This is a genomic window from Gemmatimonadaceae bacterium (genome assembly GCA_020851035.1).
In the GTDB taxonomy this organism is placed as follows: Bacteria; Gemmatimonadota; Gemmatimonadetes; order Gemmatimonadales; family Gemmatimonadaceae; genus JACMLX01.
In genome coordinates this window covers 115,344-171,530 of the sequence record JADZDM010000012.1, presented here as the reverse complement: position 1 = coordinate 171,530, position 56,187 = coordinate 115,344, and the positions used below count along the sequence as shown (strand labels likewise).

At 70.0% G+C, this 56,187-nt stretch carries 60 protein-coding genes and 1 tRNA gene (2 of these 61 running past the window's edge); 10 read left to right on the top strand and 51 right to left on the bottom strand.

The features are described 5' to 3' along the window. The 15 genes from IT355_09740 to radC form a co-directional block, all read right to left on the bottom strand. Window positions 1-650, bottom strand: partial view of a PD40 domain-containing protein gene (locus tag IT355_09740; GenBank protein MCC7053539.1) — the 5' portion only. The gene continues 622 nt to the left of window position 1, outside the view; 650 of the gene's 1,272 nt are visible here — the first part of the coding sequence; its start codon is at window positions 648-650; its stop codon lies off the left edge, out of view. A gap of 20 nt (window positions 651-670) precedes the next feature. Continuing rightward, on the bottom strand, window positions 671-1,042 hold the full coding sequence (locus IT355_09735; GenBank protein MCC7053538.1) for a TonB C-terminal domain-containing protein: 372 nt from the start codon (window positions 1,040-1,042) through the stop codon (window positions 671-673). A gap of 54 nt (window positions 1,043-1,096) precedes the next feature. Beyond that, the gene (locus IT355_09730) at window positions 1,097-1,450 is read right to left on the bottom strand and encodes a hypothetical protein (GenBank protein ID MCC7053537.1); all 354 of its coding nucleotides are present in this window, start codon (window positions 1,448-1,450) and stop codon (window positions 1,097-1,099) included. Continuing rightward, entirely contained in the window at window positions 1,447-1,860 is a 414-nt protein-coding gene (locus IT355_09725) for a biopolymer transporter ExbD (GenBank protein MCC7053536.1), read from the bottom strand. The genes IT355_09730 and IT355_09725 overlap by 4 nt, the downstream gene beginning before the upstream one ends. Further along, window positions 1,860-2,582, bottom strand: a complete 723-nt coding sequence (locus tag IT355_09720; protein ID MCC7053535.1) for a MotA/TolQ/ExbB proton channel family protein — start codon at window positions 2,580-2,582, stop codon at window positions 1,860-1,862. Before IT355_09720 ends, IT355_09725 begins: the two co-directional genes overlap by 1 nt. Beyond that, window positions 2,579-3,544, bottom strand: a complete 966-nt coding sequence (locus IT355_09715; GenBank protein MCC7053534.1) for an NAD-dependent epimerase/dehydratase family protein — start codon at window positions 3,542-3,544, stop codon at window positions 2,579-2,581. The genes IT355_09720 and IT355_09715 overlap by 4 nt, the downstream gene beginning before the upstream one ends. Window positions 3,545-3,780: 236 nt before the next feature. Next, window positions 3,781-4,929, bottom strand: a complete 1,149-nt coding sequence (locus IT355_09710; protein MCC7053533.1) for a LysM peptidoglycan-binding domain-containing protein — start codon at window positions 4,927-4,929, stop codon at window positions 3,781-3,783. 192 nt (window positions 4,930-5,121) lie between these two features. Further along, entirely contained in the window at window positions 5,122-5,631 is a 510-nt protein-coding gene (locus tag IT355_09705) for a single-stranded DNA-binding protein (protein ID MCC7053532.1), read from the bottom strand. 115 nt (window positions 5,632-5,746) lie between these two features. Further along, window positions 5,747-6,217 carry a ribosomal protein S18-alanine N-acetyltransferase gene (gene rimI, locus IT355_09700; GenBank protein ID MCC7053531.1) on the bottom strand — a complete coding sequence of 157 codons (471 nt, stop codon included), beginning with the start codon at window positions 6,215-6,217 and terminating at the stop codon, window positions 5,747-5,749. Beyond that, window positions 6,214-6,864: a tRNA (adenosine(37)-N6)-threonylcarbamoyltransferase complex dimerization subunit type 1 TsaB gene (gene tsaB, locus IT355_09695; GenBank protein MCC7053530.1), complete on the bottom strand. Its 651-nt coding sequence runs from the start codon at window positions 6,862-6,864 to the stop codon at window positions 6,214-6,216. Before tsaB ends, rimI begins: the two co-directional genes overlap by 4 nt. After that, entirely contained in the window at window positions 6,861-7,307 is a 447-nt protein-coding gene (tsaE, locus tag IT355_09690; protein ID MCC7053529.1) for a tRNA (adenosine(37)-N6)-threonylcarbamoyltransferase complex ATPase subunit type 1 TsaE, read from the bottom strand. Before tsaE ends, tsaB begins: the two co-directional genes overlap by 4 nt. Further along, window positions 7,297-9,438 carry an excinuclease ABC subunit UvrB gene (uvrB, locus tag IT355_09685; protein ID MCC7053528.1) on the bottom strand — a complete coding sequence of 714 codons (2,142 nt, stop codon included), beginning with the start codon at window positions 9,436-9,438 and terminating at the stop codon, window positions 7,297-7,299. Before uvrB ends, tsaE begins: the two co-directional genes overlap by 11 nt. 189 nt (window positions 9,439-9,627) lie before the next feature. Further along, a complete protein-coding gene (locus tag IT355_09680) occupies window positions 9,628-9,999 on the bottom strand; it encodes a hypothetical protein (protein MCC7053527.1) in 372 nt (123 codons plus the stop codon). A gap of 22 nt (window positions 10,000-10,021) precedes the next feature. Beyond that, window positions 10,022-12,211: a bifunctional (p)ppGpp synthetase/guanosine-3',5'-bis(diphosphate) 3'-pyrophosphohydrolase gene (locus IT355_09675; protein MCC7053526.1), complete on the bottom strand. Its 2,190-nt coding sequence runs from the start codon at window positions 12,209-12,211 to the stop codon at window positions 10,022-10,024. Continuing rightward, window positions 12,190-12,954 (bottom strand): DNA repair protein RadC, encoded by a 765-nt coding sequence (radC, locus tag IT355_09670; GenBank protein MCC7053525.1) that lies wholly within the window; start codon window positions 12,952-12,954, stop codon window positions 12,190-12,192. Before radC ends, IT355_09675 begins: the two co-directional genes overlap by 22 nt. A 198-nt stretch (window positions 12,955-13,152) precedes the next feature. On the opposite strand from radC, the gene IT355_09665 reads away from it, so the two are divergent. Further along, complete coding sequence (locus IT355_09665) at window positions 13,153-14,190, top strand: hypothetical protein (protein ID MCC7053524.1); 1,038 nt, start codon at window positions 13,153-13,155, stop codon at window positions 14,188-14,190. A 68-nt stretch (window positions 14,191-14,258) separates the two neighbouring features. Here IT355_09665 and secA read toward each other — a convergent pair whose 3' ends face one another. The 18 genes from secA to smpB form a co-directional block, all read right to left on the bottom strand. Further along, a complete protein-coding gene (secA, locus tag IT355_09660; protein MCC7053523.1) occupies window positions 14,259-17,414 on the bottom strand; it encodes a preprotein translocase subunit SecA in 3,156 nt (1,051 codons plus the stop codon). 9 nt (window positions 17,415-17,423) lie between these two features. Continuing rightward, on the bottom strand, window positions 17,424-17,996 hold the full coding sequence (gene nadD / locus IT355_09655) for a nicotinate (nicotinamide) nucleotide adenylyltransferase (protein ID MCC7053522.1): 573 nt from the start codon (window positions 17,994-17,996) through the stop codon (window positions 17,424-17,426). Between the two features lie 6 nt (window positions 17,997-18,002). Beyond that, a complete protein-coding gene (gene bamD / locus IT355_09650; protein ID MCC7053521.1) occupies window positions 18,003-18,791 on the bottom strand; it encodes an outer membrane protein assembly factor BamD in 789 nt (262 codons plus the stop codon). 161 nt (window positions 18,792-18,952) lie between these two features. Further along, entirely contained in the window at window positions 18,953-20,287 is a 1,335-nt protein-coding gene (locus tag IT355_09645) for a nucleotide sugar dehydrogenase (protein ID MCC7053520.1), read from the bottom strand. Between the two features lie 40 nt (window positions 20,288-20,327). Further along, window positions 20,328-21,449 (bottom strand): DegT/DnrJ/EryC1/StrS family aminotransferase, encoded by a 1,122-nt coding sequence (locus IT355_09640; GenBank protein ID MCC7053519.1) that lies wholly within the window; start codon window positions 21,447-21,449, stop codon window positions 20,328-20,330. Between the two features lie 35 nt (window positions 21,450-21,484). Further along, a complete protein-coding gene (carB, locus tag IT355_09635) occupies window positions 21,485-24,736 on the bottom strand; it encodes a carbamoyl-phosphate synthase large subunit (protein ID MCC7053518.1) in 3,252 nt (1,083 codons plus the stop codon). A 121-nt stretch (window positions 24,737-24,857) separates the two neighbouring features. Beyond that, a complete protein-coding gene (locus tag IT355_09630) occupies window positions 24,858-25,841 on the bottom strand; it encodes a GDP-mannose 4,6-dehydratase (protein MCC7053517.1) in 984 nt (327 codons plus the stop codon). A 92-nt stretch (window positions 25,842-25,933) separates the two neighbouring features. Beyond that, window positions 25,934-26,158 (bottom strand): 50S ribosomal protein L28, encoded by a 225-nt coding sequence (locus tag IT355_09625; protein ID MCC7053516.1) that lies wholly within the window; start codon window positions 26,156-26,158, stop codon window positions 25,934-25,936. A gap of 2 nt (window positions 26,159-26,160) precedes the next feature. Next, entirely contained in the window at window positions 26,161-26,517 is a 357-nt protein-coding gene (gene rplQ, locus IT355_09620; GenBank protein MCC7053515.1) for a 50S ribosomal protein L17, read from the bottom strand. Between the two features lie 5 nt (window positions 26,518-26,522). Beyond that, on the bottom strand, window positions 26,523-27,593 hold the full coding sequence (locus tag IT355_09615) for a DNA-directed RNA polymerase subunit alpha (protein ID MCC7053514.1): 1,071 nt from the start codon (window positions 27,591-27,593) through the stop codon (window positions 26,523-26,525). A gap of 192 nt (window positions 27,594-27,785) precedes the next feature. Then, window positions 27,786-28,421 carry a 30S ribosomal protein S4 gene (gene rpsD, locus IT355_09610; protein MCC7053513.1) on the bottom strand — a complete coding sequence of 212 codons (636 nt, stop codon included), beginning with the start codon at window positions 28,419-28,421 and terminating at the stop codon, window positions 27,786-27,788. 2 nt (window positions 28,422-28,423) lie between these two features. Continuing rightward, window positions 28,424-28,801, bottom strand: coding sequence for a 30S ribosomal protein S11 (gene rpsK / locus IT355_09605; protein MCC7053512.1), 378 nt, complete (start codon window positions 28,799-28,801; stop codon window positions 28,424-28,426). 3 nt (window positions 28,802-28,804) lie between these two features. Next, complete coding sequence (gene rpsM / locus IT355_09600; protein MCC7053511.1) at window positions 28,805-29,182, bottom strand: 30S ribosomal protein S13; 378 nt, start codon at window positions 29,180-29,182, stop codon at window positions 28,805-28,807. A 6-nt stretch (window positions 29,183-29,188) separates the two neighbouring features. After that, window positions 29,189-29,305 (bottom strand): 50S ribosomal protein L36, encoded by a 117-nt coding sequence (gene rpmJ, locus IT355_09595; protein MCC7053510.1) that lies wholly within the window; start codon window positions 29,303-29,305, stop codon window positions 29,189-29,191. Between the two features lie 159 nt (window positions 29,306-29,464). Continuing rightward, window positions 29,465-30,172: an orotidine-5'-phosphate decarboxylase gene (gene pyrF, locus IT355_09590; protein ID MCC7053509.1), complete on the bottom strand. Its 708-nt coding sequence runs from the start codon at window positions 30,170-30,172 to the stop codon at window positions 29,465-29,467. Beyond that, a complete protein-coding gene (locus IT355_09585) occupies window positions 30,169-31,092 on the bottom strand; it encodes a dihydroorotate dehydrogenase (GenBank protein ID MCC7053508.1) in 924 nt (307 codons plus the stop codon). Before IT355_09585 ends, pyrF begins: the two co-directional genes overlap by 4 nt. After that, entirely contained in the window at window positions 31,089-32,501 is a 1,413-nt protein-coding gene (locus IT355_09580; protein ID MCC7053507.1) for an N-acetylmuramoyl-L-alanine amidase, read from the bottom strand. Before IT355_09580 ends, IT355_09585 begins: the two co-directional genes overlap by 4 nt. After that, the gene (smpB, locus tag IT355_09575; protein ID MCC7053506.1) at window positions 32,498-32,971 is read right to left on the bottom strand and encodes an SsrA-binding protein SmpB; all 474 of its coding nucleotides are present in this window, start codon (window positions 32,969-32,971) and stop codon (window positions 32,498-32,500) included. The genes IT355_09580 and smpB overlap by 4 nt, the downstream gene beginning before the upstream one ends. 249 nt (window positions 32,972-33,220) lie before the next feature. Here smpB and IT355_09570 point away from each other — a divergent pair. After that, a tRNA-Leu gene (locus IT355_09570) sits at window positions 33,221-33,304 on the top strand. 95 nt (window positions 33,305-33,399) lie between these two features. Here the strand turns inward: IT355_09570 and IT355_09565 are convergent. From IT355_09565 to trxB, 6 genes are all read right to left on the bottom strand, one after another. Then, window positions 33,400-33,954: a hypothetical protein gene (locus tag IT355_09565; GenBank protein MCC7053505.1), complete on the bottom strand. Its 555-nt coding sequence runs from the start codon at window positions 33,952-33,954 to the stop codon at window positions 33,400-33,402. A 5-nt stretch (window positions 33,955-33,959) separates the two neighbouring features. Further along, window positions 33,960-34,451: an Rrf2 family transcriptional regulator gene (locus IT355_09560; protein ID MCC7053504.1), complete on the bottom strand. Its 492-nt coding sequence runs from the start codon at window positions 34,449-34,451 to the stop codon at window positions 33,960-33,962. 69 nt (window positions 34,452-34,520) lie between these two features. Next, window positions 34,521-35,948, bottom strand: coding sequence for an aspartate ammonia-lyase (locus tag IT355_09555; GenBank protein ID MCC7053503.1), 1,428 nt, complete (start codon window positions 35,946-35,948; stop codon window positions 34,521-34,523). 34 nt (window positions 35,949-35,982) lie between these two features. After that, window positions 35,983-36,543 carry a DUF4149 domain-containing protein gene (locus tag IT355_09550; protein MCC7053502.1) on the bottom strand — a complete coding sequence of 187 codons (561 nt, stop codon included), beginning with the start codon at window positions 36,541-36,543 and terminating at the stop codon, window positions 35,983-35,985. Beyond that, complete coding sequence (locus IT355_09545) at window positions 36,540-37,199, bottom strand: MBL fold metallo-hydrolase (protein ID MCC7053501.1); 660 nt, start codon at window positions 37,197-37,199, stop codon at window positions 36,540-36,542. The genes IT355_09550 and IT355_09545 overlap by 4 nt, the downstream gene beginning before the upstream one ends. Before the next feature lies 1 nt (window position 37,200). Further along, complete coding sequence (trxB, locus tag IT355_09540; protein MCC7053500.1) at window positions 37,201-38,238, bottom strand: thioredoxin-disulfide reductase; 1,038 nt, start codon at window positions 38,236-38,238, stop codon at window positions 37,201-37,203. A 199-nt stretch (window positions 38,239-38,437) separates the two neighbouring features. On the opposite strand from trxB, the gene IT355_09535 reads away from it, so the two are divergent. Then, window positions 38,438-38,791 (top strand): hypothetical protein, encoded by a 354-nt coding sequence (locus tag IT355_09535; GenBank protein ID MCC7053499.1) that lies wholly within the window; start codon window positions 38,438-38,440, stop codon window positions 38,789-38,791. Between the two features lie 27 nt (window positions 38,792-38,818). Here IT355_09535 and IT355_09530 read toward each other — a convergent pair whose 3' ends face one another. From IT355_09530 to IT355_09475, 12 genes are all read right to left on the bottom strand, one after another. Continuing rightward, window positions 38,819-39,553: an SDR family oxidoreductase gene (locus IT355_09530; protein ID MCC7053498.1), complete on the bottom strand. Its 735-nt coding sequence runs from the start codon at window positions 39,551-39,553 to the stop codon at window positions 38,819-38,821. A gap of 19 nt (window positions 39,554-39,572) precedes the next feature. Further along, window positions 39,573-40,430, bottom strand: coding sequence for a PHP domain-containing protein (locus IT355_09525; protein MCC7053497.1), 858 nt, complete (start codon window positions 40,428-40,430; stop codon window positions 39,573-39,575). Continuing rightward, window positions 40,427-40,690, bottom strand: coding sequence for a hypothetical protein (locus IT355_09520; protein ID MCC7053496.1), 264 nt, complete (start codon window positions 40,688-40,690; stop codon window positions 40,427-40,429). Before IT355_09520 ends, IT355_09525 begins: the two co-directional genes overlap by 4 nt. After that, window positions 40,687-40,947 (bottom strand): hypothetical protein, encoded by a 261-nt coding sequence (locus IT355_09515; protein MCC7053495.1) that lies wholly within the window; start codon window positions 40,945-40,947, stop codon window positions 40,687-40,689. Before IT355_09515 ends, IT355_09520 begins: the two co-directional genes overlap by 4 nt. Window positions 40,948-40,949: 2 nt before the next feature. After that, window positions 40,950-42,311: a 2-oxo acid dehydrogenase subunit E2 gene (locus tag IT355_09510; protein ID MCC7053494.1), complete on the bottom strand. Its 1,362-nt coding sequence runs from the start codon at window positions 42,309-42,311 to the stop codon at window positions 40,950-40,952. Window positions 42,312-42,325: 14 nt separating this feature from the next. Then, complete coding sequence (locus IT355_09505; protein ID MCC7053493.1) at window positions 42,326-42,640, bottom strand: hypothetical protein; 315 nt, start codon at window positions 42,638-42,640, stop codon at window positions 42,326-42,328. Window positions 42,641-42,646: 6 nt separating this feature from the next. After that, window positions 42,647-43,624 (bottom strand): alpha-ketoacid dehydrogenase subunit beta, encoded by a 978-nt coding sequence (locus IT355_09500; protein MCC7053492.1) that lies wholly within the window; start codon window positions 43,622-43,624, stop codon window positions 42,647-42,649. Further along, window positions 43,617-44,771: a thiamine pyrophosphate-dependent dehydrogenase E1 component subunit alpha gene (locus IT355_09495; GenBank protein MCC7053491.1), complete on the bottom strand. Its 1,155-nt coding sequence runs from the start codon at window positions 44,769-44,771 to the stop codon at window positions 43,617-43,619. Before IT355_09495 ends, IT355_09500 begins: the two co-directional genes overlap by 8 nt. A gap of 1 nt (window position 44,772) precedes the next feature. Beyond that, the gene (locus tag IT355_09490; protein MCC7053490.1) at window positions 44,773-45,066 is read right to left on the bottom strand and encodes a hypothetical protein; all 294 of its coding nucleotides are present in this window, start codon (window positions 45,064-45,066) and stop codon (window positions 44,773-44,775) included. Between the two features lie 4 nt (window positions 45,067-45,070). Then, window positions 45,071-45,505: a hypothetical protein gene (locus IT355_09485; protein MCC7053489.1), complete on the bottom strand. Its 435-nt coding sequence runs from the start codon at window positions 45,503-45,505 to the stop codon at window positions 45,071-45,073. Between the two features lie 68 nt (window positions 45,506-45,573). Next, window positions 45,574-46,806 (bottom strand): inositol-3-phosphate synthase, encoded by a 1,233-nt coding sequence (locus tag IT355_09480; protein ID MCC7053488.1) that lies wholly within the window; start codon window positions 46,804-46,806, stop codon window positions 45,574-45,576. Between the two features lie 129 nt (window positions 46,807-46,935). Further along, window positions 46,936-47,658 (bottom strand): CDP-alcohol phosphatidyltransferase family protein, encoded by a 723-nt coding sequence (locus tag IT355_09475; protein ID MCC7053487.1) that lies wholly within the window; start codon window positions 47,656-47,658, stop codon window positions 46,936-46,938. A gap of 328 nt (window positions 47,659-47,986) precedes the next feature. Here IT355_09475 and IT355_09470 point away from each other — a divergent pair, with 328 nt between their 5' ends. The 7 genes from IT355_09470 to IT355_09440 all read left to right on the top strand — a co-directional run. Next, the gene (locus IT355_09470; GenBank protein MCC7053486.1) at window positions 47,987-49,831 is read left to right on the top strand and encodes a hypothetical protein; all 1,845 of its coding nucleotides are present in this window, start codon (window positions 47,987-47,989) and stop codon (window positions 49,829-49,831) included. Continuing rightward, window positions 49,828-51,042, top strand: a complete 1,215-nt coding sequence (locus IT355_09465; GenBank protein ID MCC7053485.1) for a beta-lactamase family protein — start codon at window positions 49,828-49,830, stop codon at window positions 51,040-51,042. Before IT355_09470 ends, IT355_09465 begins: the two co-directional genes overlap by 4 nt. A 159-nt stretch (window positions 51,043-51,201) precedes the next feature. Next, entirely contained in the window at window positions 51,202-51,531 is a 330-nt protein-coding gene (locus IT355_09460; GenBank protein ID MCC7053484.1) for an iron-sulfur cluster assembly accessory protein, read from the top strand. Window positions 51,532-51,643: 112 nt separating this feature from the next. Further along, window positions 51,644-53,506 (top strand): glucosamine-6-phosphate deaminase, encoded by a 1,863-nt coding sequence (gene nagB, locus IT355_09455; GenBank protein ID MCC7053483.1) that lies wholly within the window; start codon window positions 51,644-51,646, stop codon window positions 53,504-53,506. A gap of 15 nt (window positions 53,507-53,521) precedes the next feature. Then, window positions 53,522-55,066, top strand: a complete 1,545-nt coding sequence (locus IT355_09450; protein MCC7053482.1) for a sodium:solute symporter — start codon at window positions 53,522-53,524, stop codon at window positions 55,064-55,066. Beyond that, complete coding sequence (locus tag IT355_09445; GenBank protein ID MCC7053481.1) at window positions 55,063-56,013, top strand: hypothetical protein; 951 nt, start codon at window positions 55,063-55,065, stop codon at window positions 56,011-56,013. Before IT355_09450 ends, IT355_09445 begins: the two co-directional genes overlap by 4 nt. 13 nt (window positions 56,014-56,026) lie before the next feature. Then, on the top strand, window positions 56,027-56,187 hold the 5' portion of the coding sequence (locus IT355_09440) for a hypothetical protein (GenBank protein ID MCC7053480.1). It continues 679 nt past the right edge of the window; the window shows 161 of its 840 coding nt (coding positions 1-161); its start codon is at window positions 56,027-56,029; its stop codon lies beyond the right edge, outside the window.

Sequence of the window (56,187 nt, the reverse complement as noted above, 5' to 3'; positions counted from 1 at the left end):
ACGTAGATCGCACTGCCTGCGGGCTCGAGTGCGGCGTACACGATCGACTGGCCACTCGGATGGAAGGAGGGTGAGAGTGTCCGCGCGCCGACCTGCGTCAGGGGCACGGCGTTGGCGCCGTCGCTGTCGATGAGGTGGATGCGGCCATCCGCCACGTACGCCACGCGCGACGCGGCGATCCCCCGCTCGCCGCTGATCCACTCCTCGCACTGGTCGCTCACGCCGTGCGCCGCCATGCGCCACGCCGCCGAGTACGGCGCGCCGGGCAGGGTCACGGTGCGGCGCTGCAGCACCTGCCTTCCCGCCACGTCGTGCAGCACGACCGACACGCCGCCGCTGATGAGGGAGAGCTGGATCACGCCGTTGATGCCGAGGCGACCGGCGGCCACGTAGTCGAGCGCACCACCCGCCGCGGGGGCCCGCAGGGCGGTCGCCTTCGGCAGGACCGTCACACGGTCGCCGAAGTCGAGGTCGCGCATGACGATCGTCCGCAGTGAATCGCCGGCGGCCCCGGCGACGGGGAGCACGAAGATGCCGGGACGCGCACCGCCCTCGCCGTAGATGAGGCCAAGGCGCACGCCCGGCTGCGCCTGCAGCAGTGTGGCGAGAGCGGCACTGGCGACCAGGGCCCGCAGGACGACGCGTGACATGTCAGGGACGAACCGGATACTCACCTCAGGACACTGGGATCGAAGCTGAAGACGACGGGGAGCACGTCATCACGAAAGCCCGCGGGCAGCGCACCGAACGACTTGCGCTGGCCGACTGCCTCCACGGCGCCGAGGCACTCGAGGTCGAAGGCGTAGGTTCCTGACCGCGAGACCATGCGGAGATCGGAGACGGAGCCGTCACGATGGATCAGGAAACTGACTTCGGCCTTCAGTGCCACGCCGGGGCGGGGCTTGAAGTTGATGGCGATCTGGCGCGTGATGTTCTGCAGGTACCCAGGGAACGGGAACGCGATCCCCGGCACCTTCACGGTGGCGACATCCGTGCCACGTCCGCCGGTGGGCCCGCCGCCGGCCGGGGTGCGGCCGGGCACGGGCGTGTCACCGCCACCACGGGCCGGTGTGGTCCGCGCGGGTGTCACCGGCTTCTACACGTCGGGCGTGCGCGCCGCCGGCGTGCGCGGCGAGGCCGCGGGCAGTCGAGTGGGGGCGGTCGGCGCAGGGTCCGGCTCGGGCTCGGGCTCGGGCTCCTCGACCGCTGGAGCCGTCGGCGCAGACGGCCCCTGCCGCACCGCACCGAGCGCCCGGGGGCCGGCCGGTGCCGCCACCAGTTCCACGTTGTACGCCGGAGGCGGTGGCGCCGGGAGCGCCAGCCGCGTCGCCGCGAACATCGCGACGAGCAGTGCCACGTGCCCGCCCACCGACCACGCGGCCGCCGTGCGTGCAGTCAGCGGCCGCGGCAGCCGTCGCTCCGGCGGCGCGGGGGCGGCAGCGCCGGTCATCGGCTCGACTGGGACTCGGCCACGAGGTTCACGTTCTGCAGCCCGACTTCCCGCAGCATCGCGAGCACCTGCACCACGTCACCGTAGGCCGCCCCCTCATCCCCCTTGAGGTAGATCGTCCGCGAACCCGCCCGCGCCGCCAGCGCCACCAGCGCACCGCGCAGTTCATCGCGCGCCACGCGCTCGTTCTCGAGCACGATCACGCCGTCCTGCGTGATCGTGATCATGATCGGGTTGTTCACCTGCGACGCCCGCACGTTCGCCTTCGGCAACTTCACGTCCACGCCGCCGGTGAGCAGCGGCGCCGTGATCATGAAGATGATCATCAGTAGCATCATCACGTCGATGAGGCTCACGACGTTGATCTCCGCATTCAGCGGCGTGCGGCGCCGCGCGCGATGCCAGCGCATCAGATCCGGCCGTCGCGCACGAGCAGGGCCACCACGTCCGTGCTGAACGCATCCAGCGCACTGGTGAGGTGGTTCAGCCGGTTCGCGAAATGGTTGTACGCGAACACCGCCGGGATCGCCACCGTCAGGGCGAGTGCGGTGGCGATCAGTGCCTCCGCGACGCCAGGCGCCACCGCGCTGATGTTCCCGCTCCCGCTGGCGGCCACCCCGAGGAAGGCGTTGATGACACCGAGCACGGTGCCGAGCAGGCCGATCAGCGGACTGACCGCCCCGATCGTCGCCAGCCAGGGCAGCATGCGCTCCAGACGGTCACGTTCGCCGGTGGCCTCCTTGTCCAGCAACATCTGCAGCGCCTCGACCTGCGCCTGCGACAACCGGGCCTGCCGCTCCTGCGTCCCCCCGAGCGCGGGACGGGTGTCGACCATGAACCGGTCGGCGCGACGCAGCACGGCGTAATACGGCGACCCGACACCGAGCTTCGCACGGCTCGCCGCCTCGGCGAACGACTCCGCCTCGGGCATGTAGGCGAGCAGCGGCTCGGCCGCGAGCTGGACCGACCGGAATTCCCGCCACTTCATCGCCATGATCGTCCAGCTCACGGCGCTCAGGCACAGGAGCAGCAACAGCACGGCCCACGACACCGGCGTGCCATGGGCGAGGAGCCCGAAGATCGAACCAGTCTGCTGTGCCGGGAGCTGCAGGAGCACGCCGACGGGGATCATGTCGCCGCGGGTGCGCGCTGGGCGCGGAAGAAGTCGAGCGTGGCCGCGAGCCCGTCCGCCAGCGGCACCTGCGGTGTCCAGCCGAGGACGGCCGACGCCTTGGCGTGCGCGATGCACGACCGACGCTGTTCCCCGGCGCGGGCCGGCGCATGCTGCAGCGGCACCGCGCTGGATGCCGCCTGCTGCAGTCCCTCGGCCAGTTGCACGACGCTCGTCTCGATGCCGGTGCCGATGTTGATGCCACGATCGTCGAGGCGCCCCGGCGCATCGAGCGTGGCCGTTGCGGCCAGCAGGTTCGCGCGCGCGACGTCGCCGACGAACACGTAGTCGCGCGTCTGCAGGCCGTCGCCGTACGCGGTGAGCGGCGTGCCGGAGAGGATGCGCTGGCAGAAGATGGCCACCACGCCGGCCTCACCGTGCGGGTCCTGGCGCGGGCCGTAGACGTTCGCGTAGCGCAGCGCCACCGTGTCCAGGCCGTGCACGCGGCTGAAGTAGCTCATGTAGTACTCGACCGTGAGCTTCGCGATGCCGTACGGCGAGAGCGGATCCTTCTGCGCCGTCTCCGCCGTCGGGATCTCGACCAGGTCTCCGTACTGCGCCCCGCCGCTGGACGAGAAAATGAAGCGGGTCGGGTGCCCCGACTTGCGCACGGCCTCGAGCAGGTTGAGCGAGCCACCGATGTTGAGCGCGGCATCCCAGGCCGGGTCCTCGACGCTCTTCCGCACGTCGATCTGCGCCGCCAGGTGGCAGATGACGTCGAAGCGCCCGTCGCGCACCAGCTGCGCTGCCGCCGGCGAGGCGATCGAGTCGCGCACGACGGTCGCCTTCGCGTTCACGTTCTGCTCGCGTCCGCTCGAGAAGTCGTCGAGGATGGTGACGTCGTAGCCATTCGCAATGAACAGGTCGGTGACGTGCGACCCGATGAATCCGGCACCACCAGTCACGAGGGCGCGCCGGGTCATGCGGCCACCCCGGTGAGTACGCCGGCGGACCGGAAGGACATGCCCTGCGGATGAGCTGCGAAACGCATTGAACGAGAGTCAGGAGGGTGACGTGAACTGCCGAGTCCGGCAATCGTGACCCTCGTACCCCTGTACAGCTGCGCGGATCACGTCCGCAAAACTAACCGCGCCCACCTGCTGAGGGCATGAGCCGGTCAGCAGGCGGGCGCGGTTGCGTCCGGGATCCGATCACCCGGTCAGGGCATGCGGCTCACCAGGCGGGCTCGCATGCCGACGCGCACCGCGGGCTGGTCATGGCCGGTGACGATCGCCGTCGCTCCCTCGCTCGTCACGTGCACCACGCTGGCCTGGGCCACGGTGTTCACCGGCGCGACGTCGGTCCGGCCCTCGGTCAGGGGCACCCCCTCGGCGTACAGCACGAACTGGTCACCGATCCGGCTGGTGGCCCCCTTGGGCAGCGCGATCACGATGTAGTTCTGCACCGTGGGCAGCACCACGCCACCAGCCACGTACGCCACCTCGTACACCGGGCCGTTCGCCACCTCGGCAGGGCGCACCGTGGTCGGCACCGGCGTCGTGTCGAGCGGCATCAGCAGGTCGCCGCGCTTCATGTTCGCGTACATCGTGCGCACCCGCGCCCGGGCGGCGCGGCCGGTGCCGATGGCGACGAGTTCGACCACCCCCGACGGCTGCATCACGCGGCTCCGCTGCGCGCCACGCCGCACCTCGGCGCCAGGCTGGTACACGCCGAACTGCTGGCCGAGTTCACCGCGGGTGCCCGGGGGGAGCAGGACATCGACCTCGTCGAAGATCTGGAACTGGTCTCGCGAGGAGGCGGCCGAGATCACGGTCGGATCCGCGCGTGCGACCAGCGTGCCGGAGACGGGGGTGTAGCGGTACGGCACCAGGAACGGCGCCGCGAGGGCCTCGCCGTGGCGCACGGTCGGCCGCAGCGCCCGCCCGTTGATGGTGGCGTTCTCCAGCACCGAATTGGTCTGCGCCGAGATGGAGCGTCCCAGCGGCATCGCGCGGGTCGGGGCAGCCTCCGCCTCCGGAACGGCCGCCACACCCTCGGGATTGAAGGTCGGGCGACCATCGGCGCCGACGTACAACTTCTGGCCGGGGAAGATCAGGTTCGCATTCGCGATCTGGCTGGAATTCGCGCGGAACAGCTCCGGCCAGCGGAACGGGTTGTTCAGGTAGCGACGCGCGATGTCGAAGAGCGTGTCGCCGGGCTTCACCGTGTGCAGCACCGTCCCGGGCTTCAGGGCGGCGGTGGAGTCCCGCTGCTGCGCATGGATCAGTGCCGGGGCACCGACGACGGCGAGCGCGAGCAGGGCGAGGCGCAGGCGGTACGAAACAGGGGCGTTCGGAAGACGGCGCATACTGGTGGGGAGCGCGGGAAACGTCCACGACAGGCACGACCAGCCGGCAGGCCGCGCCACGGAGGGGTGGCCGCAGGTGCGGCTTCCCGATCAGTGACGAGTATCGGCAGGGGAGGAAACGTCCGGAGCCCCCCTGCCGCGGCTGGCGGCGGGGGGGCTCCGGTGACTCGTCCTCGCGGACCGGCTGGCCGGTCAGAACGGCAGGTCGTCTTCCTCGTCCTCGAGTGCGCCCGGGAAGTCGGAGAACTCCTCCCCGCCCCCCTTGGCCGCCGACGCGGCCGGCTTGGCCGCCGGCGTGCGCGGAGGCGCCGAGCGCTGGTACCCGCCACCACCGCCCGACTCGCCGTCGCCGTCGCCGCGGCCGCCGAGCAGGATCAGCTCCCGCACGCGGATCTCCGTCGAGTAGCGCGTCTGCCCCTCCTTGTCCTGCCACTGGCGGTATTCGATCGAGCCCTCGACATACACCGGCTTGCCCTTCTTGCAGTACTGCTCGACGACATCGGCGAGCTTCTGCGTTCCCTGGTTCCAGGCGATGCACTTGTGCCATTCGGTCTTCTCCTGCTTCGTGCCCGACTGGTCGTTCCAGACGCGCGACGTGGCGAGGGAGAAGCTGGCGACGCGACCGCCGCCGGGGGTGGAGCGGACCTCGGGATCGTTCCCGAGATTCCCCATCAACATGACCTTGTTCAAGCTGCGTGACATCGGCTTCGTCTCCTGGATGGACGGTGGGGCTGGTGACTCGACGCATGTGGCGCCAGTCGCTGTGACGGTACACGGCGATGCCCAGAACCCGTGACAGAATTTACTGCACTGATCATCATTTTTCTGCGGCGACCGCCGCGGCGGCCCGTGTGCGCCGCAGGACGAGGGCGTCCTCGACCGGAGACCGGTAGTAGCCCTTCCTCCGCCCGATGAGCTCGAAGCGCCGGCTGGTGTAGAGGCGGATCGCCGGCTCGTTCGTGACGCGGACCTCGAGCCAGACGGCCTCGCATTCCGCGGCCTCCGCCGCGGCGACGGCCGCGTCGAGCAGCACGCCCCCGAGCCCTGCGCCGCGGTGCGCCTGAGCCACGGCGATGTTCGCGATCTCGCCCTGCCGCGCCACGATGCGCGCCACGATGTACCCCGCCATCACGCCGTCGACCTCGAGCACGCGGAACCAGGTGTACGGGTCGGAGAACTCCGGCGCGAACGACTCCGGCGACCAGGGATCGGTGAACACCTCACGCTCGATCTCGAGGATCGCCTGGAGATCGGCGCGCTGTGCGGGCCGGACGTGACAGCCACTCACGACGCGGGCAGCGCACGCGCGTGCGTGGCCTCCCACTGGACCTGCGCCTCCGCCAGCCGACCGTAGTCCGGCTCCCAGGCGTCGCGCGCCACCGCGCGGATGCCGACGACGAGCGCGGCGCGCGCCTCCGGCTGGCGGGCCGGATCCACCGGCGGGCCGATGACGACCGCGCCGTGCGCCGCCGCGCGTTCGTGCACCGCCGCGACGGGCAGCCGTTCGACCGGCCCCTCGACGATGCAGTGCCCGCGATCCGCACAGGTCACCGCCTGCACGAACCATTCGCCGCGCAGGGCGTCGAGCACGCACAGGAATCGCCCCACCGAGGCATCGTCGCGCGCGGCGGCGATCAGCGGCAGCGACGGCATCGCATGCAGCGTGGCGCCGGCACCACGCGCAAGGCCCTTCGCCAGCGCCGCCGCCACGCGCAGCCCGGTGAAGCTCCCGGGCCCCTCCCCCACCGCGATCGCCGTCAGCTGCGCCCCCGCGAGGCCGGCGTCGCCCAGCATCGCGCTGATCGTCGGGGCGAGCAGCTCGGCCGAACCCTGTCGATCGATGCGGCGCGCATCGCGCAGTGCCCCGTCGATGAAGAGCGCGACCGACGCCGGCCCGGCACTCGCGTCCAGCGCCAGCAGCACGTCACGACTCATGCCGCCCACCGTTCCCGGCAGGTGCGCACCGCATCGTGGCCCGCCACATGGGCGAGCGTGATGGCCAGTGACGCCGGGCCCAGCGTGCCTGCTGCGCGATCGGGCCATTCCACCAGCAGGATGGCGGACGGGTCGCCGAGGACGTCGTCGAGCCCGAGCGCGGTCACGTCGCGCGGTGCCTCGAGGCGGTAGAGGTCCACGTGCACCACGCGTGCGCGCGGCGACGAATACTCGTGCACCAGCGCGAAGGTCGGGCTCGTGACCGGTTCTGTCACGCCCAGCCCGCGACAGATGGCCTGCACCAGCGTGGTCTTGCCTGCGCCGAGGTCACCCTCGAGCGTGACGAGTGCCGGCGCGACGAGCCGCGTCCCGATGGCCTCTCCACGGGCCGCCAGCTCGGGCAGTGTGACCGGCCGCACCTCGGCGGCGCGCTCAGCGTCCACGCGACTTCCGCGCACCACCGCGGCCCCCGCGTCCTCCGCGCCCGGCCTTGCCCCCCGGATCGGCGGCCAGCGAGGTCACGCCCGTGCGCGCCCCCGCCGTGTCCCCGCTGCGCACGCGAAGCTCGAACAGCTGGTCGCGCAGGCGCGCCGCCGCCTCGAAGTCGAGTGCCTTGGCCGCCTCCTGCATCTCCTTCTCCAGCCCGGCGATCAGCGTCGGCAGGTCGGCAGCGGCGTACCCGCCGGCCGGCTCGGCCACCTTGCGCGCGCCGTACGCCGAGAGCGGGGCCCCGTCGGTCTCCTCCGCCTCCTCGAGCCGCGCGTCGGCCACGCGGGTGCTGAAGCGCACCTGCTCGATGCTCTTGCGGACGCCCTTCGGCGTGATGCCGTTCGCCTCGTTGTGGGCCACCTGGATCGACCGTCGGCGGTCGGTCTCGTCGATGCAGCGCCGCATCGAGTCGGTGATCCGGTCGGCGTAGAGGATCGCCCGCCCCTCGAGATGGCGCGCGGCGCGACCAACGGTCTGGATCAGCGAGCGATCACTGCGCAGGAACCCCTCGGTGTCGGCATCGAGGATCGCCACCAGGGACACCTCGGGCATGTCCAGCCCCTCACGCAGGAGGTTGATCCCGATCAGCACGTCGAACTCCCCCAGCCGGAGGCCACGCACGATCTCCATCCGCTCGATCGCGTCGATGTCGGCGTGCATGTAGCGCACGCGCACTCCCACCTGCTGCAAGTAGTCGGTGAGGTCCTCGGCCATGCGCTTCGTGAGCACCGTCACCAGCACGCGCTCGTCCTTGCGCTCGCGGATGCGGATCTCGTGGAGCAGGTCGTCCACCTGGCCCTTGACGGGGCGAATCTCGATCACGGGGTCGACCAGTCCCGTGGGCCGGATCACCTGCTCCACCACCACGCCTTCGCTCAGCTCGAGCTCGATCGAGCCGGGCGTCGCCGACACGTTGATCAGGCGTGGCGTGAGCGCGAGGAACTCGTCGAACACCAGCGGGCGGTTGTCGAGCGCACTGGGCAGGCGAAAGCCGTAGTCCACCAGCGTGAGCTTCCGGGCGCGGTCGCCGTTGTACATGCCGCGGATCTGCGGCAGCGTCACGTGCGACTCGTCCACCACGACCATGAAGTCGTCGGGGAAGTAGTCGAAGAGGCAGGCCGGGCGGTCGCCCGTCTCGCGGCCGGAGAGGTGACGCGAGTAGTTCTCGATGCCGGCGCAGGTGCCGATTTCCGCCATCATCTCGAGGTCGAAGTTCGTGCGCCCCTCGAGGCGCTGCGCCTCCAGCAGCTTGCCATCGTTGCGCAGCATCTGCAGGCGGTCGGCGAGCTCCTCGCGGATCGCCTTCGCCGCCTTCTCGAGGCTCGGCCGGCTGGTGATGAAGTGCTTGGCCGGGTACACCGCCGCGCGTGACAGCGTCGCGATCAGGTCACCGGTGATCGGGTCGATCTTGGTGATGCGCTCCACCTCGTCGCCCCAGAACTCGACGCGCACGGCCTGTTCCTCGTAGGCCGGGAAGATCTCGACCGTGTCGCCCCGCACGCGGAAGGTGCCGCGGTCGAAGGCGACGTCATTGCGCTGGTACTGGATCCCGACCAGCAGCCGCAGGAGGTCGTCGCGCGCGATCTGCTGCCCCTGATCCACGCTGATCATCCGCTCGCGGTACGACACCGGGTCACCGAGGCCGTAGATCGCCGAGACGGTGGAGACGATGACGACATCCTCGCGCTCCATGAGGCTCGAGGTGGCGCGCAGGCGGAGGCGATCGATGTCCTCGTTGATCGAGGCGTCCTTCTCGATGTAGGTGTCACTCGAGGGGACGTACGCCTCCGGCTGGTAGTAGTCGTAGTACGAGATGAAGTACTCGACCGCGTTCTTCGGGAAGAATCCCTTCAGCTCCCCGTAGAGTTGCGCGGCCAGCGTCTTGTTGTGCGAGAGGACGAGGGTGGGCTTGCCGAGGTCGGCGATGACGCTGGCGATGGTCATCGTCTTCCCGGAGCCGGTGACGCCGAGGAGCGTCTGGTACCGGTCACCCCGGGCGAGGCCGGCGGTCAGCTCGGCGATCGCGCGCGGCTGGTCGCCGGCGGGCATGTACGGCGCCTGGAGGTCGAACAGCGACTGGCTCATGGCCGCAAGATATGCTGTCGGGTTTTCTTCGGGTAGCGCCACAGGGGTGCTTGCGCCGTGCAAGCAAGTGCTTGCTTGTATTTCGGCGATTGCTCCACACTTCTGAGGCAGGCTCCCCCGTCAACACTGTTCGCGCGGAAGCACGGAACGTCGTACCGAACGGCCAGCGTCGGTGCCTGGCACGGATCGTCAACAAGGTTCACGCGGAAAACGCGGAAAACGCGGAAAAGTCCAATCGGAAATGGCGGTCGGCCGATCCTGCCGCATCGATTCTTGTAGGAACTGCATGTCCGCGAGCGCAGTTCCTCCAGCATTTTCCTCGTTGCGAGCGGCACCGAACGCCGCGACGCGACAGAACTTTTCCGCGTTTTCCGCGTCTTCCGCGTGAGCCTTGTTGACGATGCCGACGACGCAACGATCAGCGTTCCGCTGTAGAACACTCCGTGCTTTCGCGAGCTCCGCGTGAACACTGTTGACGATGCCGACGACGCAACGATCAGCGTTCCGCTGTAGAACATTCCGTGCGTCCGCGAGCACCGCGTGCACACTGTCGACGATCACCCGTACCGCGCACGAGCCAGCGTCAGTCCTCGGTCGAGATCCGCTCCCGCCGCGCGATCTCGCTGATTCCCTTCACGCGCCGCACCTGCTTCACGATCTGCTGCAGGTGCTCGAGGTTTTCCACCTCCACCATGATCGAGCCGACCGCGCGACCGTCGACCGCCTTCAGCTCCATCTGCCGGATGTCGGTGCCGGTCGAACTCACGGCGCTGGCGACGTCGGCGTACAACCCGCGCCGGTCGGTGCCCTCGAGTGCCAGCCGCACGATGAACCGCTCGCCGAACTTCTCCTGCCAGTCGATCTCCAGCCGGCGCTCCGGTTCGTGCGCCAGCGGCAGGAGGTTCGGGCAGTCCGCGCGGTGGATGCTCACCCCGCGACCGCGGGTCACGTACCCCACCACCTCGTCGCCCGGCACGGGCTGACAGCACTGGGCGTACCGGACCATGACCCCGTCCACGCCCTGGATCTTCACGCCCCGATCGTTGCCGGTGCCGCGCACCTTGTCCACCAGGCGCTCGATGACGCTCGGCTTCGCCGGCTCGAGCGAGTCATCCGCGTTCGGGTAGAGCTGCTTGATCACCGCCAGCGTCTGGATCTCACCCTGGCCGATGGCGGCGAGGAGGTGCACGGCGTCGGTCAGGCTGAGGGCCCTGGCCGCCACGTGCAGCGTCTCGTCGGTCACCTTGCCAAGCCGGCGCCGGCGCAGCTCGCGCTCCAGGATCTCGCGGCCGAGCTTCTGGCTCGTGACCTGCTCGTCCTGCCGGAGCTGCTGCCGGATCTTGGCGCGGGCGCGGCTGGTGCGCACGTGCGCCAGCCAGTCGCGGCTCGGCTTGGCCGACGGCGAGGTGAGGATCTCGACCGTCTCCGAATTCTTCAGCGGTCGCGACAGCGGCGTGATCCGGCCGTTGACCTTCGCGCCCTGGCAGCGCAGGCCGACCGCGGTGTGCACCGCGAAGGCGAAGTCGATCGGCGTCGCGCCCTTCGGCAGCTGGACCACGTCACCGGTCGGCGTGAAGACGAAGATCTCGTCCTGGTAGAGGTCGAGCTTCAGGAACTCGAGGAACTCGTCCGGCGACTTCGTGTCGAGCTGGAACTCCAGCACCTGCCGGAACCAGGCGAGGTGGCGGTCGAGGTCCCCGTGCTCCTTCGCCCCCTCCTTGTACAGCCAGTGCGCCGCGATGCCGTAGTCCGCGGTCTGGTGCATCTCCCGCGTCCGGATCTGGATCTCGAAGAGCTGCTTGCTCGGGCCGAACACCGTCGTGTGCAGCGACTGGTAGCCGTTCGACTTCGGCTGCGCGATGTAGTCCTTGATGCGCTCCTGCACCGGCTTCCACTTCTCGTGGATCACGCCGAGGGCGTGGTAGCAGTCGGGGATGGTGTCCACCAGCACGCGGATCGCGAGGAGGTCGAAGATCTCCTCGTACGGCTTGTTCCGCTTCTGCATCTTCTTCCAGATCGACCACAGGTGCTTCGGGCGCCCCGAGACATCGGCGTCATGCAGCCCGGCGAGGTCGAAGCGCTCCTTGAGCGGCACCGCCATCTGCGCGATCAGCTCCTCGCGCTCACCGCGGCGCGTGCTCACCTGCCGTGCAAGCGTGCGGTAGTCGTCCGGCTCGAGGTACTTGAACGCGAGGTCCTCCAGCTCCCACCGGACCTTCGCCATGCCGAAGCGGTGGGCCAGCGGCGCGTAGATGTCGCGCGTCTCCTGCGCGATCAGCCGCTTCTTGTCGTCTGGCATCCACTCCAGCGTGCGCATGTTGTGCAGGCGGTCGGCGAGCTTGATGATGATCACGCGCGCGTCGCGCGCCACCGACAGCAGCAGCTTGCGGTACGTCTCGGCCTGGCGCTCCTCCTTCGAGGTGAACGGCAGGTTGCCGATCTTCGTCAGCCCGTCGACGATCTGCGCGATCTCGGGGCCGAACTCGCGCTCCACGTCGGGCACCGTGATCGCGGTGTCCTCGACCACGTCGTGGATCAGCCCCGCGGCGATCGTCACCGAGTCGAGCTGGAGGTCGGCGAGGATCCGCGCCACCTGGACGCAGTGCACGACGTAGTCCTCGCCGGAGCGCCGCTTCTGCCCCGTGTGCGCACGCGCGCTGTAGCGGTAGGCGCGCATGAGCAGCTCGCGATCGAGCCGCGCCGGCAGCGGACCGCCTGGCCCCCATCCCGGGAGGACTTCCTCCGCCTGCTTCACCGCACCGTCGAGAGCCACCCAGCCTCCGCAAAACTGACGTACCGTCCCCGTCCGATCACGACGTGATCGCGCACCGGGATCCCCAGCAGTGTACCCGCCGCCACCAATTGCGACGTCACGATCCGGTCCTCGGCCGACGGGGTCGGGTCCCCGCTCGGATGGTTGTGCACCAGGATGATCGACGCGGCACGCTCCGCGATCGCCTCCCGGAACACCTCCCTTGGGTGCACCAGCGAAGAATCGAGGATCCCCCGCGTGACCAGCACGTCCCGCTCGAGGTGGTGCTGTGCATCGAGGATCGCGACGTGGAACTCCTCGACCGGCAGCGCCTCGAGGTGAGGCGCGAAGGCCGCCACCACGTCCTGCGGCGAATGCACCGCCACACGCTCTCCGTGCGGCTCGGCCGCCGTCCGGCGACCGAGCTCGAACGCCGCGACGATCGCCATGGCGCGCGCCGGTCCGACCCCGGGAATCCCGCCGATCGCCGCCACCGGACGGTTGGCAAGCACCCGAAGCACCCCACCCACCTCGGCCAGGATCTCGTGCGCGATTCGCAGGGACGACCGTCCCCGCGACCCGCTCCCGAGGATCACGGCCAGCAGCTCCGCCGCGCCGAGCGACCGCACCCCGAGGGCCCGCAGGCGCTCACGCGGCCGTTCGGCGGGTGCGAGCCGCTCCAGTTGTATTAGCGCATCCGGGCCCTTCCCGGTAGTGAGGGGTCCGGGCTCGACGGTGACGGGCAGGTGCAGGGTGGACGGCATCGGAGTCGTGGGCTGGAGGAGTGGATTCGGGGGCCACCGACACGATGCCGCCGCACGGCCGCTGGTTGCGTACCGAAGCACCGCAGGCCGGCCCCTCCCTCTGCGCGCCAAGGTCCGCGTATCGTTCGCCTCCCGGAGTGCGCCGTTGCGCGACGCCGCCGGCGTCCTCCCGCCCCCACACCGATGCGCGTCCGGCGCATGCTCCGCTCTGTTCCCGCCGTGGCCGCACTGCTGGCTGCACCAGCGGTCGCCTCGGCACAGGCCGCCGGCTCGATCGAGGTCGGCGGCTACGGCCAGGTCACCGGCGTCGACCCGGAGCAGGCGCGCTTCGAGACCCGGACCCCGCTCGGACTCGGCATCCGCGGGCGCGTGAACCTCCATGCCGGCATCGGCGTGGAGCTCGAGGCATCGACGGGCATGGTCGACGGGGCCGGCGACCCGCAGCGCCGCCGCTACAACCAGCTCGTGGCGCGCGGCACCTATACGCACCCCATCTCCGACTTCTCGGGGCTCCTGCTCGGCGCAGGGATCGCCCGCAGTGACTACGAGGTCACCTACAATTTCGGGCCGAGCCTGCTGGTCGGCGTACGCACGGTCATCCGCGGCCGGTATGCGCTCCGGTCCGACGCGATCTTCAACTACCTGCCGACCTCGGGTGCCCGCGAGTTCGGACTCCGCACGGGGGTGCAGGCCGTGCTCGGTCCATTCGAGGGCGCCACGGCGCGCGACCGGCAGCGCGGCAACCGCGCCATGCAGGAGCCCGGCAGCATCGAAGGTGGTGTCTTCGGGCAGCAATGGAGGCTCGCCGAAGCCTGGAACCTGCGCAGCGGCCAGGCCGTCGGCTCCCGGGTGGGGGCGTTCCTCACGTCGCGTTCCGCGGTGGAAGTCGAGGCGACCTACGGACGACAGCGGGTACGGGAGGGCGGCCGTGCGGGACAGACCGGGGTGCCGCTCCCCGCCGGTGCGACGTATCGCGTGACCACGTTCGCGTTCCGCTACGACCACAACCTGCCGGTCGGCCGCCGCATGGCCGCGGTGGCGGGCATCGGCCCGCTGCGCAGCTCGGTGGAGTACATCGACTACTGGGGCGGCTCGGCGCTGGCCGGCCTGCGGCTGGCCATGACTCGGGACGTGCACCTGCGCGCGGATGGCGTGGTGCACTACCTGCCGTCAGCGAAGGTCGTGGAGACGGCGGTGCGGATCGGCACCAGCGTGGTGGTGCGTCTCGGGCGCTGACGCCGGAACGACGGCGGGGCGCCCCCGTGTGCCGAGGCGCCCCGCCGTGCCGCGTTTCCGCGCCGCAATCACTTCTTCTTGCGGTCCTTCTTCCTCGGCTCGTCCTGCTGCCGGCGCTGCTGTGCCGCGAGCTCCTCGGGAGGGATGTCCTCGAGGATGCCGAAGGCGTTGTAGCGCTTCGTCGGGCCGGCGCCGTTCGCCGGCGGTGCTGGTGCCGGCTCGGGCGGGATGAGGTGCGACACATCCATCGGCGGTTCCGGCTCGTTGAAGACGAGCTGCGCCTTCATGAAGCGCTCGGCGAAGGTGTGATACACGTCCTGCATGAGGTCCACGAACATCGTGTAGGCCTCCTGCTTGTACTCCACCAGCGGATCCTTCTGTCCCCACGAGCGGTAGTGGATCGCGTTGCGGAGCTGGTCGAGGTCGTAGAGGTGGTCCTTCCACTTCTCGTCCAGCACGTTCAGCATCACGAGTGACAGCATGCGCTGCGAGAAGCCGTGGCCCAGCTCGTCCTTCACCAGGTCCAGTTCATCGAGCTTGGTGTCGAAGGCGGCCGTGGCGGCGGTGACGGAGGCCTCCTGCGCCTGCGGCACGTCACCCGGCCGTTCGGTCGCGCCGTCGGCGAACGCCGGCACCTGCAGCAGGTACTGCATGAGCAGGTCCTGCTGGAGCGCGGCCAGGTCCCACTGTTCCGGCGTCTCGTAGTCGGCGAGCCCCAGCTCGACACGACGGCCGACGGCCTTCTCCACCATCTTGCGGGCCTCGGAGCGGAGCTCCTCGCCGCCCTCGAGCGCAAACGAGCGCAGCGAGTAGATCACCTCGCGCTGCTGGTTCATCACGTCATCGTACTCGAGCAGGCGCTTGCGGGCCTGGAAGTTCTGCAGCTCGACGCGCTTCTGTGCCTGCTCGATGCTGCGCGTGATCAGCGGATGCGTGAGCATCTCCCCTTCCTGCGCGCCGAGTCGGTCCATCAGCTTGGCGATGCGGTCGGAGCCGAACAGGCGCATCAGGTCGTCCTCGAGGGAGAGGAAGAACTGGCTCGAGCCCGGGTCGCCCTGCCGTCCGGCGCGGCCGCGGAGCTGGCGGTCGATGCGTCGTGACTCATGGCGCTCGCTGCCGATGATGTGCAGGCCGCCGATCTCCGTCACGTCGACCAGCTTGCCGTCGGCGTCGTGCACCTTCGACGGCTTCCCGTCGGTCACGCCGGCGCCGAGCTTGATGTCCGTGCCTCTGCCCGCCATGTTGGTCGCGATCGTGATCGCCCCGGGCTGTCCCGCCTCGGCCACGATCTCGGCCTCGCGCTGGTGGTACTTCGCGTTCAGCACGCTGCACTTCATGCCCGCGCGCTGGATCAGGCGCGCGATGGTCTCCGACACCTCGACGTTCACGGTGCCGACGAGGATCGGGAAGCCCAGCTCGTGCAGGCGCTTCACCTCCTCCACGATCGCGTTGTACTTCTCGCGGCGCGTCTTGAAGACCAGGTCCTGGCGATCATCGCGGATGATCGGGCGATTGGTCGGGATGACGGCGACTTCGAGCGTGTAGATCTGGTGGAACTCGGTCTCTTCCGTCTCGGCGGTGCCCGTCATGCCGCCGAGCTTCTCGTACATCCGGAAGTAGTTCTGGATCGTGATGGTGGCCATGGTCTGGGTCTCGCCCTTGACCTGCACCTTCTCCTTGGCCTCCACCGCCTGGTGCAGTCCCTCCGACCAGCGCCGGCCCGGCATCGTGCGCCCGGTGAACTCGTCGACGATCAGCACCTGGGCATCCTGCACCACGTAATTCACGTCCTTCTCGTACAGGGCATACGCGCGCAGCAGCTGGTGCACGATGTTCAACCGCTCGCTGCGCATCGCATACTCGCGGTTGAGCAGCGCCCGCTGCTCGAGGCGCTGGGCGGCGTCGAGCGTCGGGTCGGCATCGATGCGGCCGATCTCGACCGAGATGTCGGGGAGCAGGAACTCCTCTCCCGTCATCTTCGTCATCAGGTCCACGCCGCGATCGGTGAGGTGCACCGTGTGGCCACGCTCGTCGAGCACGAAGTGGAGCTCGTCCTCGATGTCGCTGTACTGCTGCTTGGCCGGCGGGAGCTTGCGATCGGCGAGGTGCTCCAGCTCGCGCTTCTGCACCATCTGCTTCACGCCCGTCTCGCCAAGGATCTTGAACAGCTTCTTGTTCTTCGGCCCGCCGAGCTGCGCCTTGTAGAAGAGCAGGCTCGCACCGTCGGCGTCAGTGGCCATCAGGCGCTCACCCTCGGCCACGAGCTGGTTCACGAGCGCGTCCTGCTCGCGGATCAGCTTGGCGACGGAGTCGTTGTGCGCCTGGTACATCGCATCGTTCTCGTTGCCGACCGGCCCCGAGATGATGAGCGGCGTGCGGGCCTCGTCGATCAGGACCGAGTCCACCTCGTCCACGATGGCATAGTAGTGCTTGCGCTGCACGCGCTGGTCCAGCGAGTGGACCATGTTGTCGCGCAGGTAGTCGAATCCGAACTCGTTGTTCGTGCCGTACGTGATGTCCGCGTTGTACGCGGCGCGACGCTCCATCGAGCCGGGCTCGGTGTCATCCAGGCAGGCGACGGAGAGGCCCAGCCAGGTGAAGAGGTGCCCCATCCACTGCGAGTCGCGGCGCGCGAGATACGAGTTCACCGTCACCAGGTGCACGCCGCGCCCGGAGAGCGCATTCAGGTACAGCGGGAGCGTGGCGACGAGCGTCTTGCCCTCACCCGTCGCCATCTCGGCGATGCGGCCGAGGTGCAGCTGGATGCCGCCGGCGAGCTGCACGTCGTACGGCACCATGTCCCACACCTGCGGATGCCCGGTCACCATCGCCTCGCTGCCCTTCAGGCGGCGTGCCGCCTCGCGCACGGTGGCGAAGGCCTCCGGCAGCAGCTCGTCGAGGGCGTCGTGCAGCGCGGCGCGTAGCGCACCTTCCGCCCCACCCCGCCCGTCCGCCCCGGTGAGGTCGTCGTCGATGCGATCCCGCTCGGAGACATCGGCCGCGGTGCGCTTCGCCTCGCGCAGGGCGGCCACGCGCGCTTCCAGCTCACCGGTGCGCTGGGCGAGGATCTCACGGAACTTGACGGTCTGCGCCCGCAGCGTGGCATCGTCGAGGCCGGCCAGCGTCGCCTCGTGACGGTGGATCTCGTCGATGATCGGCTTGACCCGCTTGGCTTCCCGCTGATGGCGCGTGCCGAACAGCTTTCCCAGCACATCCTTGAGCATCGCTCTCCCCTATCGGTACAGCGCCAGGTCGCGGATCTGTTCCGCCACGGCGTCCAGGACGAACCCTCGCAATGAGCGCCCCTCGCTCGCGCGGCGACGCACCTCGGTGGAACTCACGTCCACCCGGCGCGTCGCCAGCACGAGCGCATCGCGCCCGTGACCCACAGGAACAAACGGCTCGGTGCCGCGGGCCAGCACGACCAGCTGCACCAGGCCCAGCAGCCGCTCCGGCTCCTTCCACCGCGCCAACCCGGCCGCCGCATCCGCGCCCAGCAGGAGAAACAGCGAATCCCCCGCGCGGGCGGCGTGGTAGTCCAGCACCGTATCAACCGTGAAGGATAATCCCCCGCGCTCGATTTCGACCGGATTCACGGTGAACCGCGGGTCCGCCGCGACCATCGCCTCCAGCATCGCGACGCGCTGTGCCGCCGCCGCGGCGTGGCCCCCGTCCTTCAGCGGCTGGCTGGCCGCCGGAATGAAGTCCAGCCGGTCAAGCCCCAGACGCTCGAAGGCGTCCACCGCCACCAGCCAGTGGCCGATGTGCGGCGGATCGAAGCTCCCGCCGAAAAGGCCGATCCGCACGACCCGTCAGGGCTTCCGCACGGGCGCCGCGACCGCCGCCGAATCCGGCTTCGCCGCCACCGGCGGGCAGAGGCTCCGCACGGCCGGATCGGAGGCAAAGCGCTGCAGCACCGCCGCGCACGCCTCAGCCGCCTCCTCCTTGTACTGGATCGCCCGGTACGACTCCACCATGCGCAGGTACGCGTCGCGCGAGCGCGACGTGCCGGGATAGGTGTTCACGACCGTCTTGAAGTACAGGATCGCCGGGTCGTAGGCCTTGCGCCGGAAATAGTAGAAGCCGGCGAGGTACTCCTTCGTCGCGAACATCTCCTCGAGGTTCACCAGCTCCCGTTCCGCGTCCTTCTTGCGCGGCGAGTCGGGATAGACGGCGAGCAGGGTGCGGAAGGTCGCCTGCGCCGTGGTGCCGTACTGCGAGTCGAGTTCCGGCGAGCGCCAGAGCCGCTGGTACTCCCGGGCCGTCTCGAACATCGCGTCGTCGGCCAGGGTGTCCTCGGGGTAGTTCTCCGCCACCTTGTTGAACGCCTGGGCGGCGAGCAGGTGCTCGGAGTTGCCGCTGTGCGCCCGCCCGAGGCTGAACTGCACCTGGGGCAGCAGCGTGTCACGCGCCGGGAGGTCGGTCGAGAGCTTCTCGAACGCCGAGACGGCGTTGCCCCAATGGCGCGCCTGCAGCTCGCGGGCACCGGCCGCGTACAGGGCGGCGTGGTCGGCCCCGAAGCGATCGACCCGGAACCCGCCGCGGCACGCCGACAGGAACAGCAGCGCACCGACGAGGCACAGCGGCGCAGCAGGCGTCACCGACGGCCGGCGAGTCGTCGTGCCGGGGAGCACACGGGGCGAACGGGGGTGGAGGAGACGGAGCATGGGGGTGGGAAACGCGACGATCGCCCGGGACGGGCTCACTACGGCGAGGGGTGCGGCGGGTGGACCAGCTATAGACCCCGGACGCGCGACCGGGTTCAGTCCGGTCGCGCCACCGAATCGGCCAGGCTCACGATGCGCGCCGCCGTGGCCGTGGTGCGCCCGGTGGCGTTTCGCGTGTCGATCACGAGGGTGGCATGGTCGACCACGAACTGGAAGTCGTACGCCTTGTGGTCGGTCACGATCACGACGGCATCCGCCTCCCGGAGGGCCTCCGCCGTCAGGGCCACGCCATGGTACTCGTGGCCGTCCTCCCGGAACGTGGCGACATGCGGGTCATTGAAGACAACCTTCGCCCCGCGCTGCTCGAGCAACCGCATGATGTCCAGCGCCGGGCTCTCGCGCATGTCGTCGATGTCTCGCTTGTACGCGACGCCCAGGATCAGCACCGTGGCGCCCTTCACCGACTTCGACTCGTCGTTCAGCGCCCGCGCCACCTTCTCGACCACGTAGTCCGGCATGCCGGAGTTGATCTCGCTGGCGAGGTCGATGAAGCGCGTCTTGTAGTTCAGCATCCGCATCTTCCACGCGAGGTAGTGCGGGTCGAGCGGGATGCAGTGGCCGCCGATGCCGGGGCCGGGCGTGAACTTCATGTAGCCGAACGGCTTCGTGGCGGCGGCGTCGATCACCTCCCAGACATTCACTCCGAGCTTGTCGCAGACGATCGCGATCTCGTTGACGAGGCCGATGTTCACCGAGCGGAAGGTGTTCTCGAGCAGCTTCACCAGCTCGGCCGTCTCGGTGGACGACACCGGCACGATCGTGTCGATCACCGCCCCGTAGAGCGCGGTGGCGACCTCGGTGCACGCCGGCGTCACGCCGCCGACCACCTTGGGCGTGTTCTTCGTGTGGTAGACCGGGTTGCCCGGGTCGACCCGCTCCGGCGAGAACGCGAGGAACACGTCCTTGCCGACCACGAAGCCCGCGGCCTCGAGCGCCGGCAGCAGCACCTCGCGCGTGGTGCCGGGATAGGTCGTGCTCTCGAGCACGATCAGCAGCCCGGCGTGCGCCTGCGCCACCACCGCCTGCGTGGCCGCGTGCACGTACGTCATGTCCGGGTCGCGGGTCTTGCCGAGCGGCGTCGGCACTGCGATCGAGATCGCGTCGGCATCCTTCATCCGCGCCGCGTCCGTCGTCGCCACGAAGCGGCCTGACGCGACATGGCGCGCGACCTGCTCCGCCGGCACGTCCTGGATGTGCGAGGCGCCGGCGTTGAGCAGCGACACCACCCGCTCGCTCACGTCGAAGCCGACCACCGGGAAGCCCGCCTCGGCGAACTCCATCGCCAGCGGGAGGCCGACGTACCCGAGCCCGACGACCGCGACCACGGCCTTCTGGCCCTGGATCCGGGAGAGCAGTTCTGACTTGTGCATGTATCGATTCGAGGTGGTGAATGATGCGGGAAGAAGGTGCTCAGCGCCCGTAGAACGCGCGCACGCCGTCGACCACGGCGTCGCGCTGGTCGGCGGTGAGCTCCGGGAACACGGGCAGCGACAGCGCTTCCTGCGCCGCGCGCTCCGACTCCGGGAACTCCCCCTCGCGATGGCCGAGGTAGGCGAAGCAGGGCTGCAGGTGCAGCGGCAGCGGGTAGTAGATCGCACAGCCGATCCCCCGCGACTTCAGGTGCGCCTGCAGCGCGTCGCGCCGCTGTGCGCGCAGGGTGTACTGGTTGTAGATCGAGGTGTTCGCCGGGTCGATGTACGGCGTCACGACGTCCGCGACATCGGCGAACGCCTGGTCGTAGTACGCCGCGTTGGCGCGACGCGCCGCGCTCCACGCCGCCAGGTGCGGCAGCTTGGCCAGCAGCACCGCCGCCTGCAGCGAGTCGAGCCGGCTGTTGTAGCCGACCGTCTCGTGGAAGTACGTCTTCCGCGATCCGTGCACGCGCAGCTTCATCAGCGCGTCGTAGAGCGCCTCGTCCTGCGTGACCATCATCCCGCCGTCCCCGTACCCGCCGAGGTTCTTGGACGGGAAGAAGCTGTAGGTGCCCACCGCACACGCCTCACCGGCCATGACGGTGCGGCCGTCGATCACGCGCTCGGCACCGATCGACTGCGCGGCGTCCTCGATCAGCGGCAGCGCGCCCACCGCCGCCTGCACCTGCTCGATGGCCGCCATCTGCCCGAAGAGGTCGACCGGGATCACCGCCTTCGTGCGGGACGTGACGGCGGCACCGGCCGCGACGGGATCGATGTTGAACGTGAGTGGGTCGATGTCCGCGAACACCGCCTTCGCACCGACGTTGTGCACCGCACCGGCCGTGGCGAAGAAGGTGAACGGCGTCGTCACCACCTCGTCGTCGCGCCCCACCCCAAGCGCCCGGAGTGCCAGCAGGATCGCGTCGGTGCCATTCGCGCACCCCACGGCATACCGTGTCTTCGAGACGCCTGCAACGGCACACTCGAGCCGGCCCACCATCGGCCCGAGGATGAACGACTGCTCCTCGATGACCTCCTCGAGGAGGGCGGCGACCTCGGCCTTGATGGTCGCGTGCTGGGCCTTGAGGTCGAGCAGCGGGACGGGGGGGTGAGCCATGTCGGACACGGGGTGGTTTGGGATCGGCGGCCGGGTCAGCCCGGCAGCGCGGCGCGACCGGCCGCCAGGAGCGCGTGCCAGTCCTGCAGAGGACGAACGCCGGCCTGAGAGGTTGCGAGCGCCTCGATGGCGTCGCAGGCGGCACTGGCCGCCGACAGGGTCGTGGTGTAGGCCACCCGGTTGGCGATCGCCGCCTGCCGGATGGTGTAGTCGTCCCGCTGGGCATGCTTGCCCATCGGGGTGTTGATCAGGAGGACGACCTCCCGGTTGACGATCAGGTCCAGGGCGTGGGGCCGCCCCTCGTGCACCTTGAACACCCGCTCCGTCGGAATGCCCTGCCCCTCGAGGAAGGCGGCGGTGCCGGCGGTGGCGATGATGCTGAACCCCATGGCGTGGAACCGGCGCACCAGCGGCGCGACGGTCGCCTTGTCGCCGTCGTTCACCGTCACGAAGATCGCACCGCTCCGCGGGAGGGCGTTCTCCGCAGCGAGCTGGGCCTTGGCGAACGCGATCCCGAACGACTCGGCGATCCCCATGACCTCACCCGTCGACCGCATCTCGGGGCCGAGGATGGGGTCGAACTCCCGGAACTTCTTGAACGGGAACACCGCCTCCTTCACGCTCATGAAGGGCGGCACGATCTCCTCCGTGAACCCGACCTGCGCCAGCGTCTCGCCGCACATCACCCGGGCCGCGATGGACGCCAGCGGCACGCCGATCGCCTTCGAGACGAAGGGGATCGTCCGGCTGCCGCGCGGGTTCACCTCGAGCACGTAGACCTGGCCGTGCCGGATGGCGTACTGCACGTTGATCAGGCCGACCACGCCCAGTGCCCGCGCCAGCGCCACCGTGTGCCGCCGCATCTCGTCCTGGTAGGCGGCCGGGATCCGCACCGGCGGCAGCACGCAGGCCGAGTCGCCGGAGTGGATGCCGGCATCCTCGATGTGCTGCATCACGCCGCCGATGACGACCGTCTCGCCGTCGGAGATGGCGTCCACGTCCGCCTCGAACGCATCCTCGAGGAAGCGGTCGATCAGCACCGGGCGCTCCTCGGAGACGCGCGCCGCGCGCTCGAAGTAGTCGCGCAGCGAGTCGTCATCGTACACGACCTGCATGGCGCGCCCGCCGAGCACATAGCTGGGCCGGACGAGCACCGGGAAGCCGATCTCGGCGGCGATCGCCACCGCCTCCTCCACGCTCGTCGCCGTGCCGTTGGCCGGCTGCTGGATCCCGAGCGAGCGCGCGATGGCATCGAAACGGCGGCGATCCTCGGCGATGTCGATCGCGTCCGGCGAGGTGCCGAGGATCTTCACCCCGGCGGCCTCGAGCCCGCGCGTGAGCTTCAACGGCGTCTGGCCGCCGAGCTGCACGATCACGCCCATGGGCTGCTCGCGCTCCACGATCTCGAGCACGTCCTCGAGCGTCAGCGGCTCGAAGTACAGCTTGTCCGACACGTCGAAATCGGTGGAGACGGTCTCGGGATTCGAGTTGATCATGATCGTCTCGTACCCGCGCTCGCGGAGCGCCATCGCGGCGCGCACGCAGCAGTAGTCGAACTCGACTCCCTGCCCGATGCGGTTCGGCCCCGAGCCCAGGATCACCACCGACGTGCGCCCGCTGCGCGGCGCCTCGCTCTCCTCGTCGTAGCTCGAGTACAGGTACGGCGTGCTGCTCGGGAACTCGCCGGCACAGGTGTCCACCATCTTGTACGACGGCCGGATGCCCAGCCCGTGGCGGCGCGACCGCACGACGGACTCGGTCTCGCCGCGCAGTGCGGCGAGCTGGCGATCCGAGAAGCCCATGCGCTTCATGCGGCGCAGGTGCGCCGGCGCCGGCTCGGAGACGGAGCTGTACTCCAGCTCGGCGTCGATCAGCTCGCGCATCTGCGCCAGGAACCACGGATCGATCGCGGTGATGTCGTTCAGCTCGGCGTCGCTCATGCCGGCGAGCATCGCACGCTTGACCTGGAAGATCCGCTCCGGCGTCGGCTGCCGCAGCATGCCGCGCAGCGTCTCGAGGGAGTCGTCGGCGAGCCGGTCATCGATGAGGCGCGGCCCCACGTCCCAGCCGGCGCGCCCCGTCTCGAGGGCGCGCAGCCCCTTCTGGAACGCCTCCTTGAACGTGCGCCCGATGGCCATGCTCTCGCCCACGCTCTTCATCTGCGTGGTCAGGCGCGGATCCGCCGCCGCGAACTTCTCGAACGCGAAGCGCGGGCACTTCACCACCACGTAGTCCAGCACCGGCTCGAAGCTCGCCGGCGTGGTGCGGGTGATGTCGTTCGGGATCTCGTCCAGCGTCATGCCCACGGCGAGCTTGGCCCCGATGCGCGCGATCGGGAAGCCGGTCGCCTTCGATGCCAGCGCCGACGAGCGCGAGACGCGGGGGTTCATCTCGATGACGAGCAGCTCGCCATTGGCCGGGTTCACGGTGAACTGGATGTTGCACCCGCCCGCCTCCACGCCGATCTCCCTGATGATCGCACACGCCGCATCACGCATGACCTGGTACTCACGATCCGTGAGCGTCATCGCCGGCGCCACGGTGATCGAGTCACCGGTGTGCACGCCCATCGGGTCGAGGTTCTCGATCGTGCAGACGATCACGACGTTATCGGCGCAGTCGCGCATGACCTCGAGCTCGTACTCCTTCCAGCCGAGCAGGGAGCGCTCGATGAGCACCTGCGTGGTGGGCGACTCGTCGAGGCCACGGCGCACGATGGTCTCGTATTCCTCGCGGTTGTACGCCACGCCACCGCCGGACCCGCCGAGGGTGAACGACGGGCGGATGATCGCCGGGTAGCCGGTGTCGGCCAGCAGCGCCTTCGCCTCGTCCCACGTGTGCGCGAACCCGCCCTTCGCCACCGCCAGCCCGATGCGCGCCATTGCGGCCGCGAACTCCTGCCGGTCCTCGGCCACGCGGATCGCGCGGGCGTTGGCACCGATGAGCTGCACACCATACCTGTCCAGCACGCCGGTGTCATGGAGCGTGAGCGCGACGTTGAGCGCCGTCTGGCCGCCCATCGTCGGCAGCAGCGCATCGGGGCGCTCGGCGGCGATGACCTTCTCGACGAACTCCGGCGTGACCGGCTCGATGTAGGTGCGGTCTGCCATCTCCGGGTCCGTCATGATCGTCGCCGGATTGGAGTTCACGAGGATGACCTCGTACCCCTCCTCCCGCAGTGCCTTGGTGGCCTGGGTCCCCGAATAGTCGAACTCAGCGGCCTGCCCGATGACGATCGGGCCGGAACCGATGATGAGGATGCGATGCAGGTCAGTGCGCTTCGGCATGGACGCGGGACGGGCTGGACGATATGGGCTGCGGATCAGCCATCAAATATAGCCTCGCCCCCGACGAAGCTGTGGCGACCCGGTGCCGCGTGAATGTGGCCGGCGGCCCGCGCTGGCGCCGTCAGGCGTTGCGAGCGGCGGCGACACCGATTGCCGCACGCGCGGCGTCCAGCAACTCGTCGAGCAGCGCCTCGAACGGCGTGGTGGCCTGCCAGCCGAGCTGTCGCGCCACGTGTTGCGGGTCGGCGACCAGCACGGGCACGTCACCGGCGCGCACGAGCGCCTCGTCATGCACGACGTGCTGCGACCAGTCGAGCCCAGTGCGCTCGAACGCCAGCCGACAGAAGTCGGCGACGGTGCGTCCCACGCCGGTGCCGATGACGTAGTCGTCCGGACTGTCGGCATCCGCCATCCTGACGAGCGCGTCCATGTGATCGCGCGCGTGCCCCCAGTCCCGCACGACGTCCAGCGCGCCGAGGGTCAGTGGTGAGGCCGTGCGGTCACCGGCGGCGATGCGGACCACGGCGCGGCAGACCCGCGCCGTGACGTAGTCCGGCGTGCGGCGCGCGCTTTCATGGTTGAAGAGGATCGCGGTGCTGGCGTGCAGGCCCCGTCCCTCGCGGAAGGCGCGCACGAGCATCGTGCCATACGCCTTTCCCGCGCCGTAGGGGGTGCGGGGCGTGAACGGCGTGGCCTCGTGCTGCGGTGCGTTGCTGTCGGGTCCGAAGACCTGGCAGGAGCCGGCGAACACCACGCGGGCCTTCGGCACGTGCCGGACGACCGCTTCCAGCAGGCGGGCCGGCACGGTACAGAGCGCATCGGCGGCGTCGGCGGGTGTGGTCCAGGCGAGGTTCGGCTGGGCCGGCGCGGCGAGGTGGAAGATCCGGTCGGGCATGACCTCGGCGATCAGCGCATCGAGGGCACGGGCATCGCGGAGGTCGAGTTCGCGCAGGTGCACGCCGGCGGCGGCGGGGGACAATCGTGCGCAGGCATCGAGCGGGTCGCCGCGGGTGGTGCCGGTGACGACATCGCCGCGGGCCAGGAGCTGTTCGGCGAGGAACACGCCGTCCTGTCCCGTGACGCCGGTGATCAGTGCACGCGCCATGCGGTCTCCGCGGGGTGGAAAGGCAGCGCGGGGGAGCCCGTAGAGGACTCCCCCGCACTCACGACTGATGGCACGCCGTCAACGTCGCCGGGTCAGGCGACCGACGGGACGCCGCGCGGGGCGCGATGGATCTTGCCGGCCGACATGCAGGAGGTGCAGGCCTTGACCTTGATGATCTTGCCATCGGTGTCGAGGATGCGCATGACCTGGAGGTTCGGCCGCCAGGTGCGGCGGACGCGGTTGTTCGCGTGCGACACGTTGTTGCCGAAGGTGACGCCCTTGTTGCAGACGTAGCAGCGGCTGCGATTGATGGCCATGGTCAGTTCTCCACGAATTCGATGCGAGCCATTTCGGCACCATCGCCGAGGCGATGACCGGTCTTGAGGATGCGGGTGTAGCCGCCGGCGCGGGTGGCGAACTTCGGCCCCCACTCCTGGAACAGCTTGTCCGCCGCCCCACGCTTGTGGATGTGGCGACCCGCCAGGCGGCGCGCATGCACCGTGCCGGCCTTGGCCTTGGTCACGAGCTTCTCCACGAAGGGACGGAGCTCCTTGGCCTTGGCCTCGGTGGTTTCGATTGCCCCCTGCTCGATGAGCGAGGTGGCGAGGTTGCGCAGCAGGGCGAGGCGCTGCTCGCTCGTGCGGCGGAGTTGACGACCAGCCTTCCGATGGCGCATTGGGATTACTCCTGCGAGGACTCGACGGGATCGTCCGGCGCGTTGGCGGCGACCTTCGACGGCGGCGTGCCCCAATCGAGCACCCGTGCGAAGTCCCCCGCTTCCTCGTACCGCATCCCAAAGTTCAAACCGCGATTCTCGAGGAGTGCTGCCACTTCCTCGAGCGACTTCTTTCCAAAGTTCTTGACCTGCAGGATCTGCGATTCCGTCTGGCGGGTGAGGTCACCCAGCGTCCGGACGTTGTTGTTCTTGAGCGAGTTCACCGAGCGCACCGAGAGGCCGAGGGCATCGATGGCGGCGGCGAGGTCGGCGAGCAGGATGCCGTTGCCTTCCGCATCGCCGGCGCTGAGGCTGCCGGCCGAGCTGGAGCCGAAGCTGGCGAAGTACTGGAAGTGCGCCTGGGCCAGGGCGGCGGCATAGCTCACGGCTTCTTCCGGCGCGATGGTGCCGTCGGTCTCGACCGTGAGGGTGAGGCGATCGTAGTCGGTGCGCTGGCCGACGCGGGTCTCGGCGACAGTGAAGTTGGCGCGGCGCACCGGGTTGTAGATCGCATCGATGCGGACGAGGTCCACCGGCATGCCGCGCTCGACCGGGTGCTGGTCGGCGTCGACGTAGCCGCGGCCGACGTTCACGTACAGCTCGACGGCGATGTCCTTCTCGTCCTGCATGGTGAAGATGTGGTGGTTCGGGTCCACCACGCGCACGCCGGCGGGGAGCTGGAGCATGCCGGCCGTGAAGGCGCCGGCGGACTTCAGCGACACGCGGAGCACGGCCTGCTCGAGGTCATCGTCCAGGGTGAGGACGAGCGACTTCAGGTTGCCGATGATCTGGTGCACGTCCTCCACGACGCCCGGGATGGTCTGGTGCTCGTGCACCACGCCATCGATCCGGAAGCCCCACACGGCGGCGCCCCGGAGGGACGACAGCAGCATGCGACGCATCGCGTTGCCGAGGGTGTGGCCGAAGCCCCGCTCGAGCGGCTGCAGGCGGAATTCCGCAATGAACGGATTGTCCTCGCGCTTCGTCGCTTCGACGAGCTGCGGGCGAACAAGACCGCGGAGATCGATGGTTGCCATGGGGATGCGGATTGCGATTGGAGGTCTTGCCGGGCCGAAGTGGCCGGCAACGCCGTGCCTCGCCTCTCATGCGCGGCACGCTCGTATGGGAATGAGAGTCCCGACCGAACGTCGTGCCGGCCGCGCAGACGCGACCGGCAGTCCAGCACCGGCACCCCGCCGCGCCGGTGAGGGCGCGGCGGAAGGCCGGGATTACTTCGAGTACAGTTCGACGACCAGCTGTTCCTGGGCGGCGAGCGGGATGCTGGCGCGCTGCGGGCGCTCGAGCATGCGGCCGCTGAAGGTCTCCGCGTCCACCGCCAGCCACGAGAGCGACGGGTTCCGCTTGGCCTGCTCGATCGACTCCATCACCACGGCGAGCTCCCGCGACTTCTGGCGCACGCGGATCTCCTCGCCCGGCTGGACCGAGTAGCTCGGGATGTCGACCCGCTTGCCGTTGATCTCGACATGCTGGTGGCGCACGAGCTGCCGTGCGGCCTTCCGGCTGGCGGCGAAGCCCAGGCGGTACACCATGTTGTCGAGGCGGCTCTCGAGGGACGCCAGCAGGTTGTGACCGGTGATGCCGGGCTGCTTGGCGACCTTCTCGAACATGTTGCGGAACTGCTTCTCGTTCATGCCGTAGATGCGCTTGATCTTCTGCTTCTCACGCAGCTGCTTGGCGTATTCCGAGACCTTCTTGCGCCGGCCCGTGCTCTGGCCGTGCTGGCCAGGGGCGTACGGGCGGCGTTCCACCGGGCACTTCTCGGTGAAGCACTTGGTGCCCTTGAGGAACAGCTTCGTGCCTTCACGCCGGCACTGCCGGCAGCTGGGACCTGTATAACGCGCCATGGTCAGACCCTCCGGCGCTTGGGAGGACGGCAGCCGTTATGTGGAATCGGCGTGACGTCCTTGATCGACTTGACGACGAGGCCCGTCGAGGCGAGCGCCTGGATCGCGGACTCACGGCCGCTACCCGGGCCCTGCACCTTCACGTGCACCCGCTTCATCCCCATCGAGAGCGCTTCCCGCGCACACTGCTCACCGGCGACGGTGGCAGCGAACGGGGTGCTCTTCTTGGAGCCCTTGAAGCCGGCCTTGCCGGCGGATCCCCAGGACACGGCGTTGCCGCGCGCGTCGGTGATCGTGATCGTCGTGTTGTTGAAGGTGGCGCTGACGTGCGCCACGCCTTCCGCATCGACGATTTTCTTGGTCTTCTTTCCGGGTGCCATCGGTTACTTGGTTACCTTCTTCTTGCCGGCGATCGCGCGGCGCGGCCCCTTCTTCGTGCGGGCGTTGGTGTGCGTACGCTGGCCACGGACCGGCAGTCCGCGACGGTGGCGTGTGCCCCGGTAGGACCCGATGTCCATGAGGCGCTTGATGTTCATCGCGACCTCGGTGCGCAGGGCACCCTCGACGCGATAGTCCCGCTCGATGATCTGGCGGAGCTTGTTGACGTCGGCCTCGACCAGGTCCTTCACCCGCAACGCGGCGTCAACGCCGGTCTTGGAGAGGATCTCTCGTGCCGTCTTGCGACCGATGCCGAAGATGTACGTCAGCCCGATCTCCACCTTCTTCTCGCGCGGAAGATCCACGCCTGCAATACGCGCCATTAATCCTTAACCCTGCCGCTGCTTGTGCTTGGGATTGCGCCCGCAAATGATGCGGAGGACGCCGTCACGCTTGACCACCTTGCAGTGCTCGCAGATCGGCTTCACGCTCGAACGGACTTTCACAGGAAACTCCTGTCGGGGACACGACTTCGGGACAAGTCTCCCAAGCTAGCCGGGCCGGTGACGGCATACAAGGCCCGGAACCGACTTTCTTCCAGGAACCTCTTGACACCGGAAAATGACTGACGTGTACGATTCGCCGCGCCAACCACCCCGTCCCCCTCAGCCCACCCCCCGCACCGCCGCCTGGATCGCGTCCCAGGCGGCCGCCGGATCGGGTGCCGCCGTCACCGCCCGGCCCAGGATCAGGTACCGCGCCCCGAGCGCCGCCGCCGCCTCAGGGGTCACGACCCGCACCTGATCGTTCGCCGCGGCCCCAGCCGGCCGCACGCCGGGCACCAGCGCGGCCAGCCGACCACCGTGGCGCTCCATCACCGCGCCGAGCTCCGCCCCGCTGCACACGACGCCGTGCGCTCCGGCCCGCTCCGTGAGCCCCGCCAGCCGCAGCACCTCGTCCCCCACGTCCAGCCAGGGCCCGCGCCCCCACGCCTCGGCCACCTCGGACGGCGACAGGCTCGTCAGCACGGTCACGCCGAGGATACCCGTCGAGTCCCCCGCCCCGTCCACCGCCGCCGCCACCATCGCCGCGCCCCCCGACGCGTGCACGGTCAGCAGCCGCACGTCCAGGGCCGCCGCCCGCCGCGCCGCCTGCCGGACGGTGTTCGGGATGTCGTGCAGCTTGAGGTCGAGGAACACCTCGATGCCACGCGCACGCAGCGTGGTCACCAGCGACGGACCGGCGGCGGTGAAGAGCTCGAGCCCCACCTTCACGAACCCCGCCCGGCCCTCGAACCGGTCCACCAGCGACAGCGCCTCCGCGGACGACGGCACGTCGAGCGCCAGGAGCAGCGCCGGCTGCCCGCGCGTCACGACGGCCACTCCAGGGTGCCGCGCAGCGACGCCACCGACGTCACCCCGTGCCGCGCACACCACGCCTCCAGTCCCGTCACGATGCGCTCCGGCGCCCGGGGATCCACCATGCCGGCGGTGCCGACGCCCACCAGCGTGGCGCCAGCGATGATGTACTGCAACGCATGCTCCGCCCGCGACACACCGCCCAGGCCGACGATCGGCACCGACACGGCGCGCGACACCCGCCAGGTGGCGAGCACCCCGACCGGCAGCAACGGCGGTCCGCTCACCCCGCCGCTGCCGAACCCGATGCGCGGCCGGCGTGACTCGACGTCGATGACCAGGCCCGGCAGCGTGTTCGTGAGGGTCAGCGCGTCCGCGCCGGCGTCGACCGCCACCTGTGCCGTGCCGACGAGGTCGGGCAGCGTCGGCGACAGCTTGATCACGAGTGCGCGCGTGGTGGCAGCGCGTGCCCGTGCGACGAGTGCCGCGAGCACCGCGCGGTCGGCACCGAACTCCATGCCGCCGGCCTTGACGTTCGGGCAGCTCACGTTCAGCTCGTACCCGCACACCCCCGCCGATCCCTCGAGCCGCGTGATGATCTCGGCAAAGTCCTCGACCGCGTTGCCGACCACATTCACCAGTACGCGCGCCCGGGACAGGTTCGCGGCCAGCCACGGCAGTTCGTGGTCACGCACGGCGTCCACGCCGGGGTTCGCGAGGCCGATGGCGTTGATCATGCCACCGGGGAACTCGGAGACGCGCGGTGCCTTCGCGCCCGGGCGCGGGGCGAGCGAGACGGCCTTCGTCACGAGGCCGCCGAGTCGCTCGAGATCCACGATGTCGTGCAGTTCGCGTCCGTAGGCCGCCGTGCCCGACGCCAGCACCACCGGATTCTGGAAGGTCGTGCCGGCGAAGGCGACGGACAGTGCCGTCACCGGGTCCCGCCGCCCACCCGGCGCTCGTAGCGCGCGAGGTACTCCACCGTCGCGTCGGAGATCGCCCGCGCCAGCTCCGCCTGGCGTGCGGGCGTCGAGAGGAAGGTGGCCTCCTGCGGGTTGGTGCCGAAGCCGAGCTCCACGAGGATCGCGGGCATGAACGACCCGCGCAGCACGGCGAAGTTCGCCTGCTTCACGCCGCGGTCGGTGCCGGGATGGATCCCGCGCAGGCGGCGCTGGACCTCGCCGGCCAGGTCGCTCGATTCGCGCAGGTGCTCGTTCTGCGCCATGTCGTTGATGATGAAGCTCAGCGGGTCGCCACGGGGGGCGTTGGCGCCGGTCTCGAACTTCACCGCCTCGTTCTCCATGCGCTCGACGCGGCGCGCATCCTCGGTCTTGGCCTCGGCCAGGAAGTACGTCTCGAAGCCGCGCGACGCCGTGGCGTTGCGCCACCGGGGGTTCGCCGCATTGACGTGGATCGACAGGACCAGGTCGGCGCGCTGCTGGTTCGCGATGCGCCCGCGATCGCTCAGCGCGATGAGCGTGTCGCGGGCCCGCGTGAGGTGCACGGTCACGCCCTGCGCGCGCAGCGCGTCGGCGACGCGCAGCGCCACCGCGAGCGTGATGTGCTTTTCGTAGATGCGGCTGCCGGACTGCGCGACACCGTGCATGCCGTTGTCCGGCCCGCCGTGGCCGGCATCGATGACGACGGCCCGTGCACGGCGGCGCGGTCCACCTGGGGGCGGCGGTTCCGGGCGCGGCGTGGCGCTGCCCGCGGGTGGCCTGGTGGTGGTGCCGATGGTGACGGGCCGCGCATCGGCGTCGGGGCGGAGGTCGCCGCGGTCCCCGGCGCCGGTGACTGCGACCGGCGCGCGGTCCGGGGGAGGCGCATCGGCCTCCACCGGCGCCGACGGCTGGGCCGGCGGTGACGAGGGCGACGCCCCGCCACGCCGTGCGTAGGTCGAGAAGCGACGCAGTTCGCGCTCATCCGGGTCCCAGACGACGCCGGTGCCGTAGCGCGGCAGCATCTCGGTGATGAACTCGGCCGGCACCAGTGTGCCGCTGATCCCGCCGCGCGTCACCGCGACGCGCAGCGTCTCCACCCCCGCGGGGCCGAGGTCCACGGTCCGCTGCCCGACGGTGAAGCGCGCCAGCACACCGCAGGCATCCAGGGTCGCGGCGTTGCCGGAGACGCTGACGGTGCCGCCGAGCGCCCGCGCCAGTCGCGCGAGGGGCAGGAAGCGCGTGCCCTGGCTGGTGACCCACGGCACCACCGCCTGCGCATTGCCCGTGCGCACATGGAGGCCGTCGGGCTGCGCCTGCACCGGGCGCGCCACGGCGCACACGAGGACCAGCGACCAGGCGGCAAGGCCGGCGCGCCCGCGGTCCGTCACCGCGCGGCGCGTCACTTCTTCATCGCCCGCGCCATGGCGCGCACGTCGTCCTTCTTCTTCAGGTCCTCGCGCTTGTCGTGCAGCTTCTTGCCGCGTGCCAGCGCGATCGCCACCTTCGCCCGCCCGTTCTTGAAGTAGAGCTCCAGCGGGACGACGGTCAGCCCCTGGCGCGTGACCGCGCCGATGAGCTTCTCGATCTCCTTCCGGTGCATCAGCAGCTTGCGGGTGCGCGTCGGTTCGTGCGCGCTGTAGCCGGCCTGCTCGTACTGCGAGATGTGCAGGTTGAGCAGGAAGATCTCGTCGCCGTTGATCACCCCGAATGCGTCGCTCACGTTGGCGCGTCCTTCGCGCAGCGCCTTCACCTCGGAGCCGGTGAGCATGATGCCGGCCTCCCAGGTGTCGAGGATCTGGTACTCGTGCCGGGCGCGCCGATTCTTCGCGATCGACTCGATTCGCGGCGCGTCGTCGGCTGCTGGTCGCGACATGGGGCTGGGTGCGGAAGAACGAGGGGTGGCAGGCGTGTCAGGCTCAACCATGCAAGGTATGCGCGAACGGGATGTGCTACAACCAAGTGCAATGTGGTGCGGCGCGCGGAGACGGCCACGCACCCGGGCGTGCCGGCGCACCGGGCGTCGGCACTCCGGCCGCACGAGTCTCCCCCGACGTAACCCGGAACCGCCGATCTTGTTGCACACGTTGACAGTGTCGCCCGGGATCGGTATTCTCCCCGTCCTGCCGAAGTGGTGGAACTGGTAGACGCGCTGCGTTCAGGGCGCAGTGGGTGCAAGCCCGTGGGGGTTCGAGTCCCCCCTTCGGCACTACAGCGGGAAACGGCGTCGGACACTGTCCGGCGCCGTTTGTCGTTTCCGCCTCCGCCGCACCGTCCGACCGCCTCGACGTGTGTCGCGCGTGCCTACGCGCGGGGGGCGACGATGGCGCTCGGCGGGATGTCCTCGGGCAGGTCCACGGTTCCGAACTCCTGGCGCAGCGCCTCGTTGCAGCGATCGAGCTCCGCGCCGACCCAGGCCGACGCCCAGCCGTCGCGATCGGTGCCCGGACGCCCACCGGCAAAGCCGACGAGGGCCTCACCGATCCGTCCGATCGGCGTGCGCGACGCCCCCCGCTGCCCCATCAGGTCGCGATAGACGCGGAGCCTGGCGTTGAATTGCGCCGCCGAGACGGCACGCATCGCGGGTGCGGCCGACGGATCGTGCTCCACGGCGCGCGCGAGCGCCTGGCCGACCAGCGAGGCGGTGCGATCATCGAGGGCATCGCGGCCGGCGATCAGCAGCCCCAGCGCGCGGCGCAGGTAGCGCAGTTCCCACCGGGCATGGTCGGCATCACGGTCGCCGAGGCGCGAGAGTGCCTCCACGGCCTCCGGATCGGGCTCGGAGAGGAGCGCGGAGACGAACGCGTTGGCCCGCCGCTCCCACTCGCGCTCTGCCTGCTGTGCCGACCACTGCGACATTCCGGTCACCGCGCCGTGACGACGGGCAGGATGCGACCGGCGAGTTCCGGCGGGGCGTCGAGCTTCACGCGCACGCGGACCGTCTGTTCGTTGGCCAGCAGGTCCGCCAGGCGGATCCCGTCCAGCAGCTCGTCGATCCTCGCCTGGAGCAGCGCCCACACCGGCCGGATGCTGCAGGAAGTCGAATCGGCGCAGCGCAGCTCGCTCAGCGGGCTGCTGGTGCAGTGCATGTCGAACGTCTGCAGCTCCGAGGCATTCACGACGTCGCGCACCGTGATGTCGGCGGCAGGCCGGGCGAGCACGTAGCCTCCCCGGGCGCCACGGGTCGAGTCGACGATACCCGCGCGGCGCAGACGCAGCAGGATCTGCTCGACGTAGTCGACGGGCAGCGACTCGCCGGCGGCGATGGCACGCCCGGTGACCGGGCCTTCGCCCGCCCTGCGTGCCAGATGCAACGCGCTGATGAGGCCATATTCGGCCCAGGTGGTAATCCTCACGGACGGAGGATCGCCCAACCGGGTGCGGCGGACAAGGGGAGTTGCCTCACCATTCCTGCCGGGGAATCATCACCCCCCGGTGACGGCACCGTGTCCTCCCTCCGGAATCCCGATCTCGGTCATACGCCGCAGGTCCAGGACGCCGGCGATCTCGCCGGCCGGAATCACCTGCTCCCGCTCCACCAGGTCGCGGATCAGGACGCCTTCCTTCACCGAGCGCTTGCTGAGCTCCGCCGCGCGGGCGTAGCCGATCTGGGGCATCAGTGCGGTGGCCAGCGCCGCCGAGCGTTCCACCCAGTAGCGGCACATCGCCTCGTTGGCCGTGATGCCCGACACGCAGCGCGTGGCGAAGACGGTCATGGCACTGGTCAGCAGCTGCATCGAGAGGAGCACGTTGTGCGCGATCACCGGCATCATCACGTTCAGCTCGAGCTGCCCGTGCTCGGCGCTGATCGCCACCGTGGTGTCGCAGCCGACCACCTGGTAGCAGACCTGGTTGACCATCTCGGGGATCGAGGGGTTGATCTTCCCCGGCATGATCGACGATCCCGGCTGCACGGCTGGCAGCGTGATCTCGTCGAGTCCCGTGCGAGGGCCGCTCACCATCAGGCGGAGATCGCTCGCGATCTTGGAGAGATCGAGCGCCAGGCCGCGCAGCGCGGCGCTGAACGCGGCCACGTCGCCCATGCTCTGCATGAGCTGGATCCGGTCCTCCCCGATCCGGAGCGAGGTGATCCCGCTGATGGCGATCAGGTGCTGGTTCATCAGCGCCGGATACTGCGGCTCCACGGTGACGCCGGTGCCGACTGCGCTGCCGCCGATGCCGAGGTCGTTCAGGTAGTCGGCGGCTTCCGCGATCCGCTTCCGGCACCGCGCGAGCGTGCCGGCGTAGGCGGCGAACTCCTGGCCAAGGCGGATCGGCATGGCATCCTGCAGGTGCGTGCGGCCAGCCTTGACGATGTGGTCGAAGGCCCTGCCCCGCTCCGCGAGCGCCTCCGTCAGCGTGGCGAGCGACACGCCCAGCGCCGGCAGCTGTCGCAGGATGGCGAGCCGGATGTTGGTCGGGATGGTGTCATTGGTGCTCTGCGCCATGTTCACGTGGTCGTTCGGGTGCACGGGCGCATAGGTGCCGCGTGCGCTCCCGAGGAGCTCGTTGGCGCGGTTCGCGAGCACCTCGTTCACGTTCATGTTGTGCGACGTGCCAGCGCCGGCCTGATAGGGATCGACGACGAACTGGTCGCGGTGCCGCCCCGCCAGCACCTCGTCGGCAGCGGCGATGATGGCGTCGGCACGCATGGCATCGAGCCGACCGGTGGTGCGATGCGTTAGCGCCGCCGCCTTCTTGATCCAGACCTGCGCCACCACGAACGGCTCGAGCGGCCGTTGTCCGGAGATCGGGAAGTTCTGCAGCGCGCGGACGGTCTGGATGCCGTAGAGGGCGCCTGCGGGCACGGCGCGCTCGCCGAGCGGGTCGCGTTCGGTGCGGGTGGCGTCCATCGGCGGGTCGAGGCGGGGGGCGGAGGCGACTGGCTCAGTGCCGCGCAGGCGCCCGTCGCACGACGGCGAACGTGGCGATGAGCGAGACCAGCGCGAAGACCATGCCGACGCCCAGCGCCAGCACGCTGAAGCCGTGCAGCCGGCCGAACTCCATGCGCAGTGGGTCGGTGGTGGCGAGGGCCTCGATGCTCGGGCCGATGCGCTCACGCAGTGCCGCGATGCGCGGCCCGATCACCGCCTGCGCCACTGCGCACCCGAGCAACGTGCCGGCGCCGGCCAGCCGGCGCAGGGCGACGAACTGCGCACGCCGGGTGGTGAGCACGACGGTGGCCGTGCCGACCACGATCCCGGCGATGAACAGCACCGGCAGCACCTGGCCGACGAGGGCCCCGGCGAGCGACCGGGTTGGCAGAACGCGGAACGCCGCCGGCGCGACCGTCGTGGTGACGATCAGCCCGGCGCCGCCCCAGATCGCATTCAGCACGAGTGCGACCAGGGCACGCTGATGGTCGCGCTGCGCGGCGCCCGGCGGATCGGCCGCATCGAGGGCTTCGCGGCGACGGCCGGCGACGACGGCAGCGATGGCAGTGCTCATACGGATCCAGCTCCACGTGGCCGGGCGATGCCGGCGAGAAAGGGGTTCGTGCGCACTTCGTCACCGACGGTGGTGAGCGGGCCGTGGCCCGGGTGCAGCACGAGATGCGGCGGCCACGCGGCGACGCGCGCCAGCGACTCCTGCATGCGCCGCGGGTCGGAGAGCGGCAGGTCGGTGCGCCCGATCGAGCCGGCGAACACGACGTCGCCGATGAACACCACGTCATCGCCGACGAGTGCGACGTGGCCCGGCGCATGGCCCGGCAGGTGCACGATCGCGAACCGGTGCGCCCCGAGCGCCACGGCATCGCCCTCCGCCCACTCGCGATCCGGGGCGGGTGGTGTCTCCATGGGGATACCGTACGCGCGCGCCTGCATCGACACGTTGTCGTAGAGCGGCCGGTCCGCGGGGTGCAACCAGACCGGTGCGTCCGGGAATGCGCGCCGCACACCGGCGATCCCGCCGACGTGGTCCAGGTGCCCGTGGGTGACCCAGATCGCGTCGAGTGTCAGGTCGGCCGCGGTGAGGCGTGCGGCCAGCGCGTCCCCCTCGGCCCCGGGATCCACGATCACGGCATGCCGCGTGTCCTCGTCGATCACGAGATAGGCGTTCGCCTGGAAGGCGCCAACCGGGATCGCCTCGATGCGGAGCGCCATCTCAGGCCACAGCGGTGGTGTCACCGGCGGGGATCACGACCGGCGCGACCGCGGTGTCGAGCATCGGGGACTCGCCGATGCCGTGGTGGGCGAGCCAGCGTTCCGCCTCGAGCGCCGCCATGCACCCCGTGCCGGCCGAGGTGATGGCCTGGCGATAATAGTCGTCGATGGCGTCGCCGGCGGCGAATACGCCTGGCACGCTGGTGACGGTGCGCCAGGGCGCGGTCTTGATGTAGTTGAACGGCGTGAGCTCGAGCTGGCCGCCGAGGAAGGTCGTGTTCGGTGCATGGCCGATGGCGACGAAGAGGCCGCCGACCTCGAGCTGGCGCGTGGCACCGGTGACCGTGTCCTCGACCTGCAGGCCGCGGATCTCGTCCTCACCCAGCACGTCCGTGACCTTCGTGTTCCACTCCACGCGGATGTTCGGGTGCGAGAGCACGCGCGACGCCATCACCTTGGACGCCCGGAAGGAGTCCTTGCGGTGGATGATGATGACCTCACTGGCGAACTTCGTGAGGTACAGTGCCTCCTCCATCGCGGTGTCGCCGCCGCCGACGACGGCGAGGCGCTTGTTGCGGTAGAACATGAGGCCCCCGTCGCAGACGGCGCAGGCCGAGACGCCGCCGCCCTTCAGCGCGAGACGGAGCTCGTTGTCGAGGCCGATCCACTTCGCGGCGGCACCGGTGGCGACGATCACGGTGTGCGCCTGGATCGGCGACCCGTAACTCGGCGTGAGCGTGAACGGCGCCTGGCTGAAATCCACCGACGACACCAGCTCCGACACGACACGCGTGCCGTAGTGCTCCGCTTGCGCCTTCATGCGAGCCATCAGGTCGGGGCCGGTGATCGCCTCGGGGAAGCCCGGAAAGTTCTCGATCTCGGTCGTCAGCATGAGCTGTCCGCCGGGCAGCTCGGTGCCGCGCGGCTCACCCTCGAACACGATCGGATTCAGGCGCGCGCGCGCAGCGTAGATCGCGGCGGTCCAGGCAGCAGGGCCGGAACCGATGATGGCGATGGCTTCAGGACGGATGTCGTTCATGGAGCGGCGCGCTGGTGGGGTGGGCGCTGGGACCCGGTGCCGGCACCGGATGTGAACCGCGAAATCTAAGGGTCGGGACCGGGGCGTGCGCCGTGCGCCTTCGTCGCGCCCGGCATGCTTGACCAGTCCCCTGCAGGGGGCGTCCTTTTCCCCGTCGCTCACCGCCCCGTTCGTCACGTCTCACCGGTGGAAGTCCCGCATGCTCTGGAAGATATTCAGCTGGGTCCTGCCGATCTGGAACCTCGTCACGGCCGCACTGCTCCTGCGCTACGTGGCGTTCCGGCCTCGGGAAGTGCGCGAGCGCGAAGTGGCGATGTGGGGTGCCTCGAGCGACGCGTCGCCTGCCGGGCGCGTCGTGGCCTGGGGCCTGGTCGCCAGCGCCGCCGCGACCCTGGTGGCACTGCTGGTCACGCGCAACCCGGTGCTGGCCACGGTTCCCTGGGCGCAGTTCATCGCGAATGCGATCGCCGACCGCGTGCTGGGGCGCGACGGAACGCGGCGACGCGCGCGACAGCGGCACCCGGCGGGTGAAACGGGGCCGGTTGCCGGCTGACGAAGCCGGGCACGCCGCCGCCGCGACTCAGGTGCGGATGTGGCGTCCGCCGTCGACCATGATCACGTCGCCCGTGACATACGCCGCGGTGCACAGGTAGACGACGGCCTGCGCCACGTCCTCCGCACTGCCGAGGCGCTGCAGCGGCGTGGTGCCGGCCAGCCGGTCGGCGGCAGCACGATCCCACTCCTCGGGAAGGAGCACGGCACCGGGTGCCACTGCATTCACGCGGATCGCGGGAGCGAGTGACCGCGCCAGCGATCGCGTGAGCTGCACGACGCCGGCCTTGGTGATGGCGTGTGGCACGTACGCCGGCCAGGTCTCGAAGGCGGCGAGATCCGCGATGTTCACGATCGCGCCACCGGAGACGCGGAGAAACGGCGCGGCCGCCTGCGACAGGAAGAACGGTGCGCGCAGGTTGAGCGCGAACATGGCCTCCCACTGCGCCGGCGTCACCTCGCCCATCGGCGTGCGCAGCATCATGGCCGCCGAGTTCACGAGCAGGTCGAGGCGGCCGAAGGCGGCGTTGGCATGGCTCGGCAGTGACTGTGCGACCTGGACGCTGGTCAGGTCACCGTGCAGCACGGCCGCGCGCACGCCGCGTTCGCGGACCGCCGTCGCGGTGGCCTCCGCCTCGTCCGCGCCGCTGTGGTAGTGCACGATGACATCGGCACCGGCGTCGGCGAGCGCGAGGGCGATGGCGCGCCCGACGCGGCGTGCACCACCGGTCACGAGGGCCGCCCGGCCTGCCAGTGTCGTCATGCCCTTCCCCTCCCGGTTTTCAGGCGGCGCGTGCACGATACAGCATGGCACGCTCGACCTGCGCGTCCATCCACGGTGCCGGCACGTGCATGCAGCCGAGCGGGCGGAAGCCATCGGTGGCACCGTGCCAGTCGGAGCCGCCGCTCCTGAGCAGCGAGAAGTGCTCGCAGAGCGTGGCGAGCCGTGCGAGGTCCTCGGCACTGTGGCTCGGGTGGCGCACCTCGACACCGTCCAGCCCCAGCGCCGCGAAGCGACCGATGCGCTCCTTGTTGCCCTCGCCCTGCGGGTGCGCCCAGATGGCGACGCCTCCCGCCTCGTGGATCAGCGCGATCCCGTCGGGCAGGTCGATGCGCAGCTTGCCGACGTTCGCCGGCTTCCCGTCGCCGAGGTACCGGTCGAAGGCTTCGCGCATGTCGCGCACCCATCCGCCGGCCACGAGCGCGCGCGCCACGTGCGGGCGGCCGACCGCACCACCGGCGGCCTCGCGCATCACCATCTCGGTGGTCACCGGCAGGCCCAGCGTGTTCAGCTTCGCGACCATCTCGACGGCCCGGTCGATGCGCGCGGACTGGACCTCGACGAGGCGCGACGCGAGCACGTCGGTGCGGCTGAGGTGGAGGCCGAGCAGGTGCACCTCGCGGGCGCCGTCGATGGTACTGAGCTCGATGCCGTGCACGAGCTGGATCCCGGACGCGTCTGCCGCCACCTGCGCGGCCGCCAGGCCATCGAGCGTGTCGTGGTCGGTGATGGCGACGGCCTGGAGATCGGCCGCCACCGCCCGCGCGACGAGTTCCTCCGGCGTCGCCCGGCCGTCGGATGCCGTGGTGTGTGCATGCAGGTCGACGAACGGTCCGGCGGGTGCCGTGGGCGCGGTCACGGGCAGTAACCGCCCTCGGGAGAGCGCAGGCTCGCCTGGGAGGCCCGGAACAGGCGGAGGAGCGCCGCGTCGCTGAGCCGCTCGAACGAGGCCTCACGGGACCGGATTCCGCCCGGCGAGTAGCGCGTGAAGCGCACCGCGCCGCCGTCGGCCCGTGTGAAGACGAGTCCGAACTCGTCGCCCACGTACTGCGTGAGGAAGCCGGACGGCAGCACGGCCCAGGTGACGCCGTCGTCGGCGATCGTGCGGGACGCGATCATGGCAGGGGCACTTCCTGGTAGATGCGATTGGCGTCGAGCACGTGGTCCGGGGCCGCCGCGATGGCGGCCCGCAGCGTCTCGCGATCCGAGGCCTCGGTGAACTCGATGAACGCCCCGTTGAGCGCGGCTTCCTCGAACACCCAGAAGCGGCAGCCGGCGCCGGCGTAGTACGCCTTGCGCCGCTTCAGCCGGTCCATGTAGCCCGCCCGTTCCGGCAGGGGCACGATGGTCCGCTTCATGACGAGGGCGCGCGCCACGATCAGGCGCTGGGGTCGGGCAGTGTCTCGAGCGCCCGCTTCAGGTCCGCCATGAAGCGATCGGCATCCGCCCCGTCGACCACCTTGTGGTCGAACGAGAGCGAGAAGTATGCGCAGGTGCGGATGGCGATGGTGTCCTCGCCGTCCGGCCCGGTGATCACCTTGGGCCGCTTCTCGATCGCGCCAAGGCCGAGGATCGCGGTGGTGCCGACGGGGATGATGGGCGTGCCCATCACCGAGCCGAAGACGCCGGGGTTCGTGATCGTGAAGGTGGCCTGCGTGACCTCGTCGGGCTTGAGGCCCTTCGAGCGGGCGCGCGCCGCGAGGTCGTTGATCGCCTTCGTCAGGCCACCGAGCGAGAGGTCGTCGGCGCGCTTGACCACCGGCACGATCAGGCCGGTCGGGTCGAGGGCGACGGCGATGCCGATGTTGTACTGCTTGCGCAGGATGATCTCGCTGCCGTTGACGGCCGCGTTCAGCACCGGGTGCCGCTTGAGCTGGGCGATGACGGCGGACACGATGAACGGCAGGAACGTCAGCTTCTGCCCGGTCTGCGCCTCGAAGTCCTTGCGCATGCCCGCGCGGATGCGCGCGACGCGTGTGAGGTCGACCTCGAAGAAGCTGGTGACGTGGGCGGCGACGCGGCGCGCCTGTGCCATGTGATCCGAGGTGAGGCGACGGATCTTGGACATCGGCTCGACGACATCGCCGGGCCAGGGCTGGGCGGTGGGGGTGTCGTAGGTGGCCGGCGCGGCCTGCGGCGTGGCGACCATCGCGGGGAGGCCTGCGGGTGTGATCGTGCCGGTCAGCGGCGCGATCACCGGCACCGACGCGGGCGTGGCATCGAGGTGCGCCATGATGTCGCGGCGCGTGACGCGGCCGGCGACGCCGGATCCGGGGATGCTGCCGAGTTCGACGCCATGCTCGGCAGCGATCTTCCGGACCAGCGGTGACGAGCGCGTGCGGAGGCGTTCCTCGACGCTGCCGGCGGGCGCTGCGGGCGGGGCCGGCGCAGGGGCCGGCGCCTCGGTCACCGGCGCCGCGCTGGCCGGAGCCGGCGTGGCGACACTCGGCGTGGCGGCGGGCGCCGGCGCCGGCGAGGCGAAGACCACGGCGGCAGCCGCGTCCGTCTCGAGCCGTGCCACGATCGCCTGCACCGGCACCGTCATGCCCTCGGTCACGATGACCTCGACCAGGATCCCCGCCGACGGGGACGGGATCTCGGCGTCCACCTTGTCGGTGGAGATCTCGAAGAGCGGCTCGTCGCGCTTGACCGTGTCCCCCGGCTTTTTGAGCCAGCGGGAGAGCGTGCCTTCGGCGATGGATTCGCCCATCTGCGGCATTACGATATCGATACGAGCCACCGGCTCACCCTCTGTCAGATGGAGCGGGAACGATCATGTGCAGCGTCGCCACGCTTCAGGCGCCACACCGAGATCGTCGGAAGGATAATCATGCCCACCACGCCGCCACGTGCGGCCCAGGTGAGCCAGTTGCAGGTCGGGAGCCCCTCACACTGCGGTTCGCGCAGGTACTGAGCGACGATCTTGGAGAGGAGCACCGCGATCATGCCGCCACCGAAGAAGCCGATGAAGGTGGTGAAGCAGCCCACACCGACGTTGCGGTAGCGCCGGTTGGTGCGATCCTCGTCGCTGAGCGGGGGGAGCGGTGCGGGAGGCGTCGGGTCGGTCACGGGTGGTCAGTAGCGGGCAAGATGGCGCGCGACGGCGACGATGTCGCTCACCTGCGGCAGAACGTAGTCCTCGAGCGGCGGCGAGTACGGCAGCGGCACGTCGTGCGCCGTCACGCGGAGCACCGGCGCGTCGAGCCACTCGAAACAGGTCTCGTTGATGCGGGCGGTGATCTCGCCGGCGATGCCGCCGGTGCGCGTGTCCTCGTGCACGATCATCACGCGGTTCGTCTTGCGCACCGTGGCCGCGATCGCCTCATCGTCCATCGGCAGCAGCGTGCGCAGGTCGATGACCTCCACCGAGATGCCGTCCTCGCGCTCGAGCTGCGCGGCGGCCTCGAGCGCCTTCCAGACGGTGGCGGCGTAGGTGATGATCGAGACGTCCGTCCCCTCCCGGGCCACGCGCGCCTTGCCGATCGGCACCACGTGGTCACCGGCCGGCATCACGTCCTTCACGCGCCGGTAGAGGTACTTGTGCTCGAAGAACAGCACGCAGTCGTCGTCGCGGATGGCGGCCTTCATGAGGCCCTTGGCATCGGCGGCCGTGGCCGGATACACGATCTTGAGGCCAGGCGTGTGCAGGAACGCCGCCTCGGGATTCTGCGAATGGAACGGCCCGCCGCGGACATATCCGCCGCTGGGGCCGCGCACCACCATCGGGCACGGCAGGAAGGCCCGGTAGCGGGCGGTGGCGACGTAGTTCGTGAGCATGTCGTAGCCGCACGAGATGAAGTCGATGAACTGCAGCTCCGCGACCGGACGCATCCCCATGTGCGCCGCACCGGCGGCGGCCCCGATGATGGCCGCCTCGGCGATCGGCGTGTCGATCACGCGCGTGTCGCCGAAGCGTGCCTGCAGCCCCTCGGTGACCTTGAACGCCCCGCCGTACGCGCCGATGTCCTCGCCCAGGCAGAAGACGTTCGGGTCGCGCTCCATCTCCTCGGTGAGGGCCTCGCGGATGGCCTCGAGGTAGGTGATCTCAGCCATCGTGCGTGCCCCAGCCGGCCGGCCGCTCGTGCTGCTCGACGGCGGTGCGGACGCCCGCACGGTACCAGTGCGGTGCCAGCCGCGGGGGCTCGGCGTAGATCCCCTCCAGCCCGTCCAGCGGCTCGGGCATCGGGCTCGCCTCGGCGAGGTCGGTGGCCGCGTCGATCTCCGCCGACACCGCGGCATCGATGGCCGCGAGCTCGTCGTCCGTGACGCCGTCACGCTCGCGCAGCCACGCGATGAAGCGATCGACGGGGTCGTTGTTCGCGGCCCACCACTCCGTCTCGCCGTCGGGCACGTAGGACTGGTTGTCGTGCTCCGCATGGCCCTTGCGGCGGTAGGTGATCAGCTCGATGAGCGTGACACCGCCGCCGGCGCGCGCCCGTTCCACGGCGGCGCGGGTGACGTCGTAGACGGCCAGCACGTCGTTGCCGTCGGCCTGTGCACCGGTGATGCCGTATCCCACCGCCTTGTCCATGAACGAGTTCGCGGCCGTCTGTCGCCCCGTGGGGGTGGAGTAGGCGTAGCCGTTGTTCTCGACGACCACGACCATCGGGACTTTCTGCACGGCGGCGAAGTTGATGCCCTCGTGGAAGGCGCCGGTGGAGGTGGCGCCGTCGCCGATGTAGACGAGCACCACGCGATCCTCGCCCCGCAGCTTGAACGAGAGCGCGATGCCGGCCATCACCGGGATCATGTCGCCGAGGTGCGAGATCTGGCCCACGAACCCGCGATCGAGGTCGCCGAAGTGGATGTTCAGCTCGCGTCCGCGTGTCGGCGAGTCCCCCTTCGCCATGTACTGCCGCAGGATCTCGAGCGGTGTCGCGCCCTTGACCAGCATCGAGCCCATGTTGCGGATGAGGGGCGACATGATGTCGCGGCGCTCGAGCGCGAACGCGCTGCCCACCGCATCCGCTTCCTGCCCGAGGGAGCGGAACAGCCCGCCCACCACCTTGGTCTGGCGGTAGAGCGCCACCAGCCGCTCCTCGAGGCTGCGCGTCATGCGCATGTGCCGGTAGAGCGCGAGACGCTGCTCCCGCGTGAGCTGGTCGGCGTACGGCCGGGCCACACGCGGCACGTCCCGCTCACTCCGCGGCGTGAAGGCGAGCATCGCGTCGAGGTCGAGCGGCTGTGCCGGGAACTCCACGTCAGTACCCCGCGACCGGGACGTGATGCGGGTCGGCAGCGCGGTGGACGCGGTTGAAGAACTTCTTGACGTTCTTGTCGAGCCGGCTCTCCCCCACCTGGTCGGTGACCGCCTCGATCATGGTGTAGTGGCCACCATCGCTGCGCACGCTGAGCCGGAGCGTGCCGAGGTCGCCGGTGAAGGTCCGGGCGCGCATGGTGTCCGACGTGCCCTGCAGGCCGAGCGCCCGGAAGTGCTCGTCAGCGAGGGCGATGACGTCGGCGGGAAGGATCGAGGTGCGATGGAAGAGTCGCATGAGGTCAGCGGGCGTTGCGGACGGTCTGGAGCCAGTCCATGGTCTCGAGCTTCTTGGTCGAGTCGCGGCGGAACTGCAGCCCGATCGCCCATTCGCCAGCCGTCAGGAAGTTGAGCTTGGCGTAGTAGGTGCCCGGCTCGGGGCCGCGCTCCAGCCCGTCGAAGACCTTGGTGCTGTCGTGGCTCATCGCGTAGATGCGCCCCTCACCATTCTCGACCGGTGCCCCCGATTCCTTGTCCGAGACCACGACCTTCACGATGATGTCCTCGCGGGCGAAGGGGGGGCGCGGGGTGAGCCGGATGCGGAAGGCGAGGTCGTCGGTCCACATCCGGGTGTCGATCGCCGCCTCGGGGTCGCGGGTGGTGCAGGCGGCCGCGGCGACGAGAAGGCCAAGCGCCGGGAGCACCCGGCGCGCGCCGCGCGCCAGGGTGGCCAGCATCCGGCCGGGCGATCCCCTGCCCGGCCCGCAGCGCGCGACCGGGTGCCGTGTCGCGACGCTGCCCGGCATCAGCTGTAGTACTCGAGGCCGAGGTGCGTGATCTGCTCCTCGCCCATCAGGAAGCGCAGCGTGTTCTTCAGCTTCGTCTGCTGGATGAACAGGTCGTGCTCCGGCTGCAGGCCGGGGGCGACCATCGGGCTCTTGTAGTAGAACGACAGCCATTCCTGGATCCCCTTCATGCCGGCACGGTGCGCGAAGTCACTGAACAGCGCGAGGTCGAGGACGATTGGTGCCGCCAGGATGGAGTCGCGGCAGAGGAAGTTCACCTTGATCTGCATCGGGTACCCCATCCACCCGACGATGTCGATGTTGTCCCAGCCTTCCTTGTTGTCGCCGCGCGGCGGATAGTAGTTGATGCGGACGACATGCGAGAAGTCCTTGTAGAGCTCCGGATACACCTCGGGCTGCAGGATGTTGTGCAGCACGGAGAGCTTGGACTCCTCCTTGGTCTTGAACGACGCGGGGTCGTCCAGCACCTCGCCATCGCGGTTGCCGAGGATGTTCGTCGAGTACCAGCCGGCGAGCCCGAGCATGCGCGCCTTGAGGCCCGGCGCGATGACGGTCTTCATCCAGGTCTGGCCGGTCTTGAAGTCCTTGCCGCTGACGGGGATCCCGCGCTCGTTGGCGAGCTGCAGCATGCACGGCAGGTCGACGGTGAGGTTCGGGGCGCCGTTGCAGAACGGGACGTTCTCCATCAGGGCGGCGTAGGCGTAGAGCATCGACGGCGCGATGGCCGGGTCGTTGCTGTCCATCGCCTGCTCGAACGACGCGACGGTGGCGTGCTGCGGGCCGGGCTGGATGAACGCCTCGGTGCTCGCACACCAGACGATCACGAGACGGTCACAGCCGTTGTCGGCCTTGAACTTCCGCATGTCGGCGCGCAGCTGCTCGGCGATGTCACGGTAGCTCGGGCCGGTCTTCACGTTGTCGACGCCGAGGAGGCGCGTGACGAAGCGCGACTCGAAGGCGGCACTCATCGGCTTGATGGCCGTGAGGAAGTCCTTGAGGGGCTCGAGGTGCTCGGACGTCAGCACGCCCGCCTTCTTCGCGGCGGTGTAGGCGTCGTCCGAGATGGGGTCCCAGGCTCCGAAGACGATGTCACCGAGGCCGGCGAGCGGGACGAAGTCCTTGATCAGCGGCGACCGGTGCTCGGTGCGCTTGCCGAGCCGGATGGTCGCCATCTGCGTCAGGGAGCCGATGGGGCTCGTGTGGCCACGCCGGATGCTCTCGACGCCGGCCATGAACGTGGTGGCAACTGCGCCCAGCCCGGGGGTCAGGATGCCGAGCTTGCCGGTGGCGGGCTTGATGGACGTCGGACGAGTGAGCGAACCGGTCACGTGGGGAAATCTCCGGGGAATGTGCGACGCCGGTCAGGGCGCGTAGGGAGCGGGGACATCGTCGGGCATCGTCGCCGACGACGCGGACGGCGTGGCACCAGCAGGACGCGGCGAGGGCGATTCGTCGCCGACCAACTCCGCCGCGCGGGTGACATTGTAGACGAACAGGATGCGCTGCACCGCCGTGATCCAGGCCGTCACCGAGAGCAGGGTGACGATGCCGGCGAGCACCCAGCCATCCAGTGCCAGCCCGAAGAACGCCTGCGGGGCCGACAGCAGCGCCACACGCTCGGGGCGCTGCATGATGCCGACCTTCGCATCCAGACCGAGCGACTCGGCGCGGGCGCGGGTGTACGAGGTCAGGAAGGTGCCGATCAGCCCTGCAATCGTGATCGCGAGCATCACCGGGCTGCGATGGGTGGCGTTCATGCCGTAGAACACGGCCAGCCCGCCGAGCACGAAGCCGTCGGCCACGCGATCGAGGGTCGAGTCGTAGAACGCCCCGAACACCGTGCTGCGGCCGGTGCGACGGGCCACGGTGCCGTCGAGCACGTCGAACAGGGCGGTCAGTCCCATGAACCACCCCGCCGTCCGTATGTGCCCGCTGGCGAAGATGCCGCCGGCGACCATCGTGCAGACCGTGCCGACCGTCGTGATCAGGTTGGGACTCACGCGGTGGCGCACCAGCAGGTCCGCCACCGGCGCGATGACACGCAGGTAGCCAGCCTTGATCGCATTCCAGAGCGCAAGGAGCATGGCCGTGGTGGTCGGGTGGAGTGAGGGGTCGCCGCAGGGGATGAATACCCCAACGGACGGGACTGAGAAAAAGAAAGCCCCACGGCTTCTCCGCCGTGAGGGGTGCGGGCCATCATCACGAAAAAGCAATGCAGGAGAACAAGATAAGGAGCCGCGAACAGTCGCGGCAACAGCAGCGTCAGCCGCGCCCGCCCGGAGTGAACTCCACTTCGCCCTCCGCCGACGGACGGGTGCGCCCGCGGCGCTGCATTCGCTAGGCTTGTCGGTCCTCGCCGGCGCGGACCGCAGTGCCGCGCCGGCCGGTCCCCCCTTTTCCGCACCCGTCTCCATGCGCGTGTTCGCCCTGGCCGGCCTCACGGCCGCGCTCGCTGTTCTGCCGCTGCAGGGCCGCAGCCACTCGGCGTCATTGCCGGGCTCGCTGCGGCAGTTGGCGTACCCAGCCGTATCCCGCGAGTTCACGCTGCCGCCGGAATCCCGCGACCCGCGCGTGGCGCTGAGCCCGGCAGCACGGCGGTGGGTGGACAGCACCCTGCGGACGCTGTCACCTCGCGAACGGGCTGCCCAGCTCATCCACGTGTGGCTGGTGGGGGACTACGAGAGTGAGACCGACAGCGCCTTCGCCACGACCGCCAGATGGGTGCGTCAGGACGGGATCGGCGGCATCCTCATGTCCGTCGGCTCTCCGATCGAGATCGCGGCCAAGCTGAACACGCTCCAGGCGATGGCCCGGGTGCCGCTGCTGGTGGGGTGCGACGTCGAGCCGTCGATCGGCCGGCTGGAGGGCGGGCTCTTCATCCCGTCGATGATCCGTGCCGGTGGCGCCACCGTGCTGCCAACCGCCATGGCCATCGGGGCGACCGGCGACACCGCCCTGGCCTACCAGGCGGGCCTCGTCACCGGGCGCGAGTCGCGGGCCATCGGCATCCACCTCGCGTACGCCCCCGTGGCTGACGTGAACAACAATGCCGCCAACCCCGTCATCAACGTCCGGTCGTTCGGCGAGGACCCGGCGAGCGTGGCCGCACTGGCCGCGGCGTTCACCCGCGGCGTGCAGGACGGTGGCGCGCTGGCCACGGTGAAGCACTTCCCCGGTCATGGTGACACGGAGACCGACTCGCACAACGCGCTGCCCGTGGTGCACCTCACGCACGCCCACCTCGACAGCGTGGAGCTGCGGCCCTTCCGCGCCGCCATCGACGCGGGTGCGGCGGCGGTGATGTCGGCGCACATCAGCAACCCGACGTGGATGGGGGATGCCCTGCCCGCCACGCTCCAGCGACGCGTGCTCACTGACGAGCTGCGCGACTCGCTGCAGTTCCGCGGCCTCACCATCACCGACGCGCTCACCATGCAGGGCGTGGCTCGGATGTTCTCGCAGGAGGAGATCGCGATCCGGTCTGTGCAGGCGGGCGCCGAGGTGCTGCTCAAGCCCGCCGACGTGGCGCCGGTGCTCGACGCACTCACGGCCCGCGCTGCAGCGGACACGGCGTTCGCCGCACTGCTCGATGCCGCGGCGCGCAAGAACCTCGAGATGAAGGCGCGGGTGGGGCTGCATGCCGGCCGCCAGGTCTCGCTGGACTCGCTCCGCGCGGTGGTGGGCATCACCAGTCACCGGGCCGTCGCCAGCGACATCGCCACGCGCGCGGTGACGGTGCTGCGCGACCAGGCGCACCAGCTCCCGCTGGACCCCGCACGCGGCCCGATGCAGCTGGTGGTCTACGCTCCCGAGACCGAGATCGGCGGCGGGAACGCCTTCACCACCGAGTTCCGCTCGCGCGGGCGCGTGACGGTGTACCGGGTGGGCCCGCAGACCACGCGCGAGGCGCTCGACTCCATCACCCGCCGGTCGCGCCGCGGCCGGCTGGTGATCGTGACCGTGGTGCGGCGGGTGGAGGGGGCCGGTCGCGTCGCGATCGTGGAACCGTTCGCGGCGTGGGTGCGACGGATCGCGTCGCAGCTCCAGCCGATCGTGGTGGCAGCAGGCAATCCGTACGTGATCGGCCAGTTCCCCGACATCGAGGCGTACATGGCGACGTTCAGCGTGGGCGAGGGACCGGAGCGGGCGGCGGCGCGAGCGCTGTTCCGCGGGAACTTCGCCGGCAGGTCACCGGTCACGTTGCCGGGCATCTTCTCGCGCAATGATGGACTCACCGCCACCGGAGGCACCCGATGAGCCTGCCGCAACGCACTCTGGTGCTGGCGCTGGCATGCCGGCTGCTGACGGGGACCGCGCTACAGGCGCAAGGCGCGGAGCTGTCGCCACCCACGCCGCCCGCCGGACCGGCGCCCTCGGTCAGCGCACGCGTGCAGGACTCGCTGCGTGCCGTGCTCGGGCGCGCGATGTCGGACAGCGCCTTCCCCGGCGGCGTGGCGATCGTCGGCACACGCGCGGGCATCATCGCGTCGCTCGGCGTGGGCCGACTGGACGTGACCGACTCCACCCGTCCCGACGCCACCACGATCTACGACCTCGCGTCGCTCACGAAGATCGTCGCCACGACGTCACTGATGCTCACGCTGGTGGACCGCGGCCGCGTGGCGCTGGACGCGCCGGTGGTGCGCTATCTCCCCGAGTGGCGTGGCGACGGCGCGCGCACGATCACCATCCGGCACCTGCTCACGCACAGCAGCGGGCTGGCGGCGTGGCGCCCGTTCTACAAGGAGGCCACCGACCAGGCCGATGCTAGGGCGCAGCTGCTGCTGGTAGGCCCCCAGGTGCCGCCGGGCACGCGCTATCTCTACAGCGACATGAACTTCATGCTGCTCGGCCTGGTGGCCGAGCGACTGACCGGGATGCGGCTGGACAGCGCGTTCCAGGCGCTGGTCGCCCGGCCGCTCCGCCTGGCCGACACCCGGTTCCTGCCGCCGGCGTCGGCGCTCGCGCGGATCGCCCCGACCGAGTACGACCCGTGGCGGCAGCGACAGCTCCGCGGTGAGGTGCACGACGAGAACGCCTCGCGCTTCGACGGCGTGAGCGGGCACGCCGGCCTCTTCGCGACCGGGCAGGACCTGGCGCGGGTGGCCCGGATGTGGCTGAACCGCGGGACGCTCGACGGCGTCCGTCTGGCCACGGCGCGGACGGTTGCGCAGTTCACCCGCGTCCAGGACACGAGCCTGAGCCGGCGTGCGCTGGGCTGGGAGACACCGACCGGGTCGAATTCGGCGGGCCATCGCCTCTCCGCCCGCGCCTTCGGCCACACCGGGTTCACGGGCACGTCGATCTGGATCGACCCGGCGCGCGACCTCTTCGTGATCCTGCTCACCAACCGCGTCAACCCGTCGCGCCAGAACACCCGGATCGGTGGCGTGCGGGTGGCGCTCGCCGACGCCGTGTCGGGCGCGGTGGACGGCGCCGCCGCGCGCGCCCTGCCGGGGACGCGCTGAGCAGGCCGGCGGCCCTGTCCCGCGGCGGGCTCCGCCGGTAAGCTGGGGCAGTCCTTCCCTCCGGCCCATGCCGGCTTAAATTGCGGAGTATTCCGGTCGGGATTCCCTGACCCTCATTTCGGAGGAAGTCGCATGAGCACGATGCAGACGCCAGATGTGCTGCTCACCATTTCGTCCGCCGCGACGGTCGAGGTGAAGAAGTTCCTCGAAGCCGAGTCGGTGGATCCCACCGTCGGCGGCCTGCGTGTCGCTGTGCAGCCCGGCGGGTGCAGCGGGTTCAAGTACTCCCTGCTGATCGAGGACAAGCCGGCCGAGGATGACACGCTGCTGGCGCAGGATGGGTTCCAGGTGTTCGTGGACCCCTTCTCGCTGCAGTATCTGAACGGCGTGATGATCGACTACACCACGTCGATGCAGGGGTCGGGCTTCACGTTCAAGAACCCGAATGCGACCGGTGGCTGCGGTTGCGGGTCGTCGTTCTCGGCGTAAGCGCCGCACGCGCGCGATGCAGGAGGGCGGTCCCGAACGGGGCCGCCTTTCCTGTTTCCGGCACCGGCGTCGCGCGGGCTGCACGCGCGCGTCCGATTAGCTTGCCGGACGTATGCAGAACCCAGAGAAGATCCCGACCGTCATCAGCGACGATCCCGACGCGCTCTCCGTTCGCGTGGCCGACCGCATCGAGGCGCTCATGCGCGCGAACGGGGCGGCCGGACGCCGCACGGTGCTCGGGCTGGCCACCGGCTCGACGCCGATCGGCGTCTACCGGGAGCTGATCCGCCGCCATCGCACCGCCGGGCTCAGTTTCGCGCACGTCGAGACGTTCAACCTGGACGAGTACTGGCCGATGGCGCCGGACTCGATCCATGCGTACCACCGGTTCATGTGGGAGAATTTCTTCTCGCACATCGACATCCCGGCCTCGCAGGTGCACCTCCCGCCCGGCACGCTGGCGCGCGACGACGTGGCCGCGGCGTGTGCCGCGTACGAGGCCGCGATCGTGGCGGCCGGTGGCATCGACTTCCAGCTGCTCGGCATCGGCAAGACCGGCCACATCGGCTTCAACGAGCCCGGGTCCGGCCGCGACAGCCGCACCCGGCTGGTGACCCTCGACGCGGTGACGCGGAAGGACGCGTCGGCCGACTTCTTCGGCGAGCCGCACGTGCCGCGCGAGGCGATCACGATGGGCGTGGCCACGATCCTCGACGCGCGGGAGGTGGCGATCCTGGCAACCGGGGAGCACAAGGCGTCGATCGTGCGCCGCGCGGTGGAGGGGCCGATCGACCTCGAGGTGGCCGCGACGTTCCTGCAGGACCACCCGAACACCACGTTCTACCTCGACGGGGCGGCGGCGGCGGACCTGACGCGGATCGCCACGCCGTGGCTGGTGGACGAAGTCACGTGGACCGAGTCGCTCGCGGTGCGGGCGGTGGTCTGGCTGTCGACGACGGTGGGCCGCGCGATCCTCAAGCTCACGCAGTCGGACTATGCGGAGCACCGGCTGTCGTCACTGGTGGCGGCATATGGCACGCCCGGCGGGATCAACGGCTTCGTGTTCAACTCGCTCGGCGCGCGGATCCGCGGACGGAGCAAGCTGCACCGGCACAAGCGCGTGATCTGCTTCTCGCCGCACCCGGACGACGACGTGATCTCGATGGGCGGCATCCTGCGGAAGATGGTGGAGAACGAGAACTCGCTGGTGGTGGCGTACATGACGAGTGGGAACATCGCGGTGTTCGACCACGACGTGCGTCGCCACCTCGACTTCCTCGTGCGGATGGGTGCGCGGACCACGGAGGCCACCACGCCGGCGGCGCTGCGGGGCCCGGAGGTGCGCGAGTTCGCGATCAGCCTGTTCGGGGCGCTGGCGTCGAAGCGCCCGGGCGACGTGGACGTGGCGGCGGTCCAGGACATCAAGCGGATCATCCGCGAGACCGAGGCCGTGGGTGGGCTGGAGGTGGTGGGCCTGACGCGGGACAACGCCCGCTTCCTCGACCTGCCCTTCTACCAGACGGGGAAGGTGCGCAAGGATCCCATCGGTGCCGCTGACGTGCGCATCGTGCGCGACCTCCTGGAGGAGTTCCACCCGGAGGTGGTGTTCGTGGCGGGCGACCTGAGCGACCCGCACGGCACGCACCGGATGTGCAAGGAGGCGATCGATGCGGCGCTGGCGGAGTACGTGGCACTTGGGCACCCCCGTCCCGAGGTATGGCTGTATCGCGGGGCGTGGCAGGAGTGGCCGGTGACCGAGGCGACGGTGCTCGTGCCGCTGAGCCAGGAGGAACTGCGCCTCAAGATCCAGGCGATCTTCAAGCACCAGTCGCAGAAGGACTCGGCGCCATTCCCCGGCCAGGACGACCGTGAGTTCTGGCAGCGGGTGCAGGACCGCAACACCGACACCGCGGCACAGCTCAACCGACTCGGCCTGGCCGAATACTTCGCCATGGAGGCGTACGTTGTCGAATAACACCGGCGTGGCCTGATGTCAGGTGGATTCGCCCTGGTCGACGGGCTGGTGCTCGTGGCCTACCTCGTCGGGACGACGGGCCTCGGGCTCTGGCTCGGTGGCAAGCAGAAGGACGCCAAGGACTACTTCGTGGCCAGCCACGCCATCCCCTGGTGGGGGATCCTCTTCAGCGTGGTGGCGAGCGAGACGAGCGCGCTCACGTTCATCAGCATCCCGGGCCTGAGCTACATCGGGAACCTCGGGTTCCTGCAGGTCGTGGCCGGCTACATCATCGGGCGCTTCGTGGTGGCCTACGTACTGCTGCCGAAGTACTTCGCCGGCGAGCTGGTGACCGCCTACGCGCTGTTCGAGAAGCGGTTCGGCCCCGAGACGCGCCGGTTCACGAGTGTGGTGTTCATGGCGACGCGGGCCGTCGCCGACAGCGTGCGCATCTTCGCGACCGCGATCCCGGTGGCGCTGATCCTCGGGGACACGCTGCCGAAGGAGTACGTGATGCCGGCAGCGATCCTCGTCCTCGGGCTGCTGACGGTGGTCTACACCTACAAGGGTGGCATGCGCGCGGTGGTGTACACCGAGATGATCCAGGCCGGCATCTACATCTTCGGCGGGATCTGCGCGCTGGTGCTTCTCGGCCGCAGCGTCGACGGCGGCTGGAGCACGATCATCACCACCGCCGGCGCCTCGGGCAAGCTGCAGGCGATCGACTGGTACACCGGCTTCGACCGCCCGCACACGGTGTTCGCCGGCCTGATCGGCGGGGCGTTCCTGGCCATGGGGTCGCACGGCGCGGACCAGCTCATCGTGCAGCGCCTGCTGGCCAGCCGCGGGCTCAAGGATGCGCAGCGCGCCCTCATCGCCAGCGGGTTCGTGGTGTTCGCCCAGTTCACGCTGTTCCTGTGCATCGGGCTCGGGCTGTACGTGTACTACGGCGGCAAGGCGTTCGAGGCCAGCGACCAGATCTTCCCGCTCTTCATCCTCGAGCGGATGCCCTCCGGCCTGCTCGGGCTGATCCTCGCCGCGATCGTGGCGGCCACGATGAGCACGCACAGTGCCACGATCAACGCGCTCGCCGCGACCACGACACACGACATCTACCTCCCGCTCACCGGCCGGAAGGCCGAGGATGCGGGCACGCTGCGCACCGGCAAGCTCTTCGCCCTCGCGTGGGGGGTGCTGCTCACCTTCGGTGCCCTGCTCTATCCCAAGCAGGGCGCGCCGGTGGTGGTGGTGGCGCTGAGCATCGCGAGCTTCACCCACGGCGGGCTGGTGGGCGGCTTCTCCCTCGCGCTGCTCTGGAAGCGTGCGAACCAGCGGGATGCCATCACCGGCATGAGCGTCGGCATCGCCTGCATGGCGGTGATCGTGTTCGCGAAGCTGCTGATCTCCCGGGTCCCCTCGCTCGCGCCCACCCTGGGCGGCGTCGCGACCATCGCGTGGCCCTGGTACGTGCTGATCGGCACCGGGATCACGCTCACTGCAGGCATCCTGTCGTCGTACACACACCCGGCGCCGGTGGCGCCGGCGCTCCGTGTGGCGACCGAGACCGAGACGAATCCATGAGCACACCCACTGAACTGGTCGTCGTCGGCGTCGACGGCGGCGGCAGCAGCACGCGGGTCTACGTCAGCGATGAACGCGCGCAGGTCCTCCACAAGTCATCCGGTGCGGGCAGTGCCGTGCGCCCGGGCGCCGAGGCCGACGCCGCGGAGCTGATCGGCACCCTCGTGCGCAACGCAGTGATCGATGCCGAGATGGGGCACCTGCTGCCGCGGGCGCTGGTGGTCGGGGTGGCCGGCGTGGGGCGCGAGCAGCAGAAGATCGCCCTCACGCAGGAGCTGGAGCGCCTGGAGGTCGCCGACACGGTGGTGGTGCTCTCCGATGCCGAGGCCGCGATGTACGACGCCTTCGCCGAGGGGCCCGGCATCCTGCTGATCGCCGGCACCGGCAGCATCGGCTGGGGGCGCAGCCCGGCGGGCACGATGCAGCGGTGCGGCGGGTGGGGCCACGTGATCGGCGACGAGGGGAGCGGTGCGTGGCTCGGCCGGAAAGCACTGCAGGTCATCGCCGCGGCACACGATGGTCGCGAGCCGGAGACGGCGCTCACGGGTGCGGTGCTGACCGCGCTGGAGCTCGACGATGTGCCGGCGATCATCGCGTGGGCCGCGTCGGCCACACCGGCAGACATGGCGACGCTGGCGCCGGCCGTGCTCTCGGCGGCGGAGGTGGGCGACCTGCGGGCCAACACGATCGTGACGATGGCAGTGGAGGAGCTGGCGCTGCACGTGCGGGCGCTGGCACGATCACTCTTCGTCGACGAGCGCGCGGCGATCCCGGTGGCGCTGCACGGCGGGCTCCTCGCGCGCGGCCGGCCGATGCGCAAGCGACTCGAGCACAGGCTCAAGACACTCGTGCCCGGCGCCATGGTGCGCCACCAGGCCGTGGATGCCGCCCGCGGCGCGACGCACCTGGCGTTGCGGACGATCGGGCTCACCGTCGAGGCGCAGTAACATCGCGCCCCACGTGCCGACGGCGCCGGTGCACCTCACCGCCAGCCGCTATGTCCAGCCGCTGCGCGAGGGTGGCTCGCTGCCGGCCATCGTCGACACCGATGGCGGGGGGCTCTTCGTCGCGAAGTTCCGCGGCGCCGGCCAGGGGGCGAAGGTGTTGGTGGCGGAGATGGT

Bases quoted from the DNA above. Each gene is read 5' to 3' on its own strand.
- IT355_09730 (MCC7053537.1), bottom strand. From the start codon at position 1,450: ATGACCGGCGCTGCCGCCCCCGCGCCGCCGGAGCGACGGCTGCCGCGG.
- IT355_09725 (MCC7053536.1), bottom strand. From the start codon at position 1,860: ATGCGCTGGCATCGCGCGCGGCGCCGCACGCCGCTGAATGCGGAGATC.
- IT355_09720 (MCC7053535.1), bottom strand. From the start codon at position 2,582: ATGATCCCCGTCGGCGTGCTCCTGCAGCTCCCGGCACAGCAGACTGGT.
- IT355_09715 (MCC7053534.1), bottom strand. From the start codon at position 3,544: ATGACCCGGCGCGCCCTCGTGACTGGTGGTGCCGGATTCATCGGGTCG.
- IT355_09710 (MCC7053533.1), bottom strand. From the start codon at position 4,929: ATGCGCCGTCTTCCGAACGCCCCTGTTTCGTACCGCCTGCGCCTCGCC.
- IT355_09705 (MCC7053532.1), bottom strand. From the start codon at position 5,631: ATGTCACGCAGCTTGAACAAGGTCATGTTGATGGGGAATCTCGGGAAC.
- tsaB (MCC7053530.1), bottom strand. From the start codon at position 6,864: ATGAGTCGTGACGTGCTGCTGGCGCTGGACGCGAGTGCCGGGCCGGCG.
- uvrB (MCC7053528.1), bottom strand. From the start codon at position 9,438: ATGAGCCAGTCGCTGTTCGACCTCCAGGCGCCGTACATGCCCGCCGGC.
- radC (MCC7053525.1), bottom strand. From the start codon at position 12,954: ATGCCGTCCACCCTGCACCTGCCCGTCACCGTCGAGCCCGGACCCCTC.
- IT355_09665 (MCC7053524.1), top strand. From the start codon at position 13,153: ATGCTCCGCTCTGTTCCCGCCGTGGCCGCACTGCTGGCTGCACCAGCG.
- secA (MCC7053523.1), bottom strand. From the start codon at position 17,414: ATGCTCAAGGATGTGCTGGGAAAGCTGTTCGGCACGCGCCATCAGCGG.
- IT355_09645 (MCC7053520.1), bottom strand. From the start codon at position 20,287: ATGCACAAGTCAGAACTGCTCTCCCGGATCCAGGGCCAGAAGGCCGTG.
- IT355_09640 (MCC7053519.1), bottom strand. From the start codon at position 21,449: ATGGCTCACCCCCCCGTCCCGCTGCTCGACCTCAAGGCCCAGCACGCG.
- carB (MCC7053518.1), bottom strand. From the start codon at position 24,736: ATGCCGAAGCGCACTGACCTGCATCGCATCCTCATCATCGGTTCCGGC.
- IT355_09630 (MCC7053517.1), bottom strand. From the start codon at position 25,841: ATGGCGCGTGCACTGATCACCGGCGTCACGGGACAGGACGGCGTGTTC.
- IT355_09625 (MCC7053516.1), bottom strand. From the start codon at position 26,158: ATGGCCATCAATCGCAGCCGCTGCTACGTCTGCAACAAGGGCGTCACC.
- rplQ (MCC7053515.1), bottom strand. From the start codon at position 26,517: ATGCGCCATCGGAAGGCTGGTCGTCAACTCCGCCGCACGAGCGAGCAG.
- IT355_09615 (MCC7053514.1), bottom strand. From the start codon at position 27,593: ATGGCAACCATCGATCTCCGCGGTCTTGTTCGCCCGCAGCTCGTCGAA.
- rpsD (MCC7053513.1), bottom strand. From the start codon at position 28,421: ATGGCGCGTTATACAGGTCCCAGCTGCCGGCAGTGCCGGCGTGAAGGC.
- rpsK (MCC7053512.1), bottom strand. From the start codon at position 28,801: ATGGCACCCGGAAAGAAGACCAAGAAAATCGTCGATGCGGAAGGCGTG.
- rpsM (MCC7053511.1), bottom strand. From the start codon at position 29,182: ATGGCGCGTATTGCAGGCGTGGATCTTCCGCGCGAGAAGAAGGTGGAG.
- smpB (MCC7053506.1), bottom strand. From the start codon at position 32,971: ATGTCGCGACCAGCAGCCGACGACGCGCCGCGAATCGAGTCGATCGCG.
- IT355_09565 (MCC7053505.1), bottom strand. From the start codon at position 33,954: ATGTCGCAGTGGTCGGCACAGCAGGCAGAGCGCGAGTGGGAGCGGCGG.
- IT355_09555 (MCC7053503.1), bottom strand. From the start codon at position 35,948: ATGGACGCCACCCGCACCGAACGCGACCCGCTCGGCGAGCGCGCCGTG.
- IT355_09550 (MCC7053502.1), bottom strand. From the start codon at position 36,543: ATGAGCACTGCCATCGCTGCCGTCGTCGCCGGCCGTCGCCGCGAAGCC.
- IT355_09545 (MCC7053501.1), bottom strand. From the start codon at position 37,199: ATGGCGCTCCGCATCGAGGCGATCCCGGTTGGCGCCTTCCAGGCGAAC.
- trxB (MCC7053500.1), bottom strand. From the start codon at position 38,238: ATGAACGACATCCGTCCTGAAGCCATCGCCATCATCGGTTCCGGCCCT.
- IT355_09535 (MCC7053499.1), top strand. From the start codon at position 38,438: ATGCTCTGGAAGATATTCAGCTGGGTCCTGCCGATCTGGAACCTCGTC.
- IT355_09530 (MCC7053498.1), bottom strand. From the start codon at position 39,553: ATGACGACACTGGCAGGCCGGGCGGCCCTCGTGACCGGTGGTGCACGC.
- IT355_09520 (MCC7053496.1), bottom strand. From the start codon at position 40,690: ATGATCGCGTCCCGCACGATCGCCGACGACGGCGTCACCTGGGCCGTG.
- IT355_09500 (MCC7053492.1), bottom strand. From the start codon at position 43,624: ATGGCTGAGATCACCTACCTCGAGGCCATCCGCGAGGCCCTCACCGAG.
- IT355_09490 (MCC7053490.1), bottom strand. From the start codon at position 45,066: ATGCGACTCTTCCATCGCACCTCGATCCTTCCCGCCGACGTCATCGCC.
- IT355_09485 (MCC7053489.1), bottom strand. From the start codon at position 45,505: ATGCTGGCCACCCTGGCGCGCGGCGCGCGCCGGGTGCTCCCGGCGCTT.
- IT355_09480 (MCC7053488.1), bottom strand. From the start codon at position 46,806: ATGGCCGGCGTCGAGAGCATCCGGCGTGGCCACACGAGCCCCATCGGC.
- IT355_09475 (MCC7053487.1), bottom strand. From the start codon at position 47,658: ATGCTCCTTGCGCTCTGGAATGCGATCAAGGCTGGCTACCTGCGTGTC.
- IT355_09470 (MCC7053486.1), top strand. From the start codon at position 47,987: ATGCGCGTGTTCGCCCTGGCCGGCCTCACGGCCGCGCTCGCTGTTCTG.
- IT355_09465 (MCC7053485.1), top strand. From the start codon at position 49,828: ATGAGCCTGCCGCAACGCACTCTGGTGCTGGCGCTGGCATGCCGGCTG.
- nagB (MCC7053483.1), top strand. From the start codon at position 51,644: ATGCAGAACCCAGAGAAGATCCCGACCGTCATCAGCGACGATCCCGAC.
- IT355_09450 (MCC7053482.1), top strand. From the start codon at position 53,522: ATGTCAGGTGGATTCGCCCTGGTCGACGGGCTGGTGCTCGTGGCCTAC.
- IT355_09445 (MCC7053481.1), top strand. From the start codon at position 55,063: ATGAGCACACCCACTGAACTGGTCGTCGTCGGCGTCGACGGCGGCGGC.